The sequence below is a fragment of the Pseudomonas sp. SO81 genome, from assembly GCF_030374125.1.
In the GTDB taxonomy this organism is placed as follows: Bacteria; Pseudomonadota; Gammaproteobacteria; order Pseudomonadales; family Pseudomonadaceae; genus Aquipseudomonas.
The window spans coordinates 1,341,567-1,398,152 of the sequence record NZ_CP126126.1 but is presented as its reverse complement, the minus strand read 5'-3'; the positions used below and the strand labels follow the sequence as shown (position 1 = coordinate 1,398,152).

At 66.7% G+C, this 56,586-nt stretch carries 50 protein-coding genes and 1 pseudogene (2 of these 51 running past the window's edge); 26 read left to right on the top strand and 25 right to left on the bottom strand.

What is annotated here, in order from left to right; genetic code table 11:
• From xrtQ to OH686_RS06690, 10 genes are all read left to right on the top strand, one after another.
• Window positions 1-127, top strand: the end of a protein-coding gene (gene xrtQ, locus OH686_RS06735; RefSeq protein WP_289537063.1) for an exosortase Q, long form. The gene continues 1,229 nt to the left of window position 1, outside the view; only the last 127 of its 1,356 coding nucleotides appear in the window; the start codon falls outside the window, past its left edge; its stop codon occupies window positions 125-127.
• 32 nt (window positions 128-159) lie between these two features.
• Window positions 160-1,092 carry an autotransporter outer membrane beta-barrel domain-containing protein gene (locus OH686_RS06730; protein WP_289537060.1) on the top strand — a complete coding sequence of 311 codons (933 nt, stop codon included), beginning with the start codon at window positions 160-162 and terminating at the stop codon, window positions 1,090-1,092.
• A gap of 316 nt (window positions 1,093-1,408) precedes the next feature.
• A protein-coding gene (gene prfB, locus OH686_RS06725) for a peptide chain release factor 2 (RefSeq protein WP_289537057.1) occupies window positions 1,409-2,504 on the top strand; the annotation gives its coding sequence in 2 pieces (ribosomal slippage) (window positions 1,409-1,480 and window positions 1,482-2,504; 1,095 coding nt in all).
• Between the two features lie 60 nt (window positions 2,505-2,564).
• Window positions 2,565-4,082, top strand: coding sequence for a lysine--tRNA ligase (lysS, locus tag OH686_RS06720; RefSeq protein WP_289537054.1), 1,518 nt, complete (start codon window positions 2,565-2,567; stop codon window positions 4,080-4,082).
• 131 nt (window positions 4,083-4,213) lie between these two features.
• Entirely contained in the window at window positions 4,214-4,927 is a 714-nt protein-coding gene (locus OH686_RS06715; protein WP_289537051.1) for a TetR/AcrR family transcriptional regulator, read from the top strand.
• 67 nt (window positions 4,928-4,994) lie between these two features.
• Window positions 4,995-5,546 carry a hypothetical protein gene (locus tag OH686_RS06710; RefSeq protein WP_289537048.1) on the top strand — a complete coding sequence of 184 codons (552 nt, stop codon included), beginning with the start codon at window positions 4,995-4,997 and terminating at the stop codon, window positions 5,544-5,546.
• Window positions 5,547-5,555: 9 nt separating this feature from the next.
• On the top strand, window positions 5,556-6,845 hold the full coding sequence (locus OH686_RS06705; protein WP_289537045.1) for a flavohemoglobin expression-modulating QEGLA motif protein: 1,290 nt from the start codon (window positions 5,556-5,558) through the stop codon (window positions 6,843-6,845).
• A 160-nt stretch (window positions 6,846-7,005) separates the two neighbouring features.
• The gene (locus OH686_RS06700) at window positions 7,006-7,752 is read left to right on the top strand and encodes a TIGR00266 family protein (protein ID WP_289537043.1); all 747 of its coding nucleotides are present in this window, start codon (window positions 7,006-7,008) and stop codon (window positions 7,750-7,752) included.
• A gap of 78 nt (window positions 7,753-7,830) precedes the next feature.
• Window positions 7,831-8,160: a PA3694 family proteiin gene (locus tag OH686_RS06695; RefSeq protein ID WP_289537040.1), complete on the top strand. Its 330-nt coding sequence runs from the start codon at window positions 7,831-7,833 to the stop codon at window positions 8,158-8,160.
• A gap of 25 nt (window positions 8,161-8,185) precedes the next feature.
• Window positions 8,186-8,689 (top strand): O-acetyl-ADP-ribose deacetylase, encoded by a 504-nt coding sequence (locus OH686_RS06690; protein ID WP_289537038.1) that lies wholly within the window; start codon window positions 8,186-8,188, stop codon window positions 8,687-8,689.
• 40 nt (window positions 8,690-8,729) lie between these two features.
• Here OH686_RS06690 and OH686_RS06685 read toward each other — a convergent pair whose 3' ends face one another.
• The 3 genes from OH686_RS06685 to OH686_RS06675 form a co-directional block, all read right to left on the bottom strand.
• On the bottom strand, window positions 8,730-9,509 hold the full coding sequence (locus OH686_RS06685; RefSeq protein WP_289537035.1) for an OmpA family protein: 780 nt from the start codon (window positions 9,507-9,509) through the stop codon (window positions 8,730-8,732).
• A gap of 19 nt (window positions 9,510-9,528) precedes the next feature.
• A complete protein-coding gene (locus OH686_RS06680) occupies window positions 9,529-9,909 on the bottom strand; it encodes a DUF4398 domain-containing protein (protein WP_256662297.1) in 381 nt (126 codons plus the stop codon).
• A gap of 194 nt (window positions 9,910-10,103) precedes the next feature.
• A complete protein-coding gene (locus OH686_RS06675; RefSeq protein ID WP_289537030.1) occupies window positions 10,104-10,448 on the bottom strand; it encodes a pilin assembly protein in 345 nt (114 codons plus the stop codon).
• A gap of 194 nt (window positions 10,449-10,642) precedes the next feature.
• Here OH686_RS06675 and ppc point away from each other — a divergent pair, with 194 nt between their 5' ends.
• From ppc to OH686_RS06640, 7 genes are all read left to right on the top strand, one after another.
• Window positions 10,643-13,279 carry a phosphoenolpyruvate carboxylase gene (ppc, locus tag OH686_RS06670; protein WP_289537027.1) on the top strand — a complete coding sequence of 879 codons (2,637 nt, stop codon included), beginning with the start codon at window positions 10,643-10,645 and terminating at the stop codon, window positions 13,277-13,279.
• 160 nt (window positions 13,280-13,439) lie between these two features.
• Window positions 13,440-14,087: an adenylate kinase gene (gene adk / locus OH686_RS06665; protein ID WP_137974269.1), complete on the top strand. Its 648-nt coding sequence runs from the start codon at window positions 13,440-13,442 to the stop codon at window positions 14,085-14,087.
• 87 nt (window positions 14,088-14,174) lie between these two features.
• Window positions 14,175-14,858, top strand: a complete 684-nt coding sequence (gene tsaB, locus OH686_RS06660) for a tRNA (adenosine(37)-N6)-threonylcarbamoyltransferase complex dimerization subunit type 1 TsaB (RefSeq protein ID WP_289537025.1) — start codon at window positions 14,175-14,177, stop codon at window positions 14,856-14,858.
• A gap of 262 nt (window positions 14,859-15,120) precedes the next feature.
• The gene (locus OH686_RS06655; RefSeq protein ID WP_289537023.1) at window positions 15,121-15,468 is read left to right on the top strand and encodes a hypothetical protein; all 348 of its coding nucleotides are present in this window, start codon (window positions 15,121-15,123) and stop codon (window positions 15,466-15,468) included.
• On the top strand, window positions 15,468-16,322 hold the full coding sequence (locus OH686_RS06650; RefSeq protein ID WP_289537020.1) for a DUF72 domain-containing protein: 855 nt from the start codon (window positions 15,468-15,470) through the stop codon (window positions 16,320-16,322). Before OH686_RS06655 ends, OH686_RS06650 begins: the two co-directional genes overlap by 1 nt.
• A 72-nt stretch (window positions 16,323-16,394) precedes the next feature.
• The gene (locus tag OH686_RS06645; RefSeq protein ID WP_289537018.1) at window positions 16,395-17,219 is read left to right on the top strand and encodes an isocitrate lyase/PEP mutase family protein; all 825 of its coding nucleotides are present in this window, start codon (window positions 16,395-16,397) and stop codon (window positions 17,217-17,219) included.
• 4 nt (window positions 17,220-17,223) lie between these two features.
• Window positions 17,224-17,913, top strand: a complete 690-nt coding sequence (locus OH686_RS06640) for an extensin-like domain-containing protein (RefSeq protein WP_289537015.1) — start codon at window positions 17,224-17,226, stop codon at window positions 17,911-17,913.
• Between the two features lie 14 nt (window positions 17,914-17,927).
• Here OH686_RS06640 and OH686_RS06635 read toward each other — a convergent pair whose 3' ends face one another.
• Complete coding sequence (locus OH686_RS06635; RefSeq protein ID WP_289537013.1) at window positions 17,928-18,692, bottom strand: SPM autocatalytic domain-containing protein; 765 nt, start codon at window positions 18,690-18,692, stop codon at window positions 17,928-17,930.
• A 106-nt stretch (window positions 18,693-18,798) separates the two neighbouring features.
• Here OH686_RS06635 and OH686_RS06630 point away from each other — a divergent pair, with 106 nt between their 5' ends.
• A complete protein-coding gene (locus OH686_RS06630) occupies window positions 18,799-19,578 on the top strand; it encodes a class I SAM-dependent methyltransferase (RefSeq protein WP_289537011.1) in 780 nt (259 codons plus the stop codon).
• On the opposite strand, the gene OH686_RS06625 is transcribed toward OH686_RS06630, so the two are convergent.
• Window positions 19,575-20,213, bottom strand: coding sequence for a TetR/AcrR family transcriptional regulator (locus OH686_RS06625; protein WP_289537009.1), 639 nt, complete (start codon window positions 20,211-20,213; stop codon window positions 19,575-19,577). The genes OH686_RS06630 and OH686_RS06625 overlap by 4 nt on opposite strands.
• Window positions 20,214-20,307: 94 nt before the next feature.
• Here OH686_RS06625 and OH686_RS06620 point away from each other — a divergent pair, with 94 nt between their 5' ends.
• From OH686_RS06620 to putA, 3 genes are all read left to right on the top strand, one after another.
• A complete protein-coding gene (locus tag OH686_RS06620; RefSeq protein ID WP_137974278.1) occupies window positions 20,308-21,411 on the top strand; it encodes an efflux RND transporter periplasmic adaptor subunit in 1,104 nt (367 codons plus the stop codon).
• 3 nt (window positions 21,412-21,414) lie between these two features.
• Window positions 21,415-24,486 (top strand): efflux RND transporter permease subunit, encoded by a 3,072-nt coding sequence (locus OH686_RS06615; RefSeq protein ID WP_289537005.1) that lies wholly within the window; start codon window positions 21,415-21,417, stop codon window positions 24,484-24,486.
• A 241-nt stretch (window positions 24,487-24,727) separates the two neighbouring features.
• Window positions 24,728-28,663 (top strand): trifunctional transcriptional regulator/proline dehydrogenase/L-glutamate gamma-semialdehyde dehydrogenase, encoded by a 3,936-nt coding sequence (putA, locus tag OH686_RS06610; RefSeq protein WP_289537003.1) that lies wholly within the window; start codon window positions 24,728-24,730, stop codon window positions 28,661-28,663.
• Between the two features lie 293 nt (window positions 28,664-28,956).
• Here the strand turns inward: putA and OH686_RS06605 are convergent, their stop codons facing one another.
• From OH686_RS06605 to OH686_RS06560, 10 genes are all read right to left on the bottom strand, one after another.
• A complete protein-coding gene (locus OH686_RS06605) occupies window positions 28,957-30,048 on the bottom strand; it encodes a hypothetical protein (protein WP_289537002.1) in 1,092 nt (363 codons plus the stop codon).
• Between the two features lie 22 nt (window positions 30,049-30,070).
• Complete coding sequence (locus tag OH686_RS06600; RefSeq protein ID WP_137974281.1) at window positions 30,071-30,748, bottom strand: DUF4197 domain-containing protein; 678 nt, start codon at window positions 30,746-30,748, stop codon at window positions 30,071-30,073.
• Window positions 30,749-30,896: 148 nt separating this feature from the next.
• Entirely contained in the window at window positions 30,897-33,467 is a 2,571-nt protein-coding gene (locus tag OH686_RS06595) for a PAS domain S-box protein (protein ID WP_289537000.1), read from the bottom strand.
• 247 nt (window positions 33,468-33,714) lie between these two features.
• Window positions 33,715-34,512: an ABC transporter ATP-binding protein gene (locus tag OH686_RS06590; RefSeq protein ID WP_289536999.1), complete on the bottom strand. Its 798-nt coding sequence runs from the start codon at window positions 34,510-34,512 to the stop codon at window positions 33,715-33,717.
• A 6-nt stretch (window positions 34,513-34,518) separates the two neighbouring features.
• Window positions 34,519-35,295, bottom strand: a complete 777-nt coding sequence (locus OH686_RS06585) for an ABC transporter permease (protein ID WP_502942776.1) — start codon at window positions 35,293-35,295, stop codon at window positions 34,519-34,521.
• Window positions 35,292-36,053, bottom strand: coding sequence for an ABC transporter permease (locus OH686_RS06580; RefSeq protein WP_289536998.1), 762 nt, complete (start codon window positions 36,051-36,053; stop codon window positions 35,292-35,294). Before OH686_RS06580 ends, OH686_RS06585 begins: the two co-directional genes overlap by 4 nt.
• A 1-nt stretch (window position 36,054) precedes the next feature.
• Window positions 36,055-37,266, bottom strand: a complete 1,212-nt coding sequence (locus tag OH686_RS06575) for an MFS transporter (protein WP_289536996.1) — start codon at window positions 37,264-37,266, stop codon at window positions 36,055-36,057.
• On the bottom strand, window positions 37,253-38,305 hold the full coding sequence (locus OH686_RS06570; protein ID WP_289536995.1) for an ABC transporter substrate-binding protein: 1,053 nt from the start codon (window positions 38,303-38,305) through the stop codon (window positions 37,253-37,255). The genes OH686_RS06575 and OH686_RS06570 overlap by 14 nt, the downstream gene beginning before the upstream one ends.
• A gap of 71 nt (window positions 38,306-38,376) precedes the next feature.
• Complete coding sequence (locus OH686_RS06565) at window positions 38,377-39,432, bottom strand: ABC transporter substrate-binding protein (protein WP_289536993.1); 1,056 nt, start codon at window positions 39,430-39,432, stop codon at window positions 38,377-38,379.
• Between the two features lie 17 nt (window positions 39,433-39,449).
• Complete coding sequence (locus tag OH686_RS06560) at window positions 39,450-40,616, bottom strand: LLM class flavin-dependent oxidoreductase (RefSeq protein ID WP_289536992.1); 1,167 nt, start codon at window positions 40,614-40,616, stop codon at window positions 39,450-39,452.
• Window positions 40,617-40,679: 63 nt separating this feature from the next.
• On the opposite strand from OH686_RS06560, the gene OH686_RS06555 reads away from it, so the two are divergent.
• Together OH686_RS06555 and OH686_RS06550 are read left to right on the top strand one after the other, a co-directional pair.
• Window positions 40,680-40,901, top strand: a complete 222-nt coding sequence (locus tag OH686_RS06555; protein WP_289536991.1) for a hypothetical protein — start codon at window positions 40,680-40,682, stop codon at window positions 40,899-40,901.
• A gap of 62 nt (window positions 40,902-40,963) precedes the next feature.
• A complete protein-coding gene (locus OH686_RS06550; RefSeq protein ID WP_289536989.1) occupies window positions 40,964-41,698 on the top strand; it encodes a class II aldolase/adducin family protein in 735 nt (244 codons plus the stop codon).
• A gap of 76 nt (window positions 41,699-41,774) precedes the next feature.
• Here the strand turns inward: OH686_RS06550 and OH686_RS06545 are convergent, their stop codons facing one another.
• The 6 genes and pseudogenes from OH686_RS06545 to OH686_RS06520 form a co-directional block, all read right to left on the bottom strand.
• A complete protein-coding gene (locus tag OH686_RS06545) occupies window positions 41,775-42,374 on the bottom strand; it encodes a nitroreductase family protein (RefSeq protein WP_289536988.1) in 600 nt (199 codons plus the stop codon).
• 25 nt (window positions 42,375-42,399) lie between these two features.
• Window positions 42,400-43,462 (bottom strand): annotated as a pseudogene (locus tag OH686_RS06540) (ABC transporter substrate-binding protein).
• Between the two features lie 53 nt (window positions 43,463-43,515).
• Window positions 43,516-44,646, bottom strand: a complete 1,131-nt coding sequence (locus tag OH686_RS06535; protein WP_289536987.1) for an LLM class flavin-dependent oxidoreductase — start codon at window positions 44,644-44,646, stop codon at window positions 43,516-43,518.
• Between the two features lie 14 nt (window positions 44,647-44,660).
• Window positions 44,661-45,704 (bottom strand): LLM class flavin-dependent oxidoreductase, encoded by a 1,044-nt coding sequence (locus OH686_RS06530; RefSeq protein WP_289536985.1) that lies wholly within the window; start codon window positions 45,702-45,704, stop codon window positions 44,661-44,663.
• A gap of 10 nt (window positions 45,705-45,714) precedes the next feature.
• Window positions 45,715-46,794 (bottom strand): ABC transporter substrate-binding protein, encoded by a 1,080-nt coding sequence (locus OH686_RS06525; protein ID WP_289536984.1) that lies wholly within the window; start codon window positions 46,792-46,794, stop codon window positions 45,715-45,717.
• Window positions 46,795-46,844: 50 nt separating this feature from the next.
• Window positions 46,845-49,091, bottom strand: coding sequence for a TonB-dependent receptor (locus tag OH686_RS06520; protein WP_289536983.1), 2,247 nt, complete (start codon window positions 49,089-49,091; stop codon window positions 46,845-46,847).
• A 383-nt stretch (window positions 49,092-49,474) separates the two neighbouring features.
• Between OH686_RS06520 and OH686_RS06515 the strand changes: the two genes are divergently transcribed.
• Window positions 49,475-50,551, top strand: a complete 1,077-nt coding sequence (locus OH686_RS06515) for a sigma-54 interaction domain-containing protein (RefSeq protein ID WP_137974298.1) — start codon at window positions 49,475-49,477, stop codon at window positions 50,549-50,551.
• Window positions 50,552-50,597: 46 nt separating this feature from the next.
• Here the strand turns inward: OH686_RS06515 and OH686_RS06510 are convergent, their stop codons facing one another.
• Both OH686_RS06510 and OH686_RS06505 read right to left on the bottom strand, forming a co-directional pair.
• Window positions 50,598-50,804: a hypothetical protein gene (locus tag OH686_RS06510; RefSeq protein ID WP_289536981.1), complete on the bottom strand. Its 207-nt coding sequence runs from the start codon at window positions 50,802-50,804 to the stop codon at window positions 50,598-50,600.
• A 92-nt stretch (window positions 50,805-50,896) separates the two neighbouring features.
• The gene (locus tag OH686_RS06505) at window positions 50,897-51,700 is read right to left on the bottom strand and encodes an MBL fold metallo-hydrolase (RefSeq protein ID WP_354005290.1); all 804 of its coding nucleotides are present in this window, start codon (window positions 51,698-51,700) and stop codon (window positions 50,897-50,899) included.
• A 115-nt stretch (window positions 51,701-51,815) separates the two neighbouring features.
• On the opposite strand from OH686_RS06505, the gene OH686_RS06500 reads away from it, so the two are divergent.
• Entirely contained in the window at window positions 51,816-52,772 is a 957-nt protein-coding gene (locus tag OH686_RS06500) for a GlxA family transcriptional regulator (protein ID WP_289536977.1), read from the top strand.
• 18 nt (window positions 52,773-52,790) lie between these two features.
• Here OH686_RS06500 and OH686_RS06495 read toward each other — a convergent pair whose 3' ends face one another.
• Both OH686_RS06495 and plsB read right to left on the bottom strand, forming a co-directional pair.
• Complete coding sequence (locus OH686_RS06495) at window positions 52,791-53,552, bottom strand: substrate-binding periplasmic protein (RefSeq protein WP_289536975.1); 762 nt, start codon at window positions 53,550-53,552, stop codon at window positions 52,791-52,793.
• A 275-nt stretch (window positions 53,553-53,827) separates the two neighbouring features.
• Window positions 53,828-56,314, bottom strand: coding sequence for a glycerol-3-phosphate 1-O-acyltransferase PlsB (gene plsB / locus OH686_RS06490; protein ID WP_289536973.1), 2,487 nt, complete (start codon window positions 56,312-56,314; stop codon window positions 53,828-53,830).
• Between the two features lie 254 nt (window positions 56,315-56,568).
• On the opposite strand from plsB, the gene OH686_RS06485 reads away from it, so the two are divergent.
• Window positions 56,569-56,586 carry the beginning of an ABC transporter ATP-binding protein gene (locus OH686_RS06485; protein ID WP_289536971.1) on the top strand. It continues 903 nt past the right edge of the window, so the window shows 18 of its 921 coding nt (coding positions 1-18); it begins with the start codon at window positions 56,569-56,571; the stop codon falls past the right edge of the window.

Sequence of the window (56,586 nt, the reverse complement as noted above, 5' to 3'; positions counted from 1 at the left end):
CTGCGAGTACATCGAAGACGCGGCCGGCGCCAGCTTCAGCGACCACTCGGCCTGGTACTGGAGTGCGCTGGCCGGCGAGTCGCGCGGCCCCTGGCTGGCGGTGACCACGGCGCAGCCACTGCCCTGATAGACTCCGGCCAGGCCAGCGGGAGGGCGGATATGGCAAGGCGAACGACACTGGGCACGGTGGTGCTGGCATTGATCGGCCAGGCCGCGCAGGCCGGCGATCTGCTGCTCGATCAGCGCGCGCTGTTGCTGGACGACAGTCGCCTGCCGCGCGAGGCGGCGCTGGATCGCCTGCAGCAGGTACGTTTCGCCTTCCGCGAGAAGCAGGCGCAGGAGGGCGACTGGCCGCTCTGGTCGCGGGTCTATGGCATCGATGGTGCGTGGGATGGCGGGCTGGAACGCGATGGCGAGGGGCTGCTGCTCGGCCTGGATCGGCCGCTGGGCGGGCAGTGGATCGGCGGCGTGCTGGCCGGGATGTCGCGAACCCGCCTGGAGGATGATACCGGCCATGCCGACAGCGACAGCTCGCACCTGGGCCTGTACGCCGCCACCCGTATCTACAACCAGCTGGGCTTCAAGCTCGGCGTGCTGCAGGGCTGGCACGAGCTGGAAGGGGGCGAGCGGGCGCGCAGCTGGCAGCTGTTCGGCGAGAGCAGCCTGGCCCTGGATTTCCGTGATTTCACCCTGGAGCCCTTCGCCGGCCTGGCCTATGTGCAGCTGGATGCGCCCGGCCAGCGAGAGCGCGGGCTGCGCCTGCCGGGGGCGGACGAGGAGAGCGGCTATCTCACCCTCGGCTGGCGCCTGGCCGCGCCCTGGTATGTGCAGCAGCGCAAGTGGGTCGGCCGCGCCAGCCTGGCGCTGCGCCAGGACCTGGGTAGCGACCAACTGACCAGTCGCGCCTGGGGCGAGGAGGGCGACGCGCTGCGCCTGCAGGGCCGCGAGTTCGAACGCAGCACCCTGCGCCTGGACCTGAGCCTGGATCACGAGCTGAGCGAGCGTTGCTATCTCGGCCTGACCTACGCCGGACACTACGCGGAGGATGCCCGCGACAGCGCCCTGGCGGCGCGGCTCAGCGTGAAATTCTGAGGGGCGCCCACACACGACCTGCTGCGCGTCGGCCAAACGGGAGCGAAAGCTCGCTCAGAATGCTCATTTACCGCTTGTAAACTGCGCTTCTTCGCTCACTCTCGCCCCCGTTTGTCTCTAGCTCGCTAGATCGTGAGCGGGCGCGGCCCGCCGGTCAGTGCGCGGGCTGCCAGGGCGCGGCGAGTCGGGTATACTCGCCGGCTTTTCAGAAACTTTGCGGTCGCGGCCCCTGCCGTGCCCGGTCGAGCCAGGCGCAACGCCGCTCCGACCGGCCGGATCGGTCGTTCTGCGCCTTTGCCCGAGAGTGCTGCCCACCATGGAAATCAATCCGATCCTCAACAGCATCAAGGACCTGTCCGAGCGGACCCTGTCGATTCGGGGGTATCTTTGACTACGATCAGAAGCATGATCGCCTGGTCGAAGTAAACCGCGAGCTGGAAGACGCCAGCGTCTGGAACAAGCCCGAGTACGCGCAAAGCCTGGGCCGTGAGCGCGCCATGCTGGCGCAGATCGTCGAAACCATCGATGACCTCACCGGCAGCCTGGCCGATTCCCGCGACCTGCTGGAAATGGCAGCCGAGGAAAATGACGAAGGCGCGGTGAACGACATCGTCGCCGAAGTCGAGCGCCTGCGCGAAATCCTCGAGAAGCTGGAGTTCCGCCGCATGTTCAGCGGCGAGATGGACCCGAACAACGCCTACCTGGATATCCAGGCCGGCTCCGGCGGCACCGAGGCCCAGGACTGGGCCAATATCCTGCTGCGCATGTACCTGCGCTGGGCCGACAAGCGCGGCTTCGACGCCACCATCATCGAACTGTCCGAAGGCGAAGTCGCCGGTATCAAGGGCGCCACCGTGCACGTCAAGGGCGAGTACGCCTTCGGCTGGCTGCGCACCGAGATCGGCGTGCACCGCCTGGTGCGCAAGAGCCCGTTCGACTCCGGCGCCCGTCGCCACACCTCGTTCTCGGCGGTGTTCGTGTCCCCCGAGATCGACGACAAGGTCGAGATCGAGATCAACCCGTCCGACCTGCGCATCGACACCTACCGCTCCTCCGGTGCCGGCGGTCAGCACGTCAACACCACTGACTCGGCGGTGCGTATCACCCACGTGCCGACCAACACCGTGGTGGCCTGCCAGAACGAACGCTCCCAGCACGCCAACAAGGACACCGCCATGAAGATGCTGCGGGCCAAGTTGTACGAGCTGGAGATGATGAAGCGCAACGCCGCGTCCCAGGCCCTGGAAGACTCCAAGTCGGATATCGGCTGGGGCCACCAGATCCGCTCCTACGTGCTCGATGACTCGCGCATCAAGGATCTGCGGACCGGCGTCGAGCGTAGCGACTGCCAGAAGGTCCTCGATGGCGACCTCGACCAGTACCTCGAGGCCAGCCTCAAGCAAGGCCTGTAATACCTTTCGATTCCGCTCTCTTGAGGGCGGCAACGACACCGTGACGGAAATGACGACGACATGAGCGACCAACAACTCGACCAGAACGCCTCTTCTCAAGACGATGGGCAACAGGAAGAAAACAAGCTGATTGCCCAGCGCAAGGAAAAGCTTGCCGCCATCCGTGAGCAGGGCAACGCCTTCCCCAACGACTTCCGCCGCGACAACTACTGCGCCGACCTGCAGAAACAGTACGCGGAAAAGACCAAGGAAGAGCTGGAAGCCGCCGCCATTCCGGTCAAGGTTGCCGGGCGCATCATGCTCAACCGTGGCTCGTTCATGGTGATCCAGGACATGACCGGGCGCATCCAGGTCTACGTCAACCGCAAGACCCTGTCGGAAGAGACCTTGGCCGCGGTGAAGACCTGGGACATGGGCGACATCATCTCCGCCGTCGGTACCCTGGCCCGTTCCGGCAAGGGTGACCTGTACGTCGAGATGACCGACGTGCGCCTGCTGACCAAGTCGCTGCGCCCGCTGCCGGACAAGCACCACGGCCTGTCCGACACCGAGCAGCGCTATCGCCAGCGCTACGTCGACCTGATCGTCAACGAGGACGTGCGCCAGACCTTCCGCGTGCGCTCCCAGGTGATCGCCCATATCCGCAGCTTCCTGATGAAGCGCGACTTCCTCGAAGTCGAAACGCCGATGCTGCAGACCATCCCCGGCGGCGCCGCGGCCAAACCGTTCGAGACCCACCACAACGCCCTGGACATGCAGATGTTCCTGCGTATCGCCCCGGAGCTGTACCTCAAGCGCCTGGTGGTCGGCGGCTTCGAGAAGGTCTTCGAGATCAACCGCAACTTCCGTAACGAAGGCGTTTCGACCCGGCACAACCCCGAGTTCACCATGCTCGAGTTCTACCAGGCCTACGCCGACTACGAAGACAACATGGACCTGACCGAGGAGCTGTTCCGCGAGCTGGCCATGGCGGTGCTCGGCACCACCGACGTGCCGTACGGCGACAAGGTGTTCCACTTCGGCGAGCCGTTCGTGCGCCTGTCGGTGTTCGACTCGATCCTCAAGTACAACCCGGAAATCACCGCCGCCGACCTCAACGACATCGATCGCGCCCGCGAGATCGCCAAGAAGGCCGGCGCCAAGGTGCTCGGCTTCGAAGGCCTGGGTAAGCTGCAGGTGATGATTTTCGAGGAGCTGGTCGAGCACAAGCTGGAGCAGCCGCACTTCATCACCCGCTACCCGTTCGAAGTTTCGCCGCTGGCCCGTCGCAGCGACGACGACCAGAGCGTCACCGACCGCTTCGAGCTGTTTATCGGTGGCCGCGAGATCGCCAACGCCTATTCCGAGCTGAACGACGCGGAAGACCAGGCCGAGCGCTTCATGCAGCAGGTGGCCGACAAGGACGCCGGTGACGACGAGGCCATGCACTACGATGCCGACTTCGTCCGCGCTCTGGAATACGGCATGCCGCCTACCGCTGGCGAGGGTATCGGGATTGACCGGCTGGTAATGCTACTGACCAATTCGCCATCCATCCGCGATGTGATCCTGTTCCCGCATATGCGGCCGCAGGCTTGATCGGAGGCCCTGGAACGGGCACCGTCGAGGTGAGGGTGGCACTTGGCCATCCAGCTGTTTGAAACTCAGGGGTCTACCGTCGCGGCAGGCCCCTGTTTTTTATCTTCAGTCAGTGCGAGGAACGATCAGCAGTGAACCTCAGCTCCGCCTCGGAATGCCCGGTCAGACTGGCCGGCGACCTAGCCGAATCCGTGCAGTATCGCGGCCGCAAGGCCAGTCGTCAGGGTAGTGAACAACGCCGCCTGAGTATTCTCGATGCGGCATTGCGCATCATCGTTCGCGAGGGGCTGCGCGGCGTGCGCCATCGCGCGGTGGCCGCCGAGGCCGGGGTGCCGCTGTCGGCCACCACCTACTACTTCAACGACATCCAGGACCTGATCGCCGACAGCTTCGCGCTGTTCGTCAAACGCAGCTCGGCCAGCCTGGCCACGCTGTGGGCCGGGGTGGACGAGGACTTCCGCCGCATCGCCGCGGCCATCGAGCACGATCCGGGGGCCCGTCGCGAGATGGTCACCCACTTCATCGACCTGGCCGTGGCCCATGTCCAGGCCAAGATGCGCGAGCACGACGACGAGCTGCTGGTGGAGCTGGCCTTCCGCCAGGAGGCGCTGACCAACGCCGAGCTGCGCCCGCTGTTCCTCGCCCACCAGAGCCTGCGTTTCCGCTTCGCCGAGCGTGCGGTGCGGGCCATGGGTTCCACAGCGCCTTTCGAGGATGCGCAGGTGTTGACTACGCTGGTTTTGCGGATGGAATATCATGCCATTGTCGACGGGGTGGAAGACTTCGATCTAGAGGCCCAGCGCGCCGTTCTCCAGCGCTTCCTGGACCTGCTGATCGGGCCTTGAGTCCCAGCCCCGCCCCGGCGGGGCTTTTCGTTTGCGGCAACCGATCGAACCTCACAAGGAGTGCATGATGAAAGCCTGGCGCGTGGCCCTAGCCACCCTGAGTTGCCTGCTGTTGAGCGGTTGCCTGGTGACCTTCAAGGACCCGATTCCGGCCAACGAGGCAGCGCCTATCCCGCTGCTCGGCGACTGGGAACGCAAGGACGAATGGGGCGACCAGCAGTACCTGAGCATCGCCCGCTCCGGCTCCAACGTGTACCGCGCCAAGGCCTGGGGCGAGGGCGCCGAGGACGAGGTGGCCGAGGAGTACGGCTTCACCGTGTCCCACCATGGCCGCCGCTGGTACATCTCGGCCGGCCTGCCCAAGCGCCTGGGCGCCAACTTCGCCATCGCCGGCTTCGAGCTGACGCCCAGCAACGAACTAGTGATCTACAACCTCGACGTCGAACGCATCCTCCAGGAGATGGAGGGCGGCGCCCTGCAGGGCCAGCCGGTGGAGACGCCCGAGGGCGACGCGGTGCTGGTCACCACGCCGCTGGACCAGGTGTTCAGCTACCTCGATGACCAGGCCAACGCCGACGTCTTCGTCGAAGTGGCGCGCTACCAGCGCAGTGCCGAGTAAGGGGCTGGCATGAGCCGACGCAAGTCGCAGGACGATTACCACAGCATCATCCGCGCCCTGTCCGGGCGCATCGTCGAGGCGCAGACGCCGATCCGCGTGCTCGATGCGATCAAGTGGGACGACAGCATCCGCCAGGGCTTCCTCAAGGCCAAGGGCCGCGAGATGCCGGCGGTGGACCGGGCCTACTACGACAGCCGCCCGCTGGCCTTCGACTCGACGGCGAAGAAGCTGGAATTCCAGAACATCGAGCGCGACATCACCCGCCAGCTCGGTCAGTTCAACCCGGTCGGGCAGATCATGCGGCGCATGTGCAAGGAATACCGCATGGTGATCCGCATGCTCGAGGCGCGCGGCACCGCTGATTTCGGCCTGATCTCCCAGGAGCTGTACGGTGCCGCCTCGGACGCGTTCCATGCCGGCGACCCGACCCTGGCCGACCTCGGCGTGATGCTCTCGGGCTATCTGAACAACATCGCCGCCCGTGGCGATCTGGTCGACGAGGCCAAGACGCTGACTGCCAAGGACGCAGTAGCCATCCTGCAGGAGCGCCTGGCCAAGGTGTTCGGCGACGACACCATCCGCGTGTTCGAGTCCGATGGCATCGTCGCCGACGCGGCCGCCGGCGCCGATTACATCAAGGTGCGCGCCGATGCCCTGTTCAACGAGCGCGACGTGCGCGCCCTGGAGGTGCACGAGGGCATGGTCCATGTCGGCACCACGCTCAACGGCCTCAATCAGCCGGTGTGCACCTTCCTGGCCAAGGGCCCGCCCTCGTCGACCGTGACCCAGGAGGGCCTGGCCATCCTCATGGAGGTGATCGCCTTCGCCTCCTACCCGTACCGCCTGCGCAAGCTGACCAACCGCACCCGCGCCATCCATATGGCGGAGGAGGGCGCCGACTTCCTGCAGGTCTACGAGTTCTATCGCGAGCAGGGCTTCACCCTGGAGGAAAGCTACGGCAATGCCAGCCGCGCCTTCCGCGGCTCGACCCCGGAGGGCCTGCCGTTCACCAAGGACCTGTCCTACCTGAAGGGCTTCATCCTGATCTACAACTACATCCAGCTCGCCGTGCGCAAAGGCAAACTGGAACAGATTCCGCTGCTGTTCTGCGGCAAGACCACCCTGGAGGACATGCGCACCCTGCGTCAGTTGGTGGACGAAGGACTGGTGGCGCCGCCCAAGTACCTGCCGCCGCAGTTCCGCGACCTCAACGCCCTGGCGGCCTGGATGTGTTTCTCCAACTTCCTGAACCATCTGAGCCTGGACCGCATCGAAGCGGACTACGCCAATATCCTGTAGGGGCGGGGCGACGCAGAGTCCTCTGCCTGCGATAGCTCCTCGCTCGTGTATCTTCGCGAGCAGAGCTCGCTCCTACGTCTCGCTGGCTCGTAGCCCGGATGTAATCCGGGTTGGCCGCCGTCCCGGATGCATCCGGGCTACCGATCAAGGAATCTTCGTCATGCCCAGCCACAAACTCGACTACGAAATCCTCGGCGCCTCGGCGCAGACCGTTGAGATCATCCTCGACCCGGGCGAGACGGTGATCGCGGAGGCAGGGGTAATGAACTACATGACCGAAGGCATACGCTTCGAGACGCGCATGGGCGACGGCTCGGCCAGCGGCGTGCTGGGCAAGCTGTGGGGCGTCGGCAAGCGCCTGCTCACCGGCGAGTCGCTGTTCATGACCCACTTCAGCAACCAGGGCAACGGCCAGCACCGGGTCGGCTTCGCCGCGCCCTATCCGGGCACCGTGGTGCCGATCGACCTGAACCAGGTCGGCGGCCGGCTGATCTGCCAGAAGGACGCCTTCCTCTGCGCCGCTTATGGCACCGAGATCGGCATCAGCTTCAACAAGCGCATCGGGGCCGGCTTCTTCGGCGGCGAGGGCTTCATCCTGCAGAAGCTGGAAGGCGACGGCCTGGCCTTCGTGCATGCCGGCGGCACGGTGATCCGCAAGGAGCTGAACAACGAGACCCTGCGCCTGGACACCGGCTGCCTGGTGGCCTTTACCAGCGGCATCGACTACGACATCGGCCTGGCCGGCGGGCTGAAGAGCATGCTGTTCGGCGGCGAGGGCATCCTGCTCGCCACCCTCAAGGGCACCGGTACCGTGTGGGTGCAGAGCCTGCCGTTCTCGCGCCTGGCCGAGCGCATCTACGACGCCACTTTCCGCGCCCGCGAGGAAGTGCGCGCCGGCGGCAAGTAAAGCCCTGCGACATCCCGCCCGCGCGGCATGCGCGGGCTGCGGGTAAACTGTGCGCCTTCCGGATCAAGAGCCTTCCCCATGAGCGAAGAACGCAACGCCATTCCCCTGATTCTCACTGGCATCGCCAGCATCGTCTGCACCATCGGCGTGCTCTGGTATTACGGCTACGTGCATTTCGCCAAGGAGGAGGACGCCCTGCTGCTGGCCGACTTCACCATGCTCAAGACGGTGCCCGGCGAGGACTACAAGGTCTCGCTCAAGCCGGCCAATCAGGTGGCCCAGTGCATCGATGGCGTGCTGGTGCTGTTCGATACCCAGCAGAAGGGCCTGACCGGCGTGCTGGTGAACGACAAGAAGCAGGCCGTGCGCTGCATGGGCCAGGAAACCCCGCAGGCGCCGCAGCAGTAAGTCGCGGCTGCCGAGGAGGAGCGCGATGCAGATCGAAGTCTTCCACGGCGACATCACTACCCTGGCGCTGGACGCCATCGTCAACGCCGCCAACAGTTCGCTGCTCGGTGGCGGCGGCGTGGATGGTGCCATTCACCGCGCCGCCGGTCCCGAGCTGTTGGCAGCCTGCCGCGCACTGGGCGGTTGTCCCACCGGCGAGGCGCGCATCACCCCGGGTTTTCGCCTGCCGGCGCGCTGGGTGATCCACACGGTGGGGCCGGTCTGGCAGGGTGGTGAGCGTGGCGAGCCGGCGCTGCTGGCCGCCTGTTACCGCAACAGCCTGGCCCTGGCTGATGCCCAGGGCTGTTCCGGCATCGCCTTTCCCGCCATCAGCTGCGGCGTCTATGGCTATCCGCCGGAAGCGGCCGCTCGCATCGCCGTGACCGAGCTGCGCCGCTCTAGCCCTGCCGGCAGCACGCTGCAGCGCGCCGTGCTGGTGGCCTTCTCCGCCGACATGGCCGCTCTCTACCGAGCCGTGCTCGGCCCATGAAAACGTCCCGCCGAGGCGGGGCTTTTCTCACGCAGCGCCGTTACAGCCGAGCGCGCGGTGCCACCGGACCCTGGCCGTGGGCGATGGTCACTTCCACCCGGCGGTTGAGGGTGCGCGAGTCGGCGGTGTCGTTGCTGGCCACCGGATAGTCCTGGCCGAGGCCGTGGGTGGTGATGCGCCGCGGATCGACCCCCATGGCCACCAGGGCGCTGCGTACCGAGTCGGCACGGGCCTGGGACAGGCGCAGGTTGTGGTCGCGAGTACCGGTGCTATCGGTGAAGCCTTCCACCACCACCTGGCGCTCCGGATTCTGCAGCAGGTAGTTGCCCAGCTCCTGCACATTCTGCATGCCGGCACTGGTCAGCTGCGCGCGGTCCACCTCGAACAGCACGTCACCCAGGGTTACCACCGAGCCACGCTCGGTCTCCTGGGCCTGCAGGTGCTGCAACAGCACGTCGACCTGCTGGTTGCGCGCGTCCAGTTGCGCCTGGGTGCGCTGGGTCGGAGCGGTCTTCAGCGCCTCTTCGGCGTTCTTCTGCAGGATGGTTTCCTTGGCCACGTCGATGCGCCGGTTGGCCTGGTAGGCCAGGTGGTCGACCTGCACGCTGCCCTGGCCGGACTCGTAGGCCTGGTTGGCACGGGTCAGCATGTCGCCGGCTTCCTTGGTTTCCACGCCCGCCAGGGTTTGCGCCTGCGGGTTGGCCTGCAGCTCGGCATAGCCGGCGCGCGCCTTTTCCAGATTGGGATTGGGTTCGTGGGCACAGCCCGCCAGCACCAGGGCCAGGGCGGAAAGGGTGAACAGATGGGTCGTACGGTTCATGAGCGTCGCTCCTCCATGGTCACTGCACGATGATCGGGGTACGCGATCCTTCTTCACGGATCTGCTGCACGCCCTGCTGGGCGTCGTCCAGGTTGCGCTGGGCCTTGCCGGCCAGGGCGCGGCGCTCGGCGACGCGAGCGTCGGCCTCGGCCTGCTCGATCAGGCGGCGGGCCTGCTCGTACTCCTGGTCCTGCATCAGCAGCTGGGCCTGGGTCATCTTGTCCTGTGCCGCCTTCATGTCCGCCGGAGCGTACTCGGGGCCGCCAGCGGCCTCGGCACTCTTGATCACCGCGGTGGCGGAGGCGAGCTGTTCGGTGGGCGGATTGCCGGCGCAACCGGCCAGTGCCAGGCTGCCGCCGATGGCGAGGGTGAGCAGAAGTGTTCTCGGGCTGTTGATCATGGTCTTTGGCTCCATGCAGTTCCATTGTCAAAAACGACTTGCCTGCCGGATGTCAGCGGATTGGCGAAGAAGCCTTGTTAATCGCTGCCGTTTGCCCCGGCCTAGTGCTGTGACTGCCACCCGAAAACGAACGTTCAAGATTTTTCACGCGCATGAAAAGGGCCCCGGGATGGGGCCTTGGCAGGGCGGGCGACTCAGTGCTTGGTGCTGTCGCTCTGCGCGATCAGCTGTTGCAGGTACTTGCGTGACAGGGCGAGGAAGCGCGGCGTGGGGCCGATGTCCTCGTACAGCGGGTCGCCCTGTTCGTCGGTGGCAACCACCTTGTGGCCCTTGACGTAGGGCAGGCTGGCCTCCAGTTCTTCCAGCGCCGAACTGATCAGTTCGCCGAGCAGTTCCTCGGCACTGCGCTTCGGATACATCTCGGACAGCGCCGCCAGGCGCGCCGCCGATTCCAGGTCGAGATGGATGTGGTACTGGCTTTGGGTCAGGCGACCCTTGGCGTTCTGCTCCCAATGGCGGGTGAGTTCTCTGATCTTCATAGGCACCTCGGTTGCCCATTCGTGGTGGGCGGATACGGCCCGGGAACTGCCTGCAGGCCGGGCACAGGCGCTTGTGACGCCCGCAAGGTTCAGACTAGCTCGCTGGAGTTCGCTCAGCGGCCGTTCGTCGTGTGCTTGTAAGAATGGGTCGCCCTGTGCAAGCTGAGGGCTCTATCCCGAGGGAGAGAAGGGTCATGGCAGAGATCGATGCGCGCCTGCGCGAAGAGGTTCACCTGCTCGGCGAGCTGCTCGGCGACACCATCCGCAATCAGCTCGGCGAGGCCTTCCTGGCCAAGATCGAGCTCATCCGCCAGGGCTCCAAAGCCGGGCGCAAGGGCTCTTCGGCGGGCGAGCAGCAACTTCGCGAGACCCTCGCCGCGCTCAGCGACGACGAGCTGCTGCCGGTGGCGCGCGCCTTCAACCAGTTCCTCAACCTGGCCAATATCGCCGAGCAGTACCACCGCATTCGCCGCCGGCGCCCGGACGAGGCCCAGCCCTTCGACGACCGCGTGCTGGCCGAGCTGCTGCAACGCCTGGTGGCGGGCGGCCACAAGCCGGAGCAGCTGGCGCGCCAGCTCGGGCGCGTGGACATCGAGCTGGTGCTCACCGCCCATCCCACCGAGGTGGCGCGGCGCACCCTGATCCAGAAGTACGACGCGATCGCCGCGCAGCTGGCGGCCCTGGACCACGCCGACCTGTCGGCCGCCGAGCGCGACCAGGCGCGGCTCAAGCTGCGCCGGCTGATCGCCGAGGCCTGGCACACCGAGGAAATCCGCCGCAGCCGGCCCAGCCCGGTGGACGAGGCCAAGTGGGGCTTCGCGGTAATCGAGCACTCCCTTTGGCAGGCCTTGCCGAGCTTCCTGCGCAAGGCCGACCAGGCCCTGCACGACGCCTGCGGACTGCGCCTGCCGCTGGAAGCGGCGCCGGTGCGCTTCGCCTCCTGGATGGGCGGCGACCGCGACGGCAATCCCAATGTCACCGCCGAGGTCAGCCGCAAGGTGCTGCTGCTGGCGCGCTGGATGGCTGCCGACCTCTATCTGCGCGACGTCGACCGCCTGGCCGCCGAGCTGTCCATGCAGCAGGCCAGCGACGAGCTGCGCGTGCGCGTCGGCGTGCATCCCGAGCCCTACCGGGCCCTGCTCAAGCGGCTGCGCGAGCGCCTGCGGGCGACCCGCGCCTGGGCCGAGGCGGCGCTGGACGACGAGGTTGCACCGGGCCCCGAGGTGCTGCACGACAACCGCGAGCTGCTCGAACCGCTGGAGCTCTGCTACCACTCCCTGCACGCCTGCGGCATGGGCGTGATCGCCGAGGGCGAGCTGCTCGACTGCCTGCGCCGCGCCGCCTGCTTCGGCTTGTTCCTGGTGCGCTTGGACATCCGCCAGGACGCCGCGCGGCATGCCGCCGCCATGGCCGAGATCACCGACTACCTGGGCCTGGGCAACTATGCCGAGTGGGATGAGGAACAGCGCCTCGAGTTCCTCCTGCGCGAACTGGACAACCGCCGCCCGCTGCTGCCGCCGCATCATCGCCCCTCCGCCGAGACCGCCGAGGTATTGGCCACCTGCCGGGTGATCGCCGCGGCACCGGCCGCTTCGCTCGGCACCTACGTCATCTCCATGGCCGGTGCGCCGTCGGATGTGCTGGCGGTGCAACTGCTATTAAAGGAAGCCGGCCTGCAGCGACCGATGCGGGTTGCACCCTTGTTCGAGACCCTGGCCGACCTGGACAACGCCGGCCCGGCCATCGACCGCCTGCTCGGCCTGCACGGCTACCGCGCGCGCCTGCACGGTCCGCAGGAAGTGATGATCGGCTATTCCGACTCGGCCAAGGATGCCGGGACCACGGCCGCCGCCTGGGCCCAGTACCGCGCTCAGGAGACCCTGGTCAGCGTCTGTCGCAAGCACGAGGTCGAGCTGCTGCTGTTCCATGGCCGCGGCGGCACGGTCGGTCGTGGCGGCGGTCCGGCCCATGCGGCGATCCTGTCGCAGCCGCCGGGCTCGGTGAACGGGCGTTTCCGCACCACCGAGCAGGGCGAGATGATCCGCTTCAAGTTCGGCCTGCCGCAGCTGGCCGAGCAGAACCTCAACCTGTACCTGGCCGCCGTGCTGGAGGCGACCCTGCAGCCACCGCCCGCACCGGAGCCGGCCTGGCGCGCGGCCATGGACCGCCTGGCCGCCGATGGTGTGGCCGCCTACCGTGCGGTGGTGCGCGAGCACCCGCAGTTCGTCGAGTACTTCCGCCAGGCCACGCCGGAGCAGGAGCTCGGTCGCCTGCCGCTGGGCAGTCGCCCGGCCAAGCGCCGCGCCGGTGGGGTGGAGAGCCTGCGCGCCATCCCGTGGATCTTCGCCTGGACCCAGACCCGCCTGATGCTGCCGGCCTGGCTGGGCTGGGAACAGGCCTTGGACAAGGCCATCCAGGGCGGTGGCAAGGGCCTGCTGGAGGACATGCGCGAGCACTGGCCGTTCTTCCGCACGCGCATCGACATGCTGGAGATGGTGCTGGCCAAGGCCGACCTGGCGATTGCCGCGCTGTATGACGAGCGGCTGGTCAGTTCCGAGCTGCGACCACTGGGTGCGCAGTTGCGCGACCTATTGTCGCAGTGTCGCTCCATGGTGCTGGGTCTGACCCATCAGTCGGAGCTGCTCACCCACAGTCCGGAGACCCGCGAGGCGATCACCGTGCGCAACATCTATCTGGACCCGCTACACCTGCTCCAGGCCGAGCTGCTGGCCCGTTGCAGGCTGCGCGAGAACCCGGTGGACAGCCCTCTGGAACAGGCTTTACTGGTGAGTGTCGCGGGCATCGCAGCAGGGTTGCGCAACACCGGCTGAAGCCCCGCCGCCTCCGACTTTCGGTGGCTTGTGCCGCACCGAAGCGCTGTGTATTGTGGCCCTCCTTTTGGCCGCTCAGTGACGCCGAAACCCAAATATTGAGATTGGCCCCACGAGGCGAATCCGACGACTTTCTGTCTTTATTTTGAGGAGCACTTCGATGCGCGTGATTCTGCTGGGGGCGCCCGGTGCCGGCAAAGGTACCCAGGCTGGTTTCATCACCAAGAAGTTCGGTATTCCGCAGATTTCCACTGGCGACATGCTGCGTGCCGCGGTCAAGGCCGGCACCGAGCTGGGCCTGAAGGCCAAGAGCATCATGGAAAGCGGCGGTCTGGTCTCCGATGACCTGATCATCAACCTGGTCAAGGAGCGCATCGCCCAGCCGGATTGCGCCAAGGGCTTCCTGTTCGACGGCTTCCCACGCACCATTCCCCAGGCCGAAGCCCTGAAGGAAGCCGGCGTGACCATCGACAACGTGGTCGAGATCGCCGTCGACGACGAAGAGATCGTCCAGCGCATCGCCGGTCGCCGTGTGCACGAGGCCAGTGGCCGCGTCTACCACCTGGTCTACAATCCGCCGAAGGTGGAAGGTAAGGACGACGAGACCGGCGACGAGCTGGTCCAGCGCAAGGACGACACCGAGGAAACCGTGCGTCACCGCCTGTCCGTCTACCACTCGCAGACCAAGCCGCTGGTGGACTTCTACCAGAAGCTGGCCGCCGCCGAAGGCACCCCGAAGTACAGCGCCATCGCCGGCGTCGGCTCGGTGGACGAGATCACCGCCAAGGTGTTCGCCGCCCTCAGCTGATTGGCTGTGCGTTCTGTCCAACGGCCCGCATCGCGGGCCGTTGGCGTTTATACTGCCCGCCTTTTTCTGCCCCACCGGGATATGCCGATGACCACCCTGCTGGCCCTGGATACCGCCACCGAAGCCTGCTCCGTCGCCCTGCTGCACGACGGCAAGGTGCTCAGCCACTACGAAGTGGCGCCACGCCTGCACGCCCAGCGCCTGCTGCCGATGATCCACGACCTGCTCGGCGAGGCCGGGGTGGCCCTGGCCGCGGTGGATGCCATTGCCTTCGGCCGCGGTCCGGGTGCCTTCACCGGCGTGCGCATCGCCATCGGCGTAGTCCAGGGCCTGGCATTCGCCCTGGACAAGCCGGTGCTGCCGGTTTCCAACCTGGCGGTACTGGCCCAGCGTGCGCTGCGCGAGCATGGCGCGCAGCAGGTGGCCGCGGCCATCGATGCGCGCATGGACGAGGTGTACTGGGGTTGCTACGCCGCCGAGCAGGGCGAGATGCGCCTGCAAGGTATCGAGGCGGTGCTGGCGCCGGAGCGTGCCGAGCTGCCGCGTGGCGCCAGTGGCGACTGGTTCGCCGCCGGCACCGGCTGGGGCACCTATGGCGCGCGTATCGCCCTGACCCCGAGTGGCAGCGACAACGCCATGCTGCCGCATGCCCAGGACCTGCTGAGCCTGGCCACCTTCGCCTGGCAGCGCGGCGAGGCGCTGCCCGCCGACGAAGCGCAGCCGGTGTATCTGCGGGACAACGTGGCCACGCCCAAGGCCCCCAAACCCTGAGAACCTGTCTCGGATCTCTTGATCGTCGGCCATGCTGCGTTGAAATTGGGTCGGGACGCGCCGTCTCGGACTGCTCATTTACACCTCGTAAACTCCGCGTCCTCACCCAATTTCGCCCTGCCTGGCTTTGCTCAAAATATCCGAAACAGATTCTCGGCCTGCCGCTTCGCTGGGGCGCCTTCCGTCCGCTGCCGGCCTGAGCAAATTGCCATTTTTATCTGGCGCCGCTAAATTGCCACCCACGTATTCCGAGCAGTAACCGATGCGTCTCGACGGCTTCTCTTCCTCTTATCCGCTGGATCGCAGCTCTCGCCCGGGCAGCGCGGTCACGCCTTTCCGCGAGGCACGGCGCGAGGTCGAGCAACGCCGCGAACAACCCGCTTCGCCGTCCGCCACCCAGGGTTATGAGCAGCTCGCCCAGCCGCGCAAGGTGCAGGCCGGCAACGCCAGCAGCGACAGCCTGCCGGCGCGCTACCAGGACAACCTCACTCAGCAGCAGCGCGGCTTCAGCGCCAAGGCCAACCAGGCCCTGGCCGCCTACGGCAACACCGCCAGCTACACCGACGACCGCGACGCCAGCGAAGTTCTCGGCCTCGACCTCTACGCCTGATGCTGCCTTACTTCCTCGGCTGCCCGTCGTGGAACGAGCCGGCCTGGCGCGGCAGCTTCTATCCCGCCGACCTGCGTCCCGCCGATACCCTGAGCCACTACGCCGCCACCTTCAATGCGGTGGAGGGCAATACCACCTTCTATGCCCGGCCCGCGCCGCAGACCGTGCAGCGCTGGGCCGAGCAGATGCCGGCGCACTTCCGCTTCTGCGCCAAGCTGCCGCGCGATATCAGCCATAACGGCGATCTGCGCGACCACTACGCCGCCACCACCGACTTCCTGCAGCTGCTGGCGCCACTCGGCGAGCGGGTCGCGCCCCTGTGGTTGCAGCTGCCGGCCAGTTTCGGCCCGTCGCGCCTGGGCGAGCTGCTGGCCTGGCTCGACGAGTTTTCCGATCGCGCCATTGCCGTGGAGCTGCGCCATCCGGCGTTCTTCGCCAGGGAGGAGAACGAGCGCCTGCTCAATCGCAGCCTGCAGGAGCGCGGGGTGGAGCGTATCTGCCTGGACTCGCGGGCGCTGTTCGCCTGCACCTCGCGCGACGCCGCGGTGCTGCATGCCCAGTCGAAGAAGCCGCGCCTGCCGCCACGGCCGACGGCCTTCAGCGCCAGCCCTCAGCTGCGCTTCATCGGCGGACCGGACCTGGATGCCAACCAGGCCTTCCTCGAACCCTGGCTGGACAAGGTCGCCGCCTGGATCGAGCAGGGCCTGATGCCCCACGTGTTCCTGCATACCCCGGACAACCACCTGGCGGCGGCCCAGGCCCTGCGCTTCCACGCCGCCCTTAGCGAGCGCCTGCCCGGCCTGCCGGCGCTGGCGCAGGTGGAACCCGAGGTGGAACAGCTCGGTCTGCTCTGACAGGGGCGCGCCTTTTCGTCCGTCATGCGGGCGGCTAGGGTTGTCACTTCACTCAGCGCAAGGAGCAGCACCATGAGTACCCAGCGAGAGCGTGGCGAAACCTTCCGGGCCCTGCACCAGGACGAGGGCCTGCTGGTTCTGCCCAATCCGTGGGACGCCGGTTCGGCGAAGATGCTCGCCCAGCTCGGCTTCCAGGCCCTGGCCACCACCAGCGCTGGCCTGGCCTTCTCCCTGGGGCGGCGCGACGCCGAAGGCGCGGTGAGCCGCGACGAATGCCTGGCCAATGCCCGCGCGATAGTCGAGGCGACGCCGCTGCCGGTGGCCGCCGACCTGGAGAATGGCTACGGCGATGCCCCAGAGGACTGCGCGGCGACCATTCGCCTGGCTGCCGGGGTCGGCCTGGTCGGCGGCTCCATAGAAGACGCCACGGGCCGTGCCGATATGCCGATCTACCCGCACGACCTGGCCGTGGAGCGCATTCGCGCTGCGGTGGAAGCGGCGCGTGCGCTGGACTTCCCATTCACCCTGGCCGCGCGGGCGGAGAATTTCCTGCACGGCCGCGCCGATCTGGACGACACCATTCGCCGCCTGGTGGCCTATGCCGAGGCCGGTGCCGATGTGCTCTACGCACCTGGGCTGCGCAGCCGCGAAGAGATCAAGGCGGTGGTCGAGGCTGTGGCGCCGCGGCCGGTCAACGTGCTGGTCGGCTCCCCCAGCCTGCGCCTGTCCCTGGCCGAGCTGATCGAGCTGGGGGTGAAGCGGGTCAGCGTCGGCTCCAACCTGGCGCGGGTCGCCTACGGCGAATTCTTCTTCGCCGCCGGCGAGCTGGCCCGTGGCAGCCTGGCGGCGATGGGCGAGGCCATGCCGTTCGACGAGATCAACGACCTGTTCGGCTGACGGCATGCGCCGTGCATTCTGGTGGCTGGTGCTGCTGATGCTGCTCGGCACGCCGCTGGCGGTCTATCGGGGCTGGTTGCCCGTGCCGCCGGAGTGGAATCCCTGGACGCCGCTAGATGTACGCCAGCCGCCCAACCTGCTGACCGGCTACAAGCTGATGCGCCTGCAGCGCGACCCCGAGCTGTGCCGGCTGGCGCTGGACAGCAGCGTGCTGCGCTACACGGCGGTGGCGGACAGCCAGCCCGCCGCCGGTTGCGCCGTGGAGAACGCGGTGCGGGTGCAGCGCGCCGGTGTGCAGTTCAGCTCGGCGTTCCTCGCCAGCTGCAAGCTCGCCGTGGCCTACGCCCTGTTCGAGGAGCACGGCCTGCAGCCGGCCGCGCGCCAGGCGTTCGGCCAGCCGGTGGCGCGGGTCGAGCATCTGGGCAGCTTCGCCTGCCGCAACATCGGCAGCAGTCAGCGGCGCAGCCAGCACGCCAGCGCCAACGCCTTGGATATCGCCGGCTTTCGTCTGAAGGACGGGCGGCGCATCAGCGTGGCCAGGCATTGGGATGGGGCAGGGCAGGAGGCGCTGTTTCTGCGCCAGGTGCGCGATGCGGCGTGTTCCAGTTTCAACGTCACCCTGGGGCCGGAGTACAACGCCGCCCACCGCGACCACTTCCACCTGGATATGGGGCTGTTCCGCCTGTGTCGCTAGCGCCTGCCTAATGGCTAGCGGCGCGCCAGCAGCAGGTCGGCGGCCTGGCCGCGGCGGCCGTCGGCGAATTCGAACTGGCCGAGCTGGGCGATCTCATCGTAGGCGCCGAGCGCCTGCCTGACGTCATGGGCCCGCAGCTCGATGGCGGTCACGCCGGCCTGGGCCAGACTCTGGGTCTGCTGCTTGCCGGCGGCATCGAAGCGCAGGAGGCGCAGACGATCGAACACCGCGTCCTGGGCATCGATGCGACCATCGCGATTGTCGTCGTGCTTGGCGAGCTCGGCGAAACCATTGGCCGCGCCGTTCTGGTCGCCGAACAGCTCGCGGCCATCGTCGATGCGGCCATTGCCGTTGCGGTCCAGCGCCAGCAGGGCGTCGTCGCCGCTGGGGGCGCTGATCCGGTCGTTGCGGCCATCGGCATTCAGGTCGAAACGTACGGCGTCGTCCAGCCCTCGGGTGGTGAAGCCATTGCTGGCCAAGTCCAACACCAGAGGGTCGGTCTTCTGCGGCTGCGGGTTGGCGGTCACGTTCAGCTGCAGTTCGCGCTGCTGCAATACCTGCTGGAAACTGGCGGCCTGGGCCATGGCGTCTACCGGTGGAGCGCCGGCGGCGTCTGGCTGGCTGGCCTCTTCGATCTCGGCCGCTGCCTCGGGAGCCGGCTGCTCGCCCTTGGGCATCAGGGTACGGCGCAGGATCTGGTAGTCGAGGGAGTTACGCAGGCCGGCGTCCAGCTGCTTGTCCAGCGCGGAGGAGCGAGGTGCGGAGAGGGCGTCGAACATCGGGAACTCGTTGCGGCCGCCGCTGGCCGCCTCTGGCAGAATAGGGCGTTACTGTTCTATCGGCCGCGCGCCGTCCCTGTTGAACGTTTTTTGAGCATATTTCCCGATGAGCGACGAGCGGCCTATAACCAGAATTCGAGTCGAGGCCCAGTTGCCCGTGTTTGCCGAGTCCGCCGGTCGCTGGGCCGAGCGCCTGGGGCTTCCGTTGCAGGGCGAGGCCGAGTTCGCCCTGCAGCTGGGCGAGGAGGGCCTGCAACTGGCCGAGCTGGGGCCGCAGGCGCCGGGGCCGGTGCGGGTGGACTTCGTCGAGGGCGCCGTGGCCCATCGTCGCCTGTATGGCGGCGGCAGCGGGCAGATGATCGCGAAGGCGGTCGGTGTACAGCCGGGCGTGCGTCCGAGCGTGCTGGATGCCACGGCGGGGCTGGGGCGCGATGCCTTCGTGCTGGCCAGCCTGGGCTGTGCGGTGACCATGAGCGAGCGTCAGCCGATCATCGCCGCCTTGCTCGAGGACGGCCTGGCGCGCGCCGCCCGCGACGCCGAGGTGGCGCCCATCGCCGCGCAGATGCGCCTGCTACAAGGCAATGCCATCGAGCTGATGCGTGATTGGCAGGGCGAGCCGCCCCAGGTGATCTATCTGGATCCGATGTTCCCGCACCGTGACAAGAGCGCACTGGTGAAGAAGGAGATGCGCCTGTTCCGCCCGCTGGTGGGCGACGATCTGGACGCCCCGGCACTGCTCGAGGCGGCCTTGGCCCTGGCCAGCCACCGGGTGGTGGTCAAGCGCCCGCGCAAGGCGCCGATCATCGAGGGCGCCAAGCCGAGCTATGCGCTGGAGGGCAAGTCCAGTCGCTACGATATCTATCCGAAGAAGGCGCTCAAGCCTTAAGGCCGATAGGCGCGCACGAACAGTTTTACCACTTCCTGCACGTGCTCCTCGGCCTCCTGGGCGCCGAGCGGCTGGGCGACGCCCATCAGCAAACGGAAGTGGCAGCCACCCTTGATCAGGCAGAAGAAGTGCTCGGCGGCGTGCTGCGGATTGTCGATCCGCAGCTGGCCGCGGCTATTGGCCTGCTCCAGCAGATGCTGCATGGCATCGATCACCCGCTGCGGGCCGGCGCTGAAGAACAGCTGCGACAGCTGCGGATTCTGCGCGCCCTGGGCCACCATCAGGCGATGCATGGCCAGGGACTCCTCGCTGTTGATCAGCGCGTTGAAGCCATGGCCGATGGCCAGCAGGGCCTGCTCGATGCTGCTGTCCGGGCGCAGCTCGAAGAACAGCGGCGGCAGCTGCTCCGCGCATTTGGATTCCACCGCGCAGGCAAACAGCGTCTCCTTGTCGGTGAAGTGGCTGTACACCGTGAGCTTGGACACCCCGGCCTCAGCCGCGATCGCGTCCATGCTGCTGCCGTCGTAGCCGTTGTGCATGAACAGGCGCTTGGCGGCTTCCAGAATGGCCAGGCGCTTGGCGGGATCCTTGGGCCGTCCGGGGCCGCTGGTGGACTGAAAAGATTTGTCGGACATTTGGCTCTTTTAATACTGGACTGGCGAGTTCGCTATTTTTACTATACCGGGCAGTATAAGTATTCCAAGCATCTTTTGCGAAAGGTCGTCCATCATGCTCCGTCATGCTCTGTCGCTCGCTGTGCCTCTGTCGCTGATCTCCCTGCTGGTTGCCTGTGGCAACGGTGAAACCGTCGAGGCCCCGGCGCGCCCGGCCATGGTGGTGCACCCGCTGCCGGCGGCGGATGCGGTGGATACCTACCCCGGCGAAGTGCGTGCGCGCTTCGAGCCGGAACTGGCGTTCCGCATCGGCGGCAAGATCACCAAGCGCCTGGTGGACGCCGGTGACCGGGTACGCAAGGACCAGCCGCTGGCCGAGCTGGACGCCCAGGACGTCAAGCTGCAGCTAGAGGCGGCCCGGGCCCAGGTCAATGCCGCCGAGGCCAACCTCAAGCTGGTGCGCTCCGAGCGCGACCGCTACAAGACCCTGCTGGCCCGCCAGCTGATCAGCCAGTCGCAGTACGACACGGTCGAGAACCAGTACCGCGCCGGCGAGGCGCGGGTGAAACAGATCAAGGCCGAGTTCGACGTGGCCAGCAACCAGGCCGGCTATTCGGTGCTGCGTGCCTCCCAGGATGGCCTGGTGGCGCGTCGCCTGGCCGAAGTGGGCCAGGTGGTGGCCGCCGGCCAGACCGTGTTCACCCTGGCCGTCGATGGCGAGCGTGAAGTGCTGATCAGCGTGCCGGAGCACGCCCTGGAGCGCTTCCGTATCGGCCAGGAAGTCAGCATTGAACTGTGGTCGCAGCCGGACAAGCAATTCCCCGGTCGCATCCGCGAGCTGTCGCCGGCCGCCGACGCCCAGTCGCGCACCTTCGCCGCCCGCGTCACCTTCAGCGATCCCAAGGTCAAGGCCGAGGTAGGACAGAGCGCCCGCGTGTCGATCACCGCTGATGGCGAGGTGCCGCTGTCGGTGCCGCTGTCCGCGCTCAGTGCGGAGAAGGGCAAGCCCTTCGTCTGGGTCATCGATCCCAAGGAATCCAAGGCCGTGCGCACTCCGGTGCGCGTCGGCGCCTACGGCCAGGAGCGCGTGTCGATCCTGGAAGGCCTGAAGGAGGGCGACTGGGTTGTCGCCGCCGGCGTGCACGTGCTGCTCGATGGGCAGAAGGTGCGCCCGGTGGATCGCGACAACCGCCTAGTTGCACTGGCGCACAAGGAGTAAGCCATGTCCTTCAACCTGTCCGAGTGGGCGCTGCGCAACCGCAGCGTCGTACGTTACCTGATGCTGGTGCTGGCGGTGATCGGCGCGCTGTCGTACACCAAGCTGGGCCAGAGCGAAGACCCGCCCTTCACCTTCAAGGCCATGGTCATCCGTACCGACTGGCCGGGCGCCACGGCCGAGGAGGTCTCGCGGCAGATCACCGAGCGCATCGAGAAGAAGGTGATGGAGACCGGCGACTACCAGTTCGTCAATTCCTACTCGCGTCCGGGCGAGTCGGTGGTCACCTTCATGGCCCGCGACGACATCGTCTCGAAGAACATTCCCGAGCTCTGGTACCAGATCCGCAAGAAGGTCGGCGACATTCGCCACACCCTGCCGCCGGGCATCCGCGGGCCGTTCTTCAACGACGAGTTCGGTACCACCTTCGGCAATATCTACGCGCTCACCGGCGAAGGTTTCGACTACGCGGTGATGAAGGACTACGCCGACCGCCTGCAACTGCAGCTGCAGCGGGTCAAGGACGTGGGCAAGGTCGAGCTGCTCGGCCTGCAGGACGAGAAGATCTGGATCGAGCTGTCCAACGTCAAGCTGGCCACCCTTGGCCTGCCGCTGGCGGCCGTGCAGCAGGCGCTGGACGAGCAGAACGCGGTGGCCTACTCGGGCTTCTTCGAGACGCCGACCGACCGCGTGCAGATGCGCGTGTCCGGGCGCTTCACCTCGGTCGACGAGATTCGTGATTTCCCCATCCGCGTCGGCGACCGCACCTTCCGTCTCGGCGACGTGGCTGAGGTGCATCGCGGCTTCAACGATCCGCAGGCGCCGCGTATGCGCTTCATGAGCCAGGACGCCATCGGTATCGCCGTGTCGATGAAGGCCGGCGGCGACATCCTGGTGCTGGGCGAGGCCCTGGAGCAAGAGTTCGCCCGCCTGCAGCAGACCCTGCCGCTGGGCATGGAGCTGCACAAGGTGTCCGACCAGCCGGCGGCGGTGAAGACCGGTGTGGGCGAGTTCGTCCAGGTCCTGGTCGAGGCGCTGATCATCGTGCTGCTGGTCAGCTTCTTCTCCCTCGGTCTGCGCACCGGTCTGGTGGTGGCACTGTCGATTCCGCTGGTGCTGGCGATGACCTTCGCCCTGATGCACTACTTCGGCATCGGCCTGCACAAGATTTCCCTCGGCGCGCTGGTGCTGGCGCTGGGCCTGCTGGTGGACGACGCGATCATTGCGGTGGAGATGATGGCGATCAAGATGGAGCAGGGCTACGACCGCTTCCGCGCGGCCAGCTTCGCCTGGACCAGCACGGCCTTCCCCATGCTCACCGGCACCCTGATCACCGCCGCCGGCTTCCTGCCGATCGCCACCGCGCAGTCCGGTACCGGCGAATACACCCGCTCGATCTTCCAGGTGGTGTGCATCGCCCTGCTGGTGTCCTGGGTCGCCGCCGTGGTGTTCGTGCCGTACCTGGGCGACCGCCTGCTGCCGGACCTGGCCAAGCTGCATGCGAAGAAGCATGGCGGCAACCCGGAGGGGCATGATCCCTACTCGACCACCTTCTACCAGACCGTGCGCGAAGTGGTGGAGTGGTGCGTGCGCCGGCGCAAGACGGTGATCCTGGTCACCCTCGGCCTGTTCGTCGCCTCCATCGTGCTGTTCCGCTTCGTGCCGCAGCAGTTCTTCCCGGCCTCCGGGCGCCTGGAGCTGATGGTCGACATCAAGCTCACCGAGGGCTCGTCGCTGAAGGCCACCGAGGAACAGGTCAAGCGCCTGGAAGCCAAGCTCAAGGACCATCCGGGCATCGACAACTATGTAGCCTACGTCGGCAACGGCTCGCCGCGCTTCTACCTGCCGCTGGATCAGCAGCTGGCCGCGACCCGCTTCGCCCAGTTCGTCATCCTGGCCAAGAGCATCGAGGACCGCGAGCAGCTGCGCACCTGGCTGATCGAGGTGATGAACGAGGACTTCCCGTTCGCCCGTACCCGCGTCTCGCGCCTGGAAAACGGCCCGCCCGTGGGCTTCCCGATCCAGCTGCGGGTCAGTGGCGAGCACATCGACGAGGTGCGCGCCATCGCCCGCCAAGTCGCGGCCAAGGTGCGCGAGAACCCGCACGTGTCCAACGTGCACCTGAACTGGGAGGAGCCGAGCAAGGTCGTCTACCTCAACATCGACCAGGAGCGTGCCCGTGCCCTGGGCGTGAGCAGCGCCGACCTGTCGCAGTTCCTGCAGAGTTCGCTGACCGGCTCCAGCGTCAGCCTGTTCCGCGAGGACAACGAGCTGATCGAGATCCTCCTGCGTGGCACTGTGCGTGAACGCCAGGCCCTGGAGCTGCTGCCGAGCCTGGCGGTGCCGACCAGCAGTGGCCAGAGCGTGGCCCTGTCGCAGATCGCCACCCTGGAATACGGCTTCGAGGAGGGCGTGATCTGGCATCGCGACCGCCTGCCGACCGTGACCATCCTCGGCGACATCTATGGCAGCGAGCAGCCGGCCAGCCTGACCAAGCAGATTCTGCCGACCCTGGAGCCGATCCGTGCCGAGCTACCCAGTGGCTACCTGCTGGAAGTGGGTGGCACCGTGGAGGATTCGACCCGTGGGCAGAAGTCGGTCAACGCCGGCATCCCGCTGTTCATCCTGGTGGTACTGACCCTCCTCATGCTGCAGCTCAAGAGCATGTCGCGCGCGGCCATGGTGTTCCTCACCGCGCCGCTGGGGCTGATCGGCGTGACCCTGTTCCTGCTGGTGTTCCAGCAGCCGTTCGGCTTCGTCGCCATGCTCGGCACCATCGCCCTGTCCGGCATGATCATGCGCAACTCGGTGATCCTGGTGGACCAGATCGAGCAGGACATCGCCGCCGGTCTGGACCGCTGGCACGCCATCATCGAGGCCACGGTGCGGCGCTTCCGCCCCATCGTGCTGACCGCCCTGGCCGCGGTGCTGGCGATGATCCCGATGTCGCGCAGCGTGTTCTTCGGGCCGATGGCGGTGGCCATCATGGGTGGCCTGATCGTCGCCACCGCGCTCACCCTGCTGTTCCTGCCGGCGCTCTACGCGGCCTGGTTCAGGGTCAAGGAAGTCGAGCGCTAAGCGCTGCGCAGCGAAAAAGCCCGGCAACTGCCGGGCTTTTTCTTGGGCGTTCGGTCATCGGTTTGCGCGGCAGTCTGGTTTGGCGCGTCTAAGGTTGTCTGTAGTCAGTGCCTTGTTCCTGGTTGCACTGAGTTGTGCCTCTCGTCGGAGATATGGGTTGCACTTAGTTGCACCATTGTTGTCGGGAGGTTTACTCTTCGGCCACGCGCGCCCACCGCGCACCACTCAGACAGGATTACCGATGGCCACCACTACCCTCGGCGTGAAACTCGACGACGCCACCCGCGAACGCCTCAAGCAAGCCGCCCAGCAGCTCGACCGCACGCCGCACTGGCTGATCAAGCAGGCGATCTTCAATTACCTGGAGCAGGTCGAGGGTGGCCTGACCCCGGCCGAGCATTCCGGCCTGGCCGCCGCGGCGGGTGAGGAGTCGGTCGACGCGCTGAGCGAGCAGGGCCTGCAGGTGTTCCTCGATTTCGCCGAGAGCATCCTGCCGCAGTCCGTGCTGCGTGCCGCCATCACCGGCGCCTACCGTCGTCCGGAGACCGAGGCGCTGCCGATGCTGCTGGAGCAGGCCCGTCTGCCGAAAGAGCAGGCCGAGGCCACCCAGAAGATGGCCCTCGGCATCGCCGAGAAGCTGCGCAACCAGAAGAATGCCGGCGGCCGCCAGGGCCTGGTGCAGGGCCTGCTGCAGGAGTTCTCGCTGTCGTCCCAGGAAGGCGTGGCGCTGATGTGCCTGGCCGAGGCGCTGCTGCGCATCCCGGACAAGGCCACCCGCGACGCCCTGATCCGCGACAAGATCGCCAACGGTAACTGGAGCCAGCACCTGGGCCAGAGCCCGTCGATGTTCGTCAATGCCGCCTCCTGGGGCCTGCTGATCACCGGCAAGCTGGTCGCCACCCATAACGAGGCCGGCCTGTCGTCCTCGCTCAACCGCCTGATCGGCAAGAGCGGCGAACCGGTGATCCGCAAGGGCGTGGACATGGCCATGCGCCTGATGGGCGAGCAGTTCGTCACCGGCGAGACCATCGGCGAGGCCCTGGCCAACGCCTCCAACATGGAGAGCAAGGGCTTCCGCTATTCCTACGACATGCTCGGCGAAGCCGCGCTGACCGAGGAAGACGCCAAGCGCTACCTGGCTTCATACGAGCAGGCCATCCACGCCATCGGCAAGGCCTCCCACGGCCGCGGCATCTACGAAGGTCCGGGCATCTCGATCAAGCTGTCCGCCCTGCACCCGCGCTACAGCCGCGCCCAGTACGACCGCGTGATGGACGAGCTGTACCCGATCCTGCTGGGCCTGACCAAGCTGGCCAAGCAGTACGACATCGGCCTCAACATCGACGCCGAGGAAGCCGACCGTCTGGAGATCTCCCTCGATCTGCTCGAGCGCCTGTGCTTCGCCCCCGAGCTGGCGGGCTGGAACGGCATCGGCTTCGTCATCCAGGCCTACCAGAAGCGCTGCCCTTACGTGATCGACTACGTCATCGACCTGGCCAAGCGCAGCCGCCACCGCCTGATGATCCGCCTGGTGAAAGGCGCCTACTGGGACAGCGAGATCAAGCGCGCCCAGGTCGAGGGCCTGGAAGGCTACCCGGTGTACACCCGCAAGCCGTACACCGACATTTCCTACATCGCTTGCGCGCGCAAGCTGCTGGCCGTGCCGGAAGCCATCTACCCGCAGTTTGCCACCCATAACGCCCACTCGCTGTCGGCCATCTACCAGATCGCCGGGCAGAACTACTACCCGGGCCAGTACGAGTTTCAGTGCCTGCACGGCATGGGTGAGCCGCTGTACGAGCAGGTGGTGGGTTCGATCAAGGACGGCAAATACAACCGTCCGTGCCGTATCTACGCCCCGGTCGGCAGCCATGAGACGCTGTTGGCCTACCTGGTCCGCCGCCTGCTGGAAAACGGCGCAAACACCAGCTTCGTCAACCGCATCGCCGACCACAGCATCTCGCTGAAAGAGCTGGTGCTGGACCCGGTTGAGCAGGTCGAGCGCATGGCCGCCCAGGAAGGCACCCTCGGCCTGCCGCACCCGCGCATTCCGCTGCCGCGTGACCTGTACGGCGAGGCACGCCTGAACTCCGAAGGCATCGACCTGGCCAATGAACACCGCCTGGGCTCGCTGAGCTCGGCGCTGCTGTCGTCGACCAACACCAGCTACGTCGCCGCGCCGATGCTCGGCGGCGACACGCCGAACCCGGGCCCGGCCGAGCCGGTGCGTAATCCGGCCGATCACCGCGACCTGGTCGGCCATGTGCACGAGGCCAGTGAGGCCGATGTGAAGAGCGCGATCCTCTGCGCCCAGGCCAGCGGCCAGATCTGGCAATCGACCCAGGCCGCCGAGCGCGCCGCCGTGCTGGAGCGCGCCGCCGACCAGATGGAGAGCGAGATCCAGCAGCTGATGGGCTTGCTGGTGCGCGAGTCCGGCAAGACCTTCGCCAACGCCATCGCCGAAGTGCGCGAAGCAGTGGACTTCCTCCGCTACTACGCCGCCCAGGCCCGCGCCTTCGGCAACGACAGCCACCGCCCGCTGGGCCCGGTGGTGTGCATCAGCCCGTGGAACTTCCCGCTGGCGATCTTCAGCGGCCAGGTGGCCGCCGCACTGGCCGCCGGCAACACCGTGCTGGCCAAGCCGGCCGAGCAGACCCCGCTGATCGCCGCGCAAGCCGTGCGCATCCTGCTGGAGGCCGGCGTACCGCCTGGCGCCGTGCAGCTGCTGCCGGGCCGTGGCGAGACCGTCGGTGCGCGCCTGGTGGGTGACGAGCGCGTGCGTGGCGTGATGTTCACCGGCTCCACCGAAGTGGCCGGCATCCTCCAGCGCAACATCGCCGGCCGCCTGGACGCCCAGGGCCGCACCGTGCCGCTGATCGCCGAGACCGGCGGCCTCAACGCCATGATCGTCGACTCCTCGGCCCTGGCCGAGCAGGTGGTGATCGACGTGGTCAGCTCTGCCTTCGACAGCGCCGGCCAGCGCTGCTCGGCCCTGCGCGTGCTGTGCGTGCAGGACGACGTGGCCGACCGCGTGATCGAGATGCTCAAGGGCGCCATGGCCGAGTACCGCATCGGTTCGCCGGAGCGCTTGCATACCGACATCGGCCCGGTGATCGACGCCGAGGCCAAGGCCGGCATCGAGGCGCACATCGCCGCCATGCGCGAAAAGGGCCGCAAGGTGTTCCAGGCGGCCCGCGCCGATGGCGACGAGATCAAGCGCGGCACCTTCGTGCTGCCGACCCTGATCGAGCTGGACAGCTTCGACGAGATGAAGCGCGAGATATTCGGCCCGGTGCTGCACCTGGTGCGCTACCCGCGCGCCGAGCTGGGCAACCTGCTGCAGCAGATCAACGACAGCGGCTACGGCCTGACCCTCGGCGTGCATACCCGCATCGACGAGACCATCGCCCAAGTGGTGGACAGCGCTAAGGTTGGCAACCTCTACGTCAACCGCAACATCGTCGGCGCCGTGGTCGGCGTGCAGCCGTTCGGTGGCGAAGGCCTGTCCGGCACCGGTCCCAAGGCCGGCGGCCCGCTGTACCTGTACCGCCTGCTGTCGACCCGCCCGCAGGACGCCGTGGCTCAGCAGCTCAAGGGCGACAACGTGCACGCCATCGGCGCGCCGGCCGAGCTGGCCAAGGCGCGTGCCGCCTTTGCCACCTGGGCGGCCAAGGAAGAGCCGGCCGTGGCCGCGCTGTTCGAGCAGTACGGCGAGCTGTCGCAGAGCTACACCAGCCATGTGCTGAACGGCCCGACCGGCGAGCGCAACACCTACACCCTGCTGCCACGCGAGCGCGTGCTGTGCCTGGCCGACGATCGCGGCGACCTGCTGGCCCAGCTGGCCGCGACCCTGGCGGTCGGTAGCCACGCGCTGCTGCTGGAAGCCCAGCGCGAACTGATCGGCAAGCTGCCCAAGGAAGTGCAGAAGTGCGTCGCCACGGTGGCCGACTGGACCAGCCTGGAGGCCGAGTTCGATGCCATCCTGCATCACGGCGATTCCGACCAGCTGCGTGAAGTCAGCCAGCAGGCTGCCCAGCGCAAGGGCGCCATAGTCAGCGTGCATGGCCTGAACAAGGGTGAGACCGATATCCCGCTGGAGCGTCTGCTGATCGAACACGCGCTGAGCGTGAACACCGCGGCGGCCGGCGGCAACGCCAGCCTGATGACCATCGGCTGAGATCAAGGCCCGCGCGCAGCGATGCATGCGGGCTGGATGATCGAACAGGTCGCGTCAGAGAAAGCCGACTGAAAGCTTTCCCTGGCATGCTGCTCAACAGTTTTGACTGCGGGTGCTTATGGTGCCCGACCCGGCAATGGCGGATCTTCGCCCGCGCCACGCGCCTTACACCCTAGTGGGGGCTACCCGCCCGGTACGACGCGTTACTCCCCGAAGCCGGACTCGTGCCGGCACCCGGCAGGGCCACAAGCCCGGCCACAAAAAAGCCCGGCATTTGCCGGGCTTTTGCTTTTTCAGGGGTTTACTCGTTCCACCCAGCGATAGCCAAGAAAGCCGCTTCGTAGCACTAGGGTAATTGTCTGGCCTTTCTGGACTCGCCTCTGGAGTGTTTGCGAAACCCTGACCCGGATGGGCGGGCTCTGCGCGCCAATTGGGTCTAGCGAGAGGTAATAGCGGCGAGCGAGCCGGCGGCCCTTCTTGGTGTAGATATCCTGCACCTCAGCCATCATTGCGGTAGCGGGCGAACGATCGAACTCGGAGTTGATATCGCGCAACAGTACGAAGGCTGTCAGGACTCCCCCCAGGCTGCCTACTAATAGTACTTCCAGCAGAACCGAGTGGGCTCTGGACGAGCCCCAGAGTAGTGCCAGAGTGGCGCCGACTAACACTCCCAACAACACCAGACCGAGGATGAGCGAGTCCCATAGCAGCTCGCCCTCATTCAGGATGGTGGGGCCGGGAAACTGGATGATGCGATAGCTATGCAGGAGTCCATGGACCAGCAGCCCACTGGAAATAGCTAATAGGGCGACTGCCGCCAAACGATATCGGTTTAGCCAGTTGTCCTGTAAGCCACCTGTTGCCTGTAGCGCACCTGCCAGATACCGAGAGATTAATTGCAGCTGAGAGGCGATCGGCTCCTCTAGTTGCAATGGCTGCTCACCGGAAACATCAAGTTCGAGCCACAGCTTGTCGTTGCGGTAGATCAGCTTGCGCGCATGCAGCCCCAATTGCGTCGTTTCGTCAAACAGCCGCTCGATGAGGGCGAGCGCTTTGGGCTCATGCTGGAGGAGTAGCGTAAGTCGAGGATCTTCTGCGACCAGGTAGAGCCTTCGGTCAAACTCGACACTGCCTGTCTGTAGCTCCTGAGCAAGGCCAGTCCGTTTGCCAAGTCGATCCCAGAACCGTTCCGGGCGTATTTCCAGATCGGGCCCGGCCTGAGCCGGTACGGCAATCTGTAGTCGCGTGAGACGGCTTTTCCTGAAGGTTTTCTTGACCTGATATCCGGGGTAGGTCGATGCGTTTCTCCAGCTGTCCCTGCGTCTGTAGATGAAGAAGCAGAAACAGCTGGCAAGCAGCGTGGTGACGCCAAAGGCAAACCACATGGCTCCTCCTTGAGCGAACAGATCAGAGCGCGCCGAACACCTTCTTGGCCAGGCTGGTGGCCGCGCCGGCCGGGTTTTGGCGGATGCTGGCTTCCTGCTCGGCGATCATCTTGAACAGGCCGTTGAGGGCCTGCTCGGTCACGTAGTTCTCGACGTTGGCGCTCTTCGCGTCGACCACGCCGAGGGCCGCGGCCTGGCCGGCGAAGCTGTTGTACTGCTGGGCCACGCCGACCTTGTCGGTGGCCTGCTTGACGATGGGCAGGAACTTGGCGCGGATCTGTTCGCGGCTGCTCTTGTTCAGGTACTGGGTGGCGGAGTCTTCGCCGCCGGCGAGGATGGCCTTGGCATCGCTCACGGTCATCTTCTTCACCGCGTCCACCAGGATCGCCTGGGCCTGCGGCACGGCGGCTTCGGCGGCCTTGTTCATGCTCGCCTCCAGCTCTTCCACCTGCTCGCCCATGCCCATCATCTTCATGGTCTGTGCGGCCTTGCCCAGCTTGCCGGGCAGCTCGATGCGCACCTCGTCGTTATTGCTGAAGCCGCCGGGCTTGCCGAGCTGCTTCACCGCGACTTGCGCACCCTGGGTCAGCGCATCCTTGAGGCCGCCGCTGGCGTCGCTCTGGCTCAGGTCGGAAAGGGACAGGGCATAGGCGCCAGCGGACAGCAGCAGGCCGGCGGCGAGAGTGGTGAGGCGGAGCATGGGAGGCTTCCTTACTACGATGAGGTTCCGGCGAGCTTAGCGGAGTGGAGCGGGGGAGCCAAACCCTGGGGCGCCCGTTCCCGATCTGGCCAGGCGAGCAGGCAATGCCGCCCGGCAGGGCGGCAAGAATATCCGGCCCCGGGCCGATTCACCCCTTGCCGTGTGCCAGTTGCGAGAGCCGAACGGCCAGTTCGGCGCGGCGGAAGGGTTTGGCGAGCACCTCGAAGCCATGCATCTGCGCCGGCGACAGGTTCGAGTAGCCGGTGATGATCAGCACCGGCAGGTCTGGGAGGCGCAGGCGCAGTTCCTGGGCCAGCTGGGCGCCGGTCTTGTCCGGCATGATGTGATCGGTGACCAGCACGTCGGGCGCCAGCCCCGCGTCGATCAGCTGCAGGGCCGCCGTTGCCGAGGCGGCTTCAATGATCTCGTAGCCCAGGTCCTGAAGTTGCAGGCTGGTGGTCTGGCGAACCATCTCCTCGTCGTCCACCAGCAGTACCCGGGTCGGCCGCGGTGCCAGTGGCGCGTCGGTCGGCTCGCTGCCTTCGCCCGTCGCCGCCCCTTCGGTGATGGGCAGCCAGATGCTCACCTGGGTGCCCAGGCCCGCTTGCGAGGCGATAGCGAGACCGCCGCCGGACTGGGCGGCCAGGCCCTGCACCATCGACAGGCCGAGACCGGTGCCCTTGCCCACGCCCTTGGTGGAGAAGAAGGGCTCCGCGCAGCGCCGCAGGGTTTCCTCGTTCATGCCGCTGCCACTGTCGGCCACCTTGAGGCAGACGTAGCGCCCGGCGGGCAGGCCGCTGACCTGGTCGGCCGTGACCTGGTCCAGGGTCGCGCTGATTTCCAGTCGGCCACCGTCGCTCATGGCATCGCGGGCGTTCACCGCCAGGTTGAGAATCGCCAGCTCCAGCTGGTGCGGGTCGACCACCACCGCCGGCAGCCGCTCCGGAATCTCGACGGTCACCGCGATCATCGGGCCGATCGAGCGCTCCATCAGTTCGCGCATGCCGTTGACCAGGGTCTTCAGCTCCACCGCCTGGGGCTTGAGCGTCTGCCGGCGGGCGAAGGTCAGCAGGCGTCCTACCAGGATGCGCGCGCGATCCGCGGCCTGCAGCGCGCCGTCGACCAGGTCGCGGGAGCGCTCGTCGTCCAGGCGCCGGCGGATCAGCTCCAGGGTGCCCATGATCGGTGTCAGCAGATTGTTGAAGTCGTGGGCGATGCCGCCGGTGAGCTGGCCGATGGTCTCCATCTTGCGTGCTTCGTGCAGCTGCGCAATCGCGGTCTCGCGCTGCGTGACCATCGACGCGACGCGTTCCTCCAGGCCCTCGTTTAGTTCACGCAGCTCGGCCTCGGCGCGTACCCGGGCGCTGATGTCCATGCACACGCAGAGCACCCCGCTGGCATTGTGCTGTTCGTCCAGCAGCGGAGTGATCTGGTTCTGCACCCAGACCGACGTGCCGTCCGGGCGCGTGTAGCGCCTGATGACCTCGAAGGGCGCGCCGTCATCGCCTTGGGGCTCGCGGCTGGTGAGGTCGTCCGGGTGGGTGATGTCCTGCATGCGCAGCCCGAGCAGGGCCTCGCGCGGCCGGCCGACGATCTCGCAGTAGCGGTCGTTGACCCGGGTGAATTGCCAGTGGCGGTCGCACACGGCGATGCCGGCGCTGGCCTGATCGAACATCGCCGACAGTTGTGCCGAGCTGGCGCGCAGCGCCGCCTCTGCCCGCGCGTGGCTGATCGAGGCCCAGGCCTGCTGGGCGGCCTCCTGAGCCAGGCGCAGCTCGTGCTCGGCGAAGACGTGGGGCTGGCGATAGTGAATGACCAGCGTCGCCTCCAGTGCGCCGAGGCGAATGACCGGTATGTAGAGGGCGGCTGCCAGATCGAGCTCGGCGCACAGTGCCGCTTCGCCGACACTCAGCCCGGCCTCGCCGGCGATATTGGCGCGGGCCACGGTCTGCCCGGCGCGCAGCGCCGCCAGCAGGCCGGTGCCGAAGTCCCGGTAGCGGTGAACCCCGGCGGCGGAGCGCACGCCCTGCACGTGATCCTGATGCACGGCGAAGCTCACGCCATCGCCATTGTCCTCGCCGTAGAACACGCGTGCGGCGCCCAATGCCTCGCCGAGCCGGCGCAGGACGCTGGCCTCGATCTGCTCCGGTTCGTGGCTGGCGGGCAACGCCTGGCCGAGGGACAGCAGGAACGCCTGGCGGCGCTCGAACTGCACGCGCTCGGTGGTCTCGGTGACGATACACAGCACGCCGCCGACCGTGCCATCGGTCTCGCGCACCGCCGAGTAGGACACGTCGAAGTAGACGGTTTCGCCCTGGCCGTGGCGTTCGATGTAGAAGGGGCGGTCCTTGGCCGAGAAGGTCTCGCCGGTCTCGCGCACGCCGCGCAGCAGCGGTTCGAGGTCGTCCCACAGCTCGGTCCAGTTTTCCACGGCCGGGCGACCCAGCGCCCGCGGGTGCTTGGCGCCGATGCTGGGCGCGTAGGCGTCGTTGTACAGGGCGACGAACTGCGGGCCCCAGAACAGCACGATCTGCGCCTTGGCCGGCAGCACGGTGGCCATCAGGGTCTTGAGGCTGGATGACCAGCCGATGGGTGGTCCCAGGGGCGATTCGGACCAGTCGTGGCTCTGCAGCAGGGCGCCGATGCTTTCGCTATCCAGCGGCTGGTCGGAGTGTTCCAGGGGGCCTCGATCGGGGCCGATATCGAAGAGCAGTTCCATGTGTTTGCTCAGCAAGGCAGGAGGCTGAACTCGAGTGAGCCCAGTCACCCACTATGAAAGCAGAGTGGCCTGTTGCGTTCCATCTGGCTGAGGCTTTGGATCAGTTGGCGCTGCAATCGCTCCGAGATGAGGAACTTCGACATAGGCTCGGAGAGCAGGCCGAGCCGAACGGAGGGCCGGCGCGCTGCTGAGGGGGTGCTATCGGCGACATGCTTGCGTTGCCTAGCTATCCAGAATCACCCAGCCCTCAATGGTCGCCAGTCAGCTCGGCGAGGATTCCCTCACGCAGCCTTTGCAGTTCCGGCGAATTACGCTCGCGTGGATGCGGCAGGTCGACCTTGACCTCGTGGCGGATGCGTCCCGGGCGGGCATCCATGACGATTACCCGGTCGCCCAGGTACAGCGCTTCTTCCACGTCATGGGTGACCATGATCATGGTGCTGCGCTGCTGCACCCAGATGCGTTGCAGCTCGTGTTGCAAGTGCACGCGGGTCAGTGCGTCGAGGGCGCCGAAGGGTTCGTCGAGCAGCAGCACCTTGGGCCGGGTGATCAGCGCTCGGGCGATGGCGGCACGCTGGGCCATGCCGCCGGAGAGCTGGTGCGGATAGGCCTGCTCGAATCCGTTCAGGCCTACCAGGGCGATGTGCTCGGCCACCCGCTCGGCCTTTTCCTGCTTGCTCAGGCGCTGGTTCCTGAGGGCCAGGGCGATGTTCTGCTCGACGGTCTTCCAGGGGAACAGACGGTGGTCCTGGAACACGATGCCGCGGTCCAGGCTGGTGCCCGACACGGACTCGCCGTCCAGCTGGATCCGGCCCTGGTAGTCGTTCTCCAGGCCGACGATCAGCCGCAGCAGCGATGACTTACCGCAACCGCTGGCGCCGACGATGCTGAGGAACTCGCCGGGCAGCACCTGCAGTTCGATATTGTGCAGCACCGGCAGGGCCTTGCCGTCGATCTGGTAGGCCTTGTTCAGCCCGCGGATCTCCAGGGCGCCGGGTTGGCGCAGGTCGTTGCCGAGCAGTTGTGGATCGAGAATGGCGGTCATGGGGGGTTACCTATCGCGAAGATTGCGCCAGCGCAGCAGGTAGCGGCTGAGGCGGGAGAACAGTTGATTCATGGCGTAACCGAGCAGGCCGATGCACAGCACGCCGATCACCACGACTTCCATGCGTGAGCCGGTCTCGGCGTTCATCATCAGGTTGCCGAGGCCCATGCCGGTGGAGAGGAACAGTTCGCAGCCCACCGAGCTGACCCAGGCGAAGGCCAGCGCATGCAGCACACCGTTGGACAGGCTGGGCAGGGCGCTCGGCAGTTGTACCTGGGTGAACTGCTGCAGCGGCGTCAGGGTGTAGATGCGGCCGACCTCCTGATAGCGTTGCTCGACATGGCTGAAGCCCTCGAAGCTGTTCAGCACCATGGGGTAGAAGGCGGCCAGGGAAACGATCAGCACCTTGGAGAATTCGCCGCTGCCGAACCACAGGGCCAGCAGCGGGATCAGGCCGAGGATCGGTACCTGGCGCAGGGTGTGGTAGAGCGGTGCGAGCAGGCGTTCGGCAATGCGCGAATGGGCCATCAGCGCGCCCACGGCGAAGCCGGCGAGCACGCCATAGAGCAGGCCGAGGCAGGTGCGCTCGAGACTGGCCGCCACGCTCAGCCACAGCTCGCCAGTGGCCAGCAGCTCGTCCAGACCTGCGCCGATCTTGCTCAGCGGCACGAAGGCATAGGCCTGGCTGGCGCCCTGGCGCGACATGTATTCCCAGGCGGCGATCAGCAGCAGTGGCAGCAGCAGGCCGCGCAAGGATGAGAGAGCTCGGGTCAGAATCTTCATGCGCGTGGTTTCCAGCGGAACAGGTGTTTTTCCAGAAGGCGGAAGCCGTAATCGAGGCTGAAGCCGACCAGCCCGGTCACCACCACGCCGACCATCACGATGTCGATGCGCATCATCTGCCGGCTCAGTTCGATCAACTGGCCGAGGCCGCTGTCGGCGGCCAGCAATTCGGCGGCGACCAGGACCATCCAGGAGCGGCTGAGGCTGATGCGCAGGCCGGTGACTATGGGCGGCGCGGCGGCGGGAAAGGCCACGTCCTTGAGCAGGCTCCACAGCGGCAGGCGATACACCGCGGCCACATCGAAGTAGCTGCGCGGAATGCCCTTCACACCCTCGCTGGTGGCCAGGGCCACCGGGAAGAACGCCGCCTTGACCACGATGAGGATCTTGAAGGTCTCCTCGACGCCGAAGAACAGGATGAACATCGGGATCAGGGCGATGGAGGGAATCTGCCGCAGGGTGTGGAACAGTGGGGCGCAGTAGGCCTCCACCTGCTTCGACAGGGCCATGGCGGTGCCGAACAACAGACCGCCGAGCGCGCCGAGGGAAAAGCCTATGGCCAGGCGCGACAGGCTGTTCTGCAGGTGCTCGCGCAGCTCGCCGCTGCCCAGCAGCTCGACGAAGGCCTCGTAGACATGCTGCGGTGGTACCAGCAGCTGGGTCGGGTACCAGCCGGCCTGTGCCACCAGAGCCCAGGCGACTAGCAGCGCCAGTGGTGAGGCGAACCAGCTCAGGCGGTTGAGTGAGGCGCTCAGCATGTCATCCCTCCAATACAGCAGCCGCAGGGGCGCGGCGTAGCTTGCGCAGCCAGCAGAAGCCGGCCACCAACAACAGCAGTGGAATCCAGGCGAGGAACAGGTTGCTCAGGCCGACCAGCTGGCTGATCACGCCGCCGAGCAGCGCGCCGGAAAAGCTGCCGAGCATGCCGGCCAGGTTGAACAGGCCGGAAATCTTGCTCTTGTCGGCGGCGTGCTCACCGAGCTGGGCCATGTTGACCAGGTGCACCAGCGAGGCTGCGGTGCTCAACAGCACGCCGCCGATGGCCAGCAACGCGTAGCCATGTGCGCGGCCGAGCAGCAGCAGGCCGAGCACCGCGGCGCTCAGCCCGGCGACATAGGCGAAGCGGCGGCCGATACGCTCTACCAGATAGCCGAGGCCGAACAGGCCAAGCACGGCGGCCAGGCCTTGCACCATCACCAGGCTGACCGCCTGGCTCTGCGAGAGCCCGACAACGTCCATCGCCAGAAGAATGATGAAGGTGCCGAACAGCGCGCCGGTGGCGCCAGAGAGCATCTCGATCAGGCAGCTCTCGGCTATTTCCAGGTTCTGCAGCATGGCCAGTACCTGGCTGAACATGCTGCCGCTTTCGGCACCGACATCGAGGCTACTCGGCTCCACCTGTTCGGCTTCCCAGAAGCCCAGGCTGTAGACCGCCATGAGGCCGAAGCACAGGCCGATCACCACGAAACCGAGGGTGAAGCCGGTGCTGCCGCTGAGCCAGTTGCCCAGCAGCGGGCCGAGCAGGCCCATGCCCAGGGTCAGCGAGCCGCGGTACCAGCCGGCCTTGTCGTTGCCGATGCGCTTGAGCTGGCGCAGAAACGCGCTGTTCATGGCGACGATGCGGAAGGGGATGCACAGACCGATCAGCAGACGCGCCACGGCCAGATAGATCCAGCCGCCGAACAGCGGGATGGCCAGGTTCAGCAGCATCGGCCCGAGGCTGGCGAGGAAGTACACCCGGCGCGCGCCGAAGCGGGCGATGACGAAGCCGGCCGGCAGGGTCAGCAGCACCATGCCCAGCGACTCCATGGCCGAGATGATGCCCAGCTGCAGGGCGTTGGCACCGATCTCGATGGCGTACAGGGTGGTGATAATCTTGGCCATGCCGATGGTGGCGCCACTGAAGGCGGCCAGCAGCATGAAGTTGGCCAGGAAGGCGCCGGGTCGCCCCGTGGTTTCAGATGGCGACATTGACCTTCTCCAGCAGTTGTTCCAGCGGCTCGGTGGCTATCCATTGGCGCACGTCGAAACCGTGCGGGATGAAGTCCCAGCGCTGGAGGAAATCGGTGAGGTCCTGCAGCGCGCCGATGGAACGCTCGGCCAGGTTGGTCTGCAGGCGCAGATGGGCGTCCTCGCCATAGGCGCGGGCCACCCAGTACTCGCTGGTGTTGAGCTCGCGAGCGAGGAAGCGGCGGGTCTCCTCGGGATGGGCCCAGGCCCACTGCTCGGCGCGCAGCACGGTATCGAGGATCAGCACGGCCGCGTCGAAGTGTTCGTCGAGCAGGTGCTGGTCGACGGTGAGGGTGCGTGGCGTGCCGATATTGGCGCGGATCAGCGGGTCCGGGTGCGAACCGACATCCACCACCACGCGCAAACCGAATTCGTTGGCCAGCTGCAGGCCGTGGGCGCCCTTGACGAAGATCGCGTCGATGTCGCCGCGCAGCAGGCCGATCAGCTCGTTGTTGCGCTGCGGGCGGTTGCGGCCGAGGGTGACCTGGGCGCCATGCACATGGTGCACCGGCTCATCGCTGTAGGTGCCGCCATAGGGGTAGTCGACCAGCTCCACGTCGGCGACCCGCAGGCCTTCCAGCTTGAGGGCGTTTTCCAGGCCGCGGATGGCCTGGGCGCGGGTGAAGTCGATCTGCACGTTGGCCCACTTGGGCACGCCGAAGCGGCGGTTGCGCAGGTCGCGGATATCGCGGATCGGGCTGTCGTGGGTGGTGACGATCAGCTGGACCTCGTCGGCCCAGGACAGGCCGATCACCCGGGTCTCACTGCCCTGGGCGCGGGCCCAGATGGCCGGGATGTTGCCGCCGTGGCGGACCGAGTTGTGCAGGTGGTGGTCGAAGTGGGCCTCGCGCACTTCGCGGTCCGAAGATTCGCGCAGCGCCTGAATGCGGGTGCCCAGCGGGCGGAAGGCCTGGGCCAGACGACCGGATTCAACGGCGATGCCGAGCCCTGTGGGTACCGGACTGTGGGTGTACCAGAGGGTATCGAGGGGTGTGCTCATGAAATGTCCACGAAACGCTTGTTCGGAGGTGGTCGGCACGGCCGCGCGGCGCGCCCGTGCCGACCGGCGACTCAGCCGGCGCGCTGTGCCACCGTGCTGCGCAGGGTCTCCAGCGGGCGCGGGTCGATCCAGTCGCGGACCGAGAAACTCTGCGGAATGAAGGCCCAGCGCTGGAGGAAGTCGGTGAAGTCCTGCAGGGCCAGGATCGAGCGCTCGTCGAGGTTGGTGCGCAGGCGTTGATGGGCGTCCTCGCCGTAGGCCTGGGTCACCCAGTACTCGCTGCTGTTGGTCTCGCGGGCCAGGTAGCGGCGGGTGTCGTCGGGGTGGGTCCAGGCCCACTCCTCGGCGCGCAGCACCGAACCGAGAATGCCGACCGCGGCATCGTAGTGCTGCTCCAGCAGGTGGGAGTCGACGCTCAGGGTGCGCGGCGTGCCGTTGTTGCCGCGGATCAGCGGTTCCGGATGCGAGCCGGTATCGATCACCGTGTGCAGGCCGAACTGTTGGGCCAGCTGCACGGCATGGGCGCCCTTGAGGAAGATCGCGTCGACTTCGCCGCGCAGCAGGCCGACCAGTTCGGCGTTCTGCCCGCCGCGACGACGGCCGCCGAAGGTGGAGGTGCCGTTGACCGTCTCCGCCGCTTCGTCACTGAAGGTGCCGCCGTGGGTATAGTCGACCAGCTCGACGTCCTTGACCTCCAGACCGTCCAGTTTGAGGGCGTTTTCCAGGCCGCGGATGGCCTGGGCGCGGGTGAAGTCGATCTGCGCGTTGGCCCAGTTCGGCAGGCCGAACTTGCGCCCCTTGAGGTCCTTGGCGGATTTGATGCCGCTGTCCGGCAGGCTGAGGATCAGCTGCACCTCGTCGGCCCAGGACAGGCCGATCACCCGGGTATCGCGGCCGCTGGCGCGGGCCCAGATGGCCGGGATATTGCCGCCGTGGCGGACCGAGTTCTGCAGGGTGTGGTCGAAGTGCGATTCGCGCACCGCCTGGTTGGCCGACTCGCGCAGCGACTTGATGGCGGTGCCCTGGGCGCCCAGGGCTTCTTCCAGCCAGCCTTTCTGCACGGCGATGCCGAGGCCGGTGGGAACCGGGCAGCGGGTGTACCAGAGGGTATCGAGCGGTTGACTCATGGTGCGATTCCTTTCAGTCAGGCGCTGGCTTGCAGCGCGGCGGTGGGGGTTTGGCTCTGTGCCGGCTTGGCGTGCACCAGCGGCAGGACTTCCTGGCCGATGCGCAGGGCTTCTTCGAGGTGCGGATTGCCGGCCAGGATGAAGGTGGAGAAACCGGCGTCGCGGTATTCGGCGAGGCGTTCGGCGACGTTCTGGTGGCTGCCGACCAGGCCCACGGTCGGCCCCGGCTTGGCCTTGCCGAAGCCGGCCCAGAGGTTCGGGCCGAGGACCAGGTCTTCGAAGCGGTCGCTGTTCTGGTGGTAGGCGTTCTGCCGCGCCGCACCCACCGAGTCGGAGCCGGTGGCGAAGTGCTTGATGGCGGCGCTGGTGCGCGCGTCGATGCGTTCGTACTGGCGGCGCAGTTCGCTCCAGGCGGCCTCTTCGGTTTCGCGAGCGAACAGGTCGATGCGGATGCCGAAGCGCACGCTGCGGCCCTGCTTGTCGGCCAGCTCGCGCACCCGCTCGAGGTGCGGCTTGAGCTTGTCGATCGGTTCGGCCCAGTTCAGGTAGACGTCGGCATGCTTCGCCGCCACGTCCAGGGCGGCATCGGAGAAGCCGGAGAAGTACACGCCGGGCTTGCGCTCATGCTTCAGACCGAGCGGCAGAGAGCCGTTCTCCAGCTGGTAGATGTCGCCCTGGTAGCTGAACTGCTCGTTGCTCCACAGGCCATCGATGATGTCGAGGAATTCGCCGGTGCGCTGGTAGCGCTTGTCGTGTTCGAGGAAGTCGCCATTGGCGCGCTGGCTGGCCGGGTTGCCGCCGGTGATGATGTTCCACTCCAGGCGACCGCGGCTGAGGTTCTGCAGGATCGCCGCCTGCTGCGCGGCATAGGCCGGCAGGGTCCAGGTGGCCTGGAAGGCGATCAGGAACTTGATGCGGCGAGTCTCGCGGGCCAGGGCGGCGGCGGCAATCCACGGCTCCGGGCCGGTCGGCAGCAGGGCGCCCTCGAAGCCGGCCAGCTCGGCGGCCTTGGTGACCTGAGCGACGTAGTCGATATAGGTGAAGCCGTCTGGCTCGCCGTTGGGCAGGCGCCCCGGCGCGATGTTGCCCGGGCGGTGCACGGCGGCGCCGCGGTTGTTCTTGTCGGTGGCCAGGTAGGGACCATCGCTACCCAGCGGTAAACGCCAGAAAAATTCGGTGCTCATGGCAGTGTTCCATTGGCTGCGTCGAGGAAGCCCGCCGCTTGCCGCGATCGGGATTGCAGGGGCTTGAGCAAGGCCTGTGCCGAAAGGCTGAAAGCCAGTAATGGCGAGGCCTGCAGCGATTTATGGTGGGGCTTGCCTGGGGTAATTGCTGATTCAGCAACACCTGCCCAGCACTGGCTGCTTGGGTTGCAGCAGATTCCGCTGGATAAAGGCTTGAAGTGGCTTGGCGTTGTAGTTAACTCATTGAAATTCAATGTGTTTTTCTTGTGGCACAAGTCCTGCTGAGGAGAGGTCAGTGCCGTGCCGAGAAGGCGCGTTCGCCATCATCGACCCCAGGAGCTTCAGCCATGACCGCCAGCCTCACCGCCACCCAACTCAGCCAGCTCGAACAGGCCAAACGCGACTTCGCCAAGGCTTTCCGCGTGCTCAAGGAGACCCGCACGCTGACCGCCACCAACACCTACCAGGCCTACGTGCGAGTGCCAGACAGCGATCTGGTGATCGCCCTGCACGCTCCGGGTCCCTGGGCCGATGACCAGGAGATCCGCGCCGTGGTTGCCAGCTACAGCGGCCAGGTGGTGCTGGATGAGACCGCCGCTGGCAGCTCGCCGCTCAGTGGCAGCAAGGCCGGCGGCAACGGCCAGCGCTATGCCGGGGTGTTCCAGAAGCGCCCCGAGGTCAATGTGGTGATCCACGTGCACACGCCATACCTCGGTGGTTGGGCCAGTGCCCACCGGGTGCTGCCGATCCGCTATGCGGCCTCCCAGCGGGTGACTCTGGCCCGCGAGCTGCCGATCTACATCGACCGCCGCCAGCCGGAACACGCTTTCATCGTCGAGAAGATCGAGGAGAACCCGCACACTCCGGCGATTCTTGAGGCCAACGGCGGCGCCACCTTCTGGGGTGAGAGCGTGCTGCAGGCGTCCAAGCTGATTCTGCTGATCGAGGAGGGTGCCTACTTCCAGGGCCTCGCCGAACTGTTCGGCGGCTCCGAGGAGTTCGGCCCCGGTGTGCTGGAGCAGCAGTGGAAGATGACCGGCCTGTGGGCCCAGGGACAGAAGCTGCTCGAAGCGGTGGCCTGAGCCGAGATGGCAGGCCGCCACGGCGGTCTGCGCAAGTGACGAGCCCGAATGCGTTGCGCATTCGGGCTCGATCGTTTCAGGCGCTGGCGAAGCTGAAGCGGCCCTCGGCCACCAGGCTCGCCAATGGCTGGCGCTGGGTTGGCTGTTCGCGCGCCCGCAGGTCCTCGGGTAGCTCGGCGGCGTCGCCACGGCGGCCGATGGCGATGGCCAGCTCGACCTGGTAGCCGTCCGGCACGCCCAGCTCGCTACGCGCTCGCTCGCGGTCGAAGCCACCGATGGCATGGCTGCTCCAGCCGCTGTGCTGGGCCTGCAGGGCCAGGCTGGCCCAGGCCGCGCCGCTGTCCAGGGAATGGCTGAGCAGCGGGCTGTCCTCACTGGCGCCGGGGCGGCGGTGATGGGTACGCGAAATCAGCACCACCAGCGCGGCAGCCTTGGCGGCCCAGCGCCGGTTGTTCTCGCCGAGCAGGTCGAACAGGCGTGCCCAGTTGGGAGAGCCGTTGCGTGCGTAGACGAAGCGCCAGGGTTGGGCGTTGTTGGCCGAGGGTGCCCAGCGCGCCGCCTCGAAGAGGGCGAACAGCTCCTGCTCGGCGATTGCCTCGCCGGTAAAGGCGCGTGGCGACCAGCGTTCGAGGAACTGCGGATGGATGGCGTATTCGGTCTGGCGGGGTGTGCTCATGTCGCTGTCTCGTACGGGTGGGTATCTATAGACCGGCCTGCCGCTGGCGCTCGCGCAGGGCCAGGGCGGCCTCCAGGGGACGGTGGTCGACCCAGTCGTTCAGGTCGAAGTCGCGTTCGAGGAAGCCATACAGCCAGAGCGCCTGCTTCTGCTCGGCGAACAGGGCCAGGCGCTCGGCGGAAAGATCCGGATGCAGGCTGCGGTGGAAGTCGTTGCGATAGGCGGCGGCCACTCCTGCGGCGCTACCGGCGGTCTCGCCCTCGAGGACGGCGTGCACGGCGTCGGGGTTGTCGGCGGCCCAGTCGGCGGCGCGCAGGGTCTCGGCGAGGAAGCGCACCAGCAGGTCGAAGTGCTGGTCGATCAGATTCTTGTGCACGGTGATCGGCCGCGGCGTGCCGTTGTTGGTGCGCATGTGGGCAGAGGGCAGGGCATCCAGATCGATGCCGACCACGACGCCGGCGGCGCGCGCCGCATCCACCGCGGCGGCGCCTTTGACATAAACCGCATCGACCCGGCCCGCGGCGAGTTGCTCGATGCCGGCCCACAACTGGCGCGGCCCGTTCTGCCCGCGCTTGCCATGCCCGGACGGCACCTCCACCAGGGTGACGTCATGCAGGCCGAGCCCGGCGCTGGCCAATACGCCGCGATAACCCTGCAGCGACATGCCACGGGCGATGCTGGAGCCGCGGGCGTGGCTGGGCAGTGGATGCTCGATCCACTGCGGCAGCGCCAGGCGCTTGCCGGCGAGGTCGGCGGCGCTGCGGATGCCGGACTCGGGGCGCACCAGGATCACCTGCCACTCGTCGATCCAGGTCAGGCCGATCAGGCGGGTCGGCGCGCCTTGGGGCACGAGCGGCAAAGGCGAGGATGTTGCCGCCCTCGCGAATCAGCTCCGGCAGCTGATGGTCGTAGTGGTGCTGGCCGAGGCCGGGATTGTCCTGCAGGGTCTCGACGGCGATACCGTCGTCGGCAAAGGCCTGCTGCAGCCAGCCGAGCCGGTAGGCCAGGCCGGTGGCGGTCGGCACCGGGCAGCGGGTGAACCAGAGCCTGTCGAGGCTGGGCGTTGAGCGGGGCGAAGACTGTGGCATGGGCGGCTCCAGAAGCTGGGCGGCGCGCCGGGGTCCGGCGGCCGCGATGAAAGCTAGCGGTGGCCGCGCAGCAGCGGCAGGACTTCTTCGCCGACCCGGTAGGCTTCTTCCAGGTGCGGTGTGCTGGCCAGGATGAAGGCGTCGGCGCCGAGCTGGACCAGTTCGTCCAGGCGTTCGGCCACCTGCTGGTAGCTGCCGACAATGCCGTTGGTCTGCCCGCCGCGCAGCAGGTTGAAGCCGGACCAGACATTCGGCTCGAGGATCAGGTCGTCGAAACGGCTGACGGTCTCGGGGCGGTTGCCTGCCTGCCGGTTGGCCCCCACCGAATCGCCACCGGGGCGCTGCGCGGCGCGCGCCAGTTCCGCGGGCGATAGCCGCTCGAAGCCCTTGCGCACCTCGCGCCAGGCTTCTTCCTCGGTGGCGCGGGCGATGATGTCGACGCGCACCGCACACTTGATCTTGCGGCCCAGGGCCTCGGTGCGCTCGCGCACGCGGGCGAACTTCTCGCGCAGCTGGGCGAAGGGTTCGAGCCAGGTCAGGTAGTACTCGGCGTGTTTCGATGCAGTAGCCAGTGCCGCATCCGAAGAGCCGGAGAAGTAGATCTCGGGAAATTCCTGCTGGGCCAGCGGCAGGGCCAGACCACCATCCTCGACCTGGTAGTAGCGGCCCTGGTAGCTGAACGGGCCGCCGTTCCACACCCCGCGCAGCACGTCGAGGAACTCGCTGGTGCGGTCGTAGCGGGCATCGTGGCCGGCGCTGTCGCCCCACCACAGCTGCGCCGGGCCGCCGCCGCCGGTGATCACGTTGAACAGCGCGCGGCCGCCGGTGGCGCGCTGCAGGCTGGCGGTCATGCGTGCGGCGGTCAGCGGGTTCAGGAAGCCCGGCTGGAAGGCGATCATAAAGCGGAAGGTGCGCGTCTCGCGGGCCAGGAAGGCGGAGATGGCCCAGGGCTCGTCGGTCATCGGGAAGGATGGGATCAGCCCACCCTGGAAGCCGGAGATCTCGGCGGCGCGGGCGATCTCGGCGAGGTAGTCGATATAGGTTAAACCGTCGTCGCGGGTGCTCAGCCCGCTACTGCTGGGGCTGCCGTTGCCGAAGAACCAGTCGCCGCGAAACGGCTCGCGGTTGCGGTGGGTGCTGGGCTCGCCATGGGTGGGCAGGCGCCAGAAGACATCGATGGCCATGCTGTGGATTCTCGTCAGGCGGTGTGGGCGGTGGCGCCGGCAAAGCGGGCGCGCAGGGCGGGCAGGACGTTCTCGCCGACCCGGTAGGCTTCCTCCAGATGCGGCGCGGCGCCGAGCAGGAAGCTGCCGATGCCGGCAGCGGCGTATTCGGCTAGCCGCTCGACGATCTCGGCGTAGCTGCCGACCAGGGTCGCGACGCTGCCGCCACCTGGTTGCCACAGGCCGCTGCCGCCAGGTGCCAGCAGGCCGGCTTGAGCGGCCAGACGTTGGGCGTCGGCCAGGGCCTCGGCGGCATCCTCACGGGCCAGCAGGTCGAGGCGCAGGCCGGCCTGCGGGGTGCGACCATGGGCGCGGGCGATGCGGCTCAGTTCGTCGAGCAGCGGCGCCAGTTCGCGGGGCGGCCGCGCGGAAAACACATGCACGTCGGCCTGGCGGGCGGACAGCTGCAGCGCCTCGGCGTCGTCGCCGGCCAGATAGATGGGCGGCACCCGCTGGCCTGACAGAGGGCCTTGGAAGCCACCATCGAGCACCTCGAAGAAGCGCCCCTTGAAGCTGAACGGCGCCTGGGTGATGACCCCGCGCGCCACGCCGATGAATTCCTCGATGCGTGGCAGCAGGTCGGCGCCCTCGACGAAGTCACCCTGGCGCCTACGTGCGGCGGCATCGGCCTGGACGCCGAGCTGCCAGGCGAAGCGCCCACCAGTGAAACGCTGGTAGCTGACCGCGTTCTTCGCCGCATACACCGCCGAGCCGCGCGCCGCGTCGAACTCGGTGAGCAGGCGCAGGTGGCGCGTGCTGCGGGCCACGTAGCCGGCGATGATCCAGGGCTCGTCGCCGTCGGGATGGTTGCCGATGCGGATGCCATCGAAGCCGGTCAGGTCGGCGGCGCGGGCGATCTGCTGCAGGTAGTCGAGGTAGTTGAAACGTTCGCCGCGCGGGTCGCTGACACCGGGGCCGAACGCGGCCTGGTCCTCGCGCTCGCCGCGCAGATGGGGGAGGGCGTCGGCATAGCGCGAGTCGCGCCAGTTGGGCAACTCCCAGATGAATTCGATGCTCATGGGGCTCTCCTCAGGGGCGACTGGCCAGGTCGGCCTGGTCTTCCTGCCAGTAGTTCTCCAGCTGCAGTTCCTTCAGCCCCTGGGCGACGAACTTGGGTTCGAGCAGCGTGTTGACGTCGACCTCGCCGCGAATCAGCTTGGCCTTCTGGCTGTAGGCGATGGCGTCGGCGTAGTGCTGGCGCAGGGCCTGGTCATACAGCGGGGTGAACTGGCCGACCCAGGACTCGCCCTCAACTTCGCGCTGCAGCACGCTGAGTGGTTGGCCGGATTGTGCCAGGTAGCCCTGGTAGGTCGTGCGATTGGCGTCCTGGGCGGTCCAGTGGGCGGCCTTCAGGTAGGCGGTGACTACCAGCTGGGTCAGCTCCGGCTGCTCGGTCACGAAGTCGCTGGCGCCCCAGAGTTCGGCGCGCATCTTCCAGTCGCGTGGTGCCTGTTTGCTGGACCAGACGATCTTGCCGACCTGCTTGTCTTCCAGCAGAAAGGCGTCGCTGAGGGTGAAGAATGCATCCACCCGCCCGGCGCTCAGCGCAGCGGCGCCGGCCTGCGGATTGAGGTTGAAGATGCGGAAGTCGGAGAAGCCGAGGCCATTGGCCTCCAGCAGCTTGGCGAACGACAGCTCCCAGGGGCGGCCGCGGTGCAGGGCGATGCGCTTGCCCTTGAGATCCTTGATCGAGGTGGCGCTGGAGCCGCTGGGCACCACCAGATAGACATTGTTGCCGCTGCCGCCGGGGGCGATCAGCTTGGTGGAGACGCCAGAGGCGTTGGCGATGATCGATGGCAGGTCGCCATAGAAGGCGAAGTCGATGCGTTTGTTGGCGAATTCCTCGTTGACGAAGGTGCCGACCGAGGCGGTGGCCGCCGGGACCCATTCCAGCTTGATGTTGCGCTTGGCCAGCTCCTGCTGCAGCCACTGGTCGCGATCCATCACATAGGCCGGGCCGTTGAAAGTGATCTTGCCGGCGTTGGCATAGGCCACGGTGGCGATGCGAATGCTCTGGGGCGGCTCTGCCGCGATGGCCTGGCTGGCCAGCAGGGCGGCCGGCAGCAGGGCCAGGCGGCGCAGCAGACGGGAGAGGGTAGGTGCTTGCATGGCGATATCCTCGCGAGAGCCCGCGGCGGCGAGGCCGCGGGCGGGGTGGGTCAGAAGTCGCTGGTCACCGAGACACCAACGGTGCGCGGGTCGCCGAACATCACCGCGGCGGTCTGGAAGCCGCCCGGCAAGGTGTGGTTGCGGTACTCCTTGTCGGTGAGGTTGTTGACGTAGGCGGTGACGCGGGTGGTCTCGCCCGGCAGCTCGTAGGTCACCCGGGCATTGCCCAGGGTGTAGCCGTCGGCGCGCATGTTGGCGCTCTGGTCGTTGGAGAAGAAGTACTGGCGGCTGCGGGTGTTCCAGTCGGTGCCGAGGATGATCGCGCCGCCGGCATTCAGCGGGATGCGATAGTCGGCGCCGAGCACGGCCGAGACATTGGGTGCGCGGACGAACTTGTTGCCGGAGAAGTCGTCGTTGCCCGAGGTGTAGTCGGTGAACTCGGTGTGCAGCAGGCCGAGGGCGAAGTTGATGTGCAGGTTCTCGACCGGAATCGCTTCCAGCTCGAACTCGGCGCCGTAGGCCTCGCCCTGGGCGCCGTTGGCCAGGCGCGAGACGGTCTGGTTGTTCACCGCGGTGACGATGTTGAGCTGGATGTCCTCGTAGTCGTAGTAGAACAGCGCGGCGTTGGCATTGAGGCGACCATCGAACCACTCGGACTTGAGGCCCAGCTCGTAGGAGGTCAGGTATTCCGGGTCGACCGTGGCGACGGTGGCCTGGTTGGTGACCCCGGCGTTGTAGCCGCCGGAGCGGAAGCCATAGGCGTAGCGGAAGTACACCCGGGCATTGTCGGACAGGCGATATTCCGGGGTCAGGTCGTAGGTCCAGTCGCTCCAGGTGTTGCTCTCGTCCTGCACGGCGTTGACCACCAGCGGCGTGCTGACGCTGCCGACGTGCCACCAGTCTTCATTGTTGAAACCGGCCTGGCCCTGGTTCTGCAGGCGCTGCAGGTCGATGTCCTTGGTCTCGCGGGTCCAGCGCAGGCCCGCGGTGAGGTTGAAGTCCTCGGTGAAGTTGTAGGTGGTGCTGCCGAACAGGGCGTAGCTCTCGGTGCCCTGGTTGAAGGCGGTGTTGTTGTAGAAGCGCGGGATGTAGCGATTGCTCAGCGAGGCGTTGGCGCTTTCCGAGTCCAGATCCTCGTCGAAGTAGTGGAAGCCCAGGACCCAGTTCAGGCGGTCCTCGCGCGGCGAGGCGAGGCGGAATTCCTGCGACCACTGCTTACTGTCGGCGTAGCTGTAGCCGCGCTGCAGTTCCAGCGGCGTGTTGTCGCTGTCGCTCAGGCCTTCGCGCTCGAAATGCTCGAAGGCGGTGATGGAGGTGAGCTCCAGGCTGCCCAGCTGCCAGACCAGGTTGAGGTTGGCGCCGGCCTGGTCGATGTTCACCTTGTAGTCGGCGTTGTAGTTGACCTCACCCTTCTTCGGGTCGATCGAGTAGCCGAACTGGTTGGTGCCGTTGGCGCGGGTGCCGTAGCTGACGGTGCTGTAGCCACCGGTGTCGTGGTAGCTGCGTGCATGCAGGTTCAGGTTGGCTTCCAGGTCGTCATTGATGCGTGCGAGGAACTGCAGGCGAGCGGCATCGTCTTCCAGGGCGCCCTGATCGTCGTCGTTGGCGAGATTCTCGTTGTAGCCGTCGCGGCCCTGATGGCGCAGCGACAGGCGGGCGGCCAGGCGGTCATCGACCAGTGCGTCGCTGACCGCGCCTTCCACCACGCGATCGGCGTAATCGCCGACGCCGACCTTGAAGTAGCCGGACGGATCGAAGGTGGGCTTGCGCGAGATGAAGTTGATCGCGCCGGCCGTGGTGTTCTTGCCCCACAGCGTGCCTTGTGGGCCACGCAGTACCTCCACCCGCTCCTGGTCGAACAGCGGGAAGCCGCTGGCGCTGATGTTGGCGATATACACGTCGTCGACGTAGATGCCCACCGGGCTGACGGTATTGGCCCCCTGGTCGCCAGTACCCAGGCCGCGAATCCACCAGCGCGGACGACCGTGGCCTTCGGTGGTGCCCGCCGAGGCGTTGGGAATGAAACGGGTGACTTCGTTGGCCGACTGCAACGAGGTGTCGCGCACCTTGTCGCCATTGAGCACGGAGATGGACGAGGGCACTTCCTGCACTGTCTCCTCGCGCTTCTGCGCGGTGACGGTGACCTTGGCCAGCGTCGGGGCGCTGTCGGCCTGCTGCTCGGCAGGCGTTTGTGGCTGCTGTGTGGTCTCGGCGGCATGGGCCGCGACCAGATGAAGGCCGGCCAGGCCCCCCAAGGCCCAGGCGATGGCAGTGGAAAGAGTGGTGCGCTTGAACATGTTGCCCCCAGTGACTGGCTTGTTTCCGGCATCGCGATGGCGATGCCGGGCGATCAGGTGTTGGCGGTGCCCATGCTCTTTTGCGGTGGTGGCTAGGCATCCGGCGGCTTGTGCAGGCCGCATTGCCCCTATCGCAACAACCGTACCGAGATGTGTTTATTGATTGTAACATGTTGATTAATAAGAATTTATTTGAATATCCAGGTGGCGAAGCAGCGGTTTTTTCCTACTGCCTGGCCAGCAACCGCTGCTGCTGGGTTGCTGCCCCAGCAGCAATTCTTCTTATATTCTATAAAAGAATAATCAAATGAATATTTATGATTATTTGTGCATAAATGAATTCCTGCACTATCGGCGCTCTGGCCATTAACGGATTCGCCGCCATGTCGCTGCTCACTCACCCTCAGGCTCGCGAACTGACCAAGTCGGTTCGCGCCACCGTGCTGGTGTTCAAGGACCCTCGTTCGCAGGAGTTGCTCAACCGTATCGAGCGCCTGGCACCTAGCGAGGCCAACGCACTGATCATCGGCGAGACGGGGACTGGCAAGGAGCTGGTGGCACGCCACATTCATCACCTGAGTCGGCGCGGCAAGGCACCATTCGTGGCGGTGAATTGCGGGGCCTTTCCGGAGACCCTGGTGGAAAGCGAGCTGTTCGGCCACGAGAAGGGTGCGTTCACCGGCGCCGCCACCAGCAAGGCCGGCTGGTTCGAGGCAGCCAACGGCGGCACCCTGTTTCTCGACGAGATCGGCGATCTGCCGTTGAACATGCAGGTCAAACTGCTGCGTGTCCTGCAGGAGCGCGAGGTGGTGCGGCTGGGCTCGCGTACCCCCATCCCGATCAACGTGCGTCTGGTCGCGGCGACCAACGTCAACCTGGCGGATGCCGTAGTGGCAGGGCACTTTCGCGAGGACCTGTTTTACCGTCTGCACGTGGCGACCATCCGCCTGCCGCCGCTGCGCGAGCGGCCGGGCGATATCCTGCCGCTGGCCGAGTTCTTCGTGAACGAGCATTGCCAGCGTCTCGGCTACCAGCGCGCCTCGCTGAGCCCTGAGGCCGAGCGCAAGCTGCTGCTGCACAGCTGGCCGGGCAACATCCGCGAGCTGGAGAACGCGATCCATCACGCGTTGCTGGTATGCCGGAATCAGCAGGTGCAGCCGAACGATCTGCAACTGGTCGAGCTGCGTCCCTCAATCGAGCGCCACGAATTGCCAGCTGCTTCCGGTGCGGTGGCCGAGGCCAGCCTGGAAGCCGCGCTATACGCGCTATACGAGAAGAACCTGCCGGACCTTTACGAACACATCGAGGAGGCGATCTTCCGCAGCGCCTACCACTTCTGCCAAGGCAACCAGTTGCAGACCGGCCGCCTGCTCGGGATCAGTCGCAATATCGTGCGTGCTCGTCTGGAGAAGATCGGCGAGCTGGCAGCGTCTGCGCGCTCGGGCTTGCCCTTGCACTAGCCATCGCCCGAGGCGACAGCGCTGCCACGTGGAGAGGGCAGCGAGCTCAGTTGGGCGCGTTGAGCGGGTCGCCCTCATCGGGCTGGCTGGGTTGCTCGATGCCGGGGTCGTTCGGGTCTCGCCAATCTTCGGGGCGCCGCTCGTCCGGTGATTGCTCCGCGCCTTCGTCGGGGTAGATCCCCGGCTCGATGGGGGGCACAGGGTCCTGTGGGTCATCGGCGCCCATGGGGTTGGCGTACTGGATCTGGGTCATGATTCACCTCCCAGGCCGGGATGGCCTGTAGGGTTTCGATGACGCCGTGCGGCGCGCGGTTCAGGCAATCGGTGGGCGGTCATGTCCGGGGCTCAGGCACGAAGCGGCATGGGCTGCGCTGGGTCGAACGCCAGGGTCTGGCCGTCCTCGGGAATCAGCAGCCTGTCGTCCACCCCCGCACTGCGCGCCGCGCCGGCCAGAGCCGTTCTGCTGACCGGGCAATGGCTGATGGCTTCCAGATGGTTGGCCACCACCGTGCCCTCGGCCAGCCGGGTGAACTCGATAACCTCCTCCAGCCCCATGATGATGTCGCCACCGAGATCGAAGCGCGCGCCGCCCGCGGGAACCACGCTGATCTGGGGCTGATGGCGCAGGACGAACTCGCGCACGGTCGGCGTCAGGATGGTGTCGCCGGCCAGGTAGAGGCTCGGCTCGTCGGGCAGCTCGATCAGGTAGCCGACGCCATGCTCCATGAGCTTGCCCACCAGTCCCAGGCCGTGGGTACAGGCGACCGTGCGGATGCTGCCGCCGAGGAAGGGGCTCGGCTGGGCGTGCTGCTGCCGCAGCGGCTGGACGTTCAGGCCCAGCCGCGCGAGATGCGGCGCGTCGTGGGGCGTGCAGATCACGGGAGTCTGCCGCTCGCGCAGCCAGCGCGTGCCGGCGCGATCCAGGTGGTCGAAGTGGCCGCGCTGGCAGTGGGTGATCAGGCAGTGAGTGACCGACTCGAGCGCGGCGCCGGAGCCCGCCGGCAGCTCGACCAGCGGGTTGCGTTGCCGCGCACCGAACAGGCGCAGCGGCGGCAGCGCGTCCTTGGCGGCCAGCATAGGGTCGACGAGGACGCGGTGCTGGCCGAGTTGAAGAATGATGGTGGCGTTGCGGATCTGCTGGATATTCATCATGTGCCCCTCTGGGTGGTGGGCTCTATGGTGCCGAGCGGGGCGCATCGCCATAATGGCAGGAATAGACATATTCAGTTCCTTTCAAGCCATGCCTTCCTATCCGAAACCAACCATGCGCATCGGCCTCCTGCTGTTTCCCCACTGCATGCCCGCCGGGCTGTTTGCCTTTGCCGATCTTCTGCATGCGGCCAACCGGCGGACCGGGCGCGGGTTGTTCGAGGCCAGCTATGTGGCGTTGCAGGCGGGGCCGGTCGAGTGTGCCCACGGCGTCACCCTGCAGGCGACGGCGTCCCTCGCCGAGCGCGAGCTCGACGCCCTGCTGATCCCCGGCTTCTGGGCGGAATCGGCGCAGCAGGTGGAGGAGGTGCTGGCCGGACACGCGCCGCTGGTGCGCGCGCTATCGATGGGCAGTCGGCGCCTGCAGCTGTGGAGCTATTGCACGGGCGTCGGCCTGCTGGCGGCCAGCGGCCGTCTGGATGGGCAGCCGGCCACGGTGACCTGGTGGCTGGCGGAGACGCTGCGCCAGCGTTTTCCCAGGGTGCAATGGCGGAGCGAGCAGAACTGCGTGTTCAACGCGAACACCGTCACGGCGTCGGGAGTGAATGGCTACCTGCCGATTGCCCAGGCGCTGATCGAGCGCAGCGTCAGCGCCGAGGTCGTCCGTGATCTCACCAGGCTCATGGTGCTGCCGCGCCCGGTAGTGCCGCATCCTGCGTTTCAGGGAATGAGCCTGATGGAGCAGCCCGGCAAGCTGCTGCGCCAGCTGCATGCCCTGGTCGAGCAGCTGCCGGCCGAGCAGATCACCGTGGCGGCGCTGGCGGGCCGGCTGGGCATGTCGGAGCGCACGCTGGCGCGCAAGGTGCTGGCCGAGACCGGTGAGGCGGTGGCGAGCTACGCCCGGCGGATCAAGCTGAACCAGGTCAGCGAGCGCCTCATGCTGACGGCGGCGTCCGCCAGCACCATCAGCGCTGAGCTGGGCTTCAGCAGCGATTCCAACATGCGGCGCATGTTCAAGGAGCTGACCGGGCTGACGCCGGCCGAGTACCGCCAGCGCTTCGCGCGGCTCTAGCAGGCCGCATGAGGGCGGCTAGCGGTAATGCGCCAGCCTGGCTTGCCAGGCCGGCGTCTGCTGCAGCTGGCCGATCACCCGATTCAGGTCAGGCAGCAGCCTGGCATGGCTCGCCGGCACCAGCAGGTAGCGCTGGTAGCTGCGCAGCGGCGGCTGGTCGATGTACAGCTGGCGGCGCAGCCCGTGTTGCTCATGCAGATAGAACTCCAGGGTGCGCCTGCCGATAACCGCGGCATCTATCCAGTTGCGTTGCAGTCTGAGCAGGTTGACGCTCTCGCTGACGCCGTCCTCGCGCTGAATCCGCTTGCCCTCGAACAGCTCGGCCAGCTCCGGGTAGCGATGGCCGCTGATCACGCCCAGGCGACGACCGTCCAGGTTCTCCGCGGAGAGCTTGCTCACCTGGCCCTCGTTGCGCGAGACCAGCATGTTGGCGTCATCGATGAACGCGTCGCTCCACAGATGGCGCTGCGCATCGGTAAACCAGGCGGGATTGGTGCCCAGCACGATGCCGTCCAGTCGATCCTTGGCCAGCAGGTAGTCCAGACGCTTGCGTGGAATCTGGCGGATGACGAAATGGTATTGCGGCAGCTCGGCGTTCAGCCGTTCGGCCAGATCGAAGTACAGGCCCTCGCGGCGCTTGCTGTCGATGATGTAGGGCGGCTTCTGCTGATAGCTGAACAGTGTGATCTCTTCGGCGGCATAGGCCGAGGTACAGAGGGACCAGAGGCTCAGCAGGAGAAAGCCGAGTATCCAGTGCCAGCCGGGCGTGTTCCGCCTCATCGATTGTTCTCCCTGTGCTCGCATCCAGGCGTGACCCTGCAAATGTAAAGCTGTCCCCGGACGGTTTGCCTGATTGGCTTCTGCCGGCACGTGAGTGACGAGTGGGTTAAACAGCTGACTACGCCGACCGCCGAAGAATTCCCTTGGGGCGCCTGCTTCGGACTGAAGGTGCTGCCGATCCGCTCGGTGGCATGCGCTTGTGGCGATGAGAAATGGCGAGATGTGGAAAGAAAAAGGGCCGCATAAGCGGCCCTTCATTGGTGCTGGCGTGAGCCTCAGGCCGGTTCCTGCGTTTCCTCGCCGCGTTCCAGCGCCACCTGGCGGATGGACAGGCGGATCTCCGCCGGCAGCACGCGCTTGGCCGCGCCTTCCACCAGTTCCGCCAGCTGCGGATGGTGACTGAGCTTGCCTTCGCCGTTCTGGCGCAGCACGCCCTGGTCCAGCAGGGTCTGGATGAAGTGGCGGAACAGGCTCTTGTCGAAGAATTCCGGGGCGTTGAGGCCATGCAGGATCGACAGGCGCTGGGCCATGACCACGCAGAGGTTCTCCAGCTCCTCCGCGCTCAGGGCGTACTGGCCGGCATTGAGCAACAGGGCGGTGGCCATGTAGAAGCGCTGCAGGGTCTGCACGATGGCGCGGGCCAGCAGGGTGAGCAGGACGAACTGGCGCGAGCTGGGCGCCGGGCGGATGAACATGTCGTCCTCGCGGCGCAGCAGGCCCTGTTCGACGAAGGCCTCCAGCCACTGGTCGACCACGCCTTCCAGCTCGTCCACGGACCAGCGGATGAACAGCTCCGACTGCAGGTACGGATACAGCGCGGTGCAGTAGCGCAGGATCTGCTCGCGACTCATGCGCGAGCTGCTGAGGAAGAAGCTGGCCAGCAGGGCGGGCAGGGCGAACACGTGCAGCACGTTGTTGCGGTAGTAGGTCATCAGGACGGCGTTCTGCTCGTCCAGATAGAGGATCTTGCCCAGGGCGTCCTTCTGTTCGGCCAGCAGGTCCATGCTCTGCACGTAGCGGATCAGATCCTGGCCATCGCCTTCCGGCAGGGTGGCGTGGGGCGAGTAGGGCACCTTGCGCAGCAGCGCCAGGTACAGGTCGAGCACACGGGCCAGGGCCTTCTCGTCCAGGGCCAGCTTGCTGGTGGAGAGCAGGGCCAGGCCGACCAGGTTGACCGGGTTGATCGCCGCCGCCTCGTTGAGGTGCTGCGCGACGCGCTCGCCGAGGCGGTTGGTGGTGCGGTTCAGCCACTCGGGGCGGTACTGGTCGCCGTAGTCCTGGGTGCGCCAGTCCGGCTGCTCGTGGTCGAGGAATTCGGCCAGCTTGATCGGCTCGCCGAAGTTGACCCGCACGCTGCCGAAGCGCTGGCGGCGAATGGCGCCGATGACCTTGAAGATGTCGAAGATCGATTCCTTCTTCTTCACTGCGCCGCGCAGCTCGCCCAGGTAGGTGCGGCCTTCGAGCACGCGTTCGTAGCCGATGTAGACCGGTACGAAGGCGATCGGCAGGCGGTTCGAGCGCAGGAAGCTGCGCAGGGTGATGGCCAGCATGCCGGTCTTCGGCTGCAGGGTGCGGCCGGTACGCGAGCGGCCGCCCTCGACGAAGTACTCGACCGGGAAGCCCTTGCTGAACAGGGTATGCAGGTATTCGTTGAACACCGCCGTGTACAGCGGGTTGCCCTTGAAGGTGCGGCGCATGAAGAAGGCGCCGCCACGGCGCAGGATGCCACCCACGACCGGCATATTGAGGTTGATGCCGGCGGCGATATGCGGCGGCGTCAGGCCGTTGCGGAACAGCAGGTAGGACAGCAGCAGGTAGTCGATGTGGCTGCGGTGGCAGGGCACGTAGATGATCTCGTGACCGTGGGCGATGTCGCGCACCGCCTCCAGGTGGTTGACCTGGATGCCCTCGTACAGCTTGTTCCAGAACCAGCTGAGCACCGTCTCGAGGAAGCGGATGGCGGTGTAGGTGTAGTCCGAGGCGATCTCGTTGCCGTAGCGCAGGGCCTGGGCCTCGGCCTTCTCCTGGCTGATCTTCTCGCGTTCCATCTCCTCGCGGATCGCCTGGCGCACCAGCGGGCCGTGGATCAGGCCTTTCACCAGGTTGCGCCGGTGCGACACGTCCGGGCCGATCACCGTGGTCTTCAGGTTGCGGAAGTGCACGCGCAGGATGCGCTGGACCATGCGCTGGGTGCGCTCGCCGCCCTTGTTCTGGTCGAGCAGTTCGCGCAGGTGGATCGGTGCGGAGAACTGCACGCGGGTCTTGCGCCCGAGGATCAGGATGCTGACCAGCTTGCGCAGGCGCCCGGTGACGGCCCAGGTGTCGGCGAACAGCAGCTTCCACGGGCTGGTCTCGCGATCCGGTGACTGGCCCCAGAACACGCTGACCGGAACGATCTGCGCGTCATCCAGGGCGTTGCTGTCGAGGCCGGCGAGGATGCGCTGCAGGGTCGGCGGGGTCCCGCGCTTGTCGTGGCCGCCGAACCAGCTGGGCGAGCGGGTCAGGTAGAAGAAACCGGCCGGCTCCAGCTGGTCGCCGAGCGCCACCGGCAATACCGGGCGCGGCAGGCCGGCCTTGCTGCATTCCGTATCGACCACCGTCAGATCCGCCGCCGAGGGCTGCTGCAGCACGTAGAACACCGGCTTGCTGCGATCCAGGCGCAGGTTAAAGGACGACTGGTTGATGGTTTCCGAGCGTACCCAGAGGTACAGCAGGCGGCGCAGGGCACCAAAGGCGAGGCGGTGAAGCGGGGAGCGGGTCATACGAGGGCGACTGTGAAAACGAGCAAGCGCTCGGGGCGGCTAGTGTGCCGTATTCGGTGGGCGGCGGCAAAAAGCCCTGCAGGTACAAGTGTTCACCGGAGCGCCGCGAATTTCCTGGCCTGCAGGCCGCCCTGCAACTTTTCCTAATGGCCGTTGTCTTGCCTTGCCGCGGGTCGACTTTTATAGTCCGCCAGCGTTTGCAAAGGCCCCCGAGGTCAGCATGGCCCGGGGCTTATCCCGTAGGGACAAGAGCCATGATCGAAATAAAAAAT

Coding starts and splice junctions, on each gene's coding strand:
- OH686_RS06615 (WP_289537005.1), top strand. CDS start 21,415: ATGTCCTTCAACCTGTCCGAGTGGGCGCTGCGCAACCGCAGCGTCGTA.
- OH686_RS06495 (WP_289536975.1), bottom strand. CDS start 53,552: ATGAGGCGGAACACGCCCGGCTGGCACTGGATACTCGGCTTTCTCCTG.
- OH686_RS06630 (WP_289537011.1), top strand. CDS start 18,799: ATGAGCGACGAGCGGCCTATAACCAGAATTCGAGTCGAGGCCCAGTTG.
- OH686_RS06645 (WP_289537018.1), top strand. CDS start 16,395: ATGAGTACCCAGCGAGAGCGTGGCGAAACCTTCCGGGCCCTGCACCAG.
- OH686_RS06730 (WP_289537060.1), top strand. CDS start 160: ATGGCAAGGCGAACGACACTGGGCACGGTGGTGCTGGCATTGATCGGC.
- ppc (WP_289537027.1), top strand. CDS start 10,643: ATGGCAGAGATCGATGCGCGCCTGCGCGAAGAGGTTCACCTGCTCGGC.
- OH686_RS06580 (WP_289536998.1), bottom strand. CDS start 36,053: ATGCTGAGCGCCTCACTCAACCGCCTGAGCTGGTTCGCCTCACCACTG.
- OH686_RS06700 (WP_289537043.1), top strand. CDS start 7,006: ATGCCCAGCCACAAACTCGACTACGAAATCCTCGGCGCCTCGGCGCAG.
- OH686_RS06560 (WP_289536992.1), bottom strand. CDS start 40,616: ATGAGCACCGAATTTTTCTGGCGTTTACCGCTGGGTAGCGATGGTCCC.
- OH686_RS06520 (WP_289536983.1), bottom strand. CDS start 49,091: ATGTTCAAGCGCACCACTCTTTCCACTGCCATCGCCTGGGCCTTGGGG.
- OH686_RS06695 (WP_289537040.1), top strand. CDS start 7,831: ATGAGCGAAGAACGCAACGCCATTCCCCTGATTCTCACTGGCATCGCC.
- OH686_RS06620 (WP_137974278.1), top strand. CDS start 20,308: ATGCTCCGTCATGCTCTGTCGCTCGCTGTGCCTCTGTCGCTGATCTCC.
- lysS (WP_289537054.1), top strand. CDS start 2,565: ATGAGCGACCAACAACTCGACCAGAACGCCTCTTCTCAAGACGATGGG.
- OH686_RS06515 (WP_137974298.1), top strand. CDS start 49,475: ATGTCGCTGCTCACTCACCCTCAGGCTCGCGAACTGACCAAGTCGGTT.
- OH686_RS06635 (WP_289537013.1), bottom strand. CDS start 18,692: ATGTTCGACGCCCTCTCCGCACCTCGCTCCTCCGCGCTGGACAAGCAG.
- OH686_RS06690 (WP_289537038.1), top strand. CDS start 8,186: ATGCAGATCGAAGTCTTCCACGGCGACATCACTACCCTGGCGCTGGAC.
- OH686_RS06575 (WP_289536996.1), bottom strand. CDS start 37,266: ATGTCGCCATCTGAAACCACGGGGCGACCCGGCGCCTTCCTGGCCAAC.
- OH686_RS06605 (WP_289537002.1), bottom strand. CDS start 30,048: ATGTGGTTTGCCTTTGGCGTCACCACGCTGCTTGCCAGCTGTTTCTGC.
- OH686_RS06650 (WP_289537020.1), top strand. CDS start 15,468: ATGCTGCCTTACTTCCTCGGCTGCCCGTCGTGGAACGAGCCGGCCTGG.
- OH686_RS06600 (WP_137974281.1), bottom strand. CDS start 30,748: ATGCTCCGCCTCACCACTCTCGCCGCCGGCCTGCTGCTGTCCGCTGGC.
- plsB (WP_289536973.1), bottom strand. CDS start 56,314: ATGACCCGCTCCCCGCTTCACCGCCTCGCCTTTGGTGCCCTGCGCCGC.
- OH686_RS06570 (WP_289536995.1), bottom strand. CDS start 38,305: ATGAGCACACCCCTCGATACCCTCTGGTACACCCACAGTCCGGTACCC.
- adk (WP_137974269.1), top strand. CDS start 13,440: ATGCGCGTGATTCTGCTGGGGGCGCCCGGTGCCGGCAAAGGTACCCAG.
- OH686_RS06535 (WP_289536987.1), bottom strand. CDS start 44,646: ATGGCCATCGATGTCTTCTGGCGCCTGCCCACCCATGGCGAGCCCAGC.
- OH686_RS06710 (WP_289537048.1), top strand. CDS start 4,995: ATGAAAGCCTGGCGCGTGGCCCTAGCCACCCTGAGTTGCCTGCTGTTG.
- OH686_RS06655 (WP_289537023.1), top strand. CDS start 15,121: ATGCGTCTCGACGGCTTCTCTTCCTCTTATCCGCTGGATCGCAGCTCT.
- OH686_RS06680 (WP_256662297.1), bottom strand. CDS start 9,909: ATGATCAACAGCCCGAGAACACTTCTGCTCACCCTCGCCATCGGCGGC.
- OH686_RS06640 (WP_289537015.1), top strand. CDS start 17,224: ATGCGCCGTGCATTCTGGTGGCTGGTGCTGCTGATGCTGCTCGGCACG.
- OH686_RS06510 (WP_289536981.1), bottom strand. CDS start 50,804: ATGACCCAGATCCAGTACGCCAACCCCATGGGCGCCGATGACCCACAG.
- OH686_RS06595 (WP_289537000.1), bottom strand. CDS start 33,467: ATGGAACTGCTCTTCGATATCGGCCCCGATCGAGGCCCCCTGGAACAC.
- OH686_RS06550 (WP_289536989.1), top strand. CDS start 40,964: ATGACCGCCAGCCTCACCGCCACCCAACTCAGCCAGCTCGAACAGGCC.
- tsaB (WP_289537025.1), top strand. CDS start 14,175: ATGACCACCCTGCTGGCCCTGGATACCGCCACCGAAGCCTGCTCCGTC.
- OH686_RS06675 (WP_289537030.1), bottom strand. CDS start 10,448: ATGAAGATCAGAGAACTCACCCGCCATTGGGAGCAGAACGCCAAGGGT.
- OH686_RS06705 (WP_289537045.1), top strand. CDS start 5,556: ATGAGCCGACGCAAGTCGCAGGACGATTACCACAGCATCATCCGCGCC.
- OH686_RS06565 (WP_289536993.1), bottom strand. CDS start 39,432: ATGAGTCAACCGCTCGATACCCTCTGGTACACCCGCTGCCCGGTTCCC.
- OH686_RS06505 (WP_354005290.1), bottom strand. CDS start 51,700: ATGAATATCCAGCAGATCCGCAACGCCACCATCATTCTTCAACTCGGC.
- putA (WP_289537003.1), top strand. CDS start 24,728: ATGGCCACCACTACCCTCGGCGTGAAACTCGACGACGCCACCCGCGAA.
- OH686_RS06500 (WP_289536977.1), top strand. CDS start 51,816: ATGCGCATCGGCCTCCTGCTGTTTCCCCACTGCATGCCCGCCGGGCTG.
- OH686_RS06585 (WP_502942776.1), bottom strand. CDS start 35,295: ATGAAGATTCTGACCCGAGCTCTCTCATCCTTGCGCGGCCTGCTGCTG.
- OH686_RS06685 (WP_289537035.1), bottom strand. CDS start 9,509: ATGAACCGTACGACCCATCTGTTCACCCTTTCCGCCCTGGCCCTGGTG.
- OH686_RS06545 (WP_289536988.1), bottom strand. CDS start 42,374: ATGAGCACACCCCGCCAGACCGAATACGCCATCCATCCGCAGTTCCTC.
- OH686_RS06625 (WP_289537009.1), bottom strand. CDS start 20,213: ATGTCCGACAAATCTTTTCAGTCCACCAGCGGCCCCGGACGGCCCAAG.
- OH686_RS06590 (WP_289536999.1), bottom strand. CDS start 34,512: ATGACCGCCATTCTCGATCCACAACTGCTCGGCAACGACCTGCGCCAA.
- OH686_RS06525 (WP_289536984.1), bottom strand. CDS start 46,794: ATGCAAGCACCTACCCTCTCCCGTCTGCTGCGCCGCCTGGCCCTGCTG.
- OH686_RS06530 (WP_289536985.1), bottom strand. CDS start 45,704: ATGAGCATCGAATTCATCTGGGAGTTGCCCAACTGGCGCGACTCGCGC.